The sequence below is a fragment of the Paraburkholderia fynbosensis genome, from assembly GCF_902859935.1.
GTDB classification, from domain to species: domain Bacteria; phylum Pseudomonadota; class Gammaproteobacteria; order Burkholderiales; family Burkholderiaceae; genus Paraburkholderia; species Paraburkholderia fynbosensis.
The window spans coordinates 1-57,671 of record NZ_CADIKI010000007.1; the positions used below are offsets into that span (position 1 = coordinate 1).

Genomic DNA, 57,671 nt, shown 5'->3' on the forward strand with positions numbered 1-57,671 from the left:
TGCCGGCGTAGATCACTCAGATCCAGGAAGTGATCAATGCCTCTCAACAGGTGCTCGCGAGGGACGTGGTTATCAAGGTTGAACGAGTAGAAAAGTTTGTCTTGTCCGCTGCCCAGTTGACCCATCATGACGAATCACTCCCGTCGATCGATGTCTTCCAGGATACCGAACAATCCGCGCGTCGACAGACTTTTTCAACACAATCCTTCTCAGAACGGCCCCTGACTATCTGAGCGGCCAAAGACGCCCCGCTCCACCGAGCGGGGGCGTCTCCCCTGTTAATCCCTGTCAGCTTGCCGGATTGCGTGCCATGACGATCCACGCTGCGCCGTTGATCATCACCGACCGTTCGCCGGGGAGGCCCGCGAAGGCGGCACGAACCGCAGCCGAGGCGCGCGCGCGGATGTCGTCAGGCTTATCAGCGAGCGATCGCGACAGCGGGCCGACCTCGAGCGTCATCTTCACCGCGTCGTCGATCGCAGCGTCCCGCGTCCCGCCCTCGCCAAACGGGACGGAAGCATCGAAGGGCGCGATAGCGATATCGGTGAAGCCGGCCGCCGTCAGGATGCGTGCCACGCGACCCCGGTCGCCGAACGAGAATGGGCCGGGCGCTTCGGGATCGGGCAGCGCGCTCGGCGGGAGGATGCCCTTGATCGCGCCCATCGGCAGGCGCACCCAATCGTTCTCGGCCGCGCCGCGCCAGCAGATGAAAGCGACCCGCCCGCCTGGCCGCAGTGCGCGTCGCATATGGGCGAACGCCGCTGTCGGATCGTCGAAGAACATCACGCCGAAACGCGAGAACAGGATGTCGAACGCGCCCTCGGACAGATCGGCGCTGCTGGCGTCGGCCACCTGGTAAAGGACCGGCGCATCCTGTGGCGCAAGCGCGCGCGCTCGGCCGATCAGCGGTGCGGATATGTCCACGCCCAGCACTTGCCCTCCCGCGCCGACGCGGGCGGCCAGAGCCAGACTCGACGCGCCGGCGCCGCATCCGACGTCCAGCACGCGCTCGCCCGCCGCGGGCGCAACGGCTTCGATCGCGACCTCACCGAACACCGCCACCATGGCGTCGAGCCGGGCCTGGTTGGCGACCCAGCGCTCCCCGCTTTGACCATTCCAGTCGGCAATCTGATAGGCATTTTGCTCTGCCATGTCATCTCCTTGTTCCGATTCGCTCTTAACTAAGCTGTCCGATGCCAAAGCGCGCATCGCAGTCAGAGCCCCCGCTTGTTCGAGGAACCCCACACGCCGGCGCTCCAGGAGTTAAGCGTCCACTATTCTTTTCAACGTGGCCCTTTGCATTGATCGCGGCGTCAGACGATTTGAAAAGGCTGCCATCTTGTTCGACAGGCCCGCGACAACCATAGCCTTTCCTTGCAACAATGCCCGAATACCGCTCGCGGCGACCGGACGAGGCTTCATCGTGAGGAGGCGCAGCATGGCCGAGGTGGTTGCGCCGGCTGCTTCATCGAAGCCCGTCGCGGTGTGCCCCGGGCAGAGAGTGGCAACAACCACACCATGCGGGCGAAGTTCGTCGTGCAGGGCCTCGCCAAGGGCGAGTACATATGACTTGGTCGCCGCATAGGCAGCGTAGCTGGGAACGGGTTGGAAGGCCATGAGGCTAGCGACGAGAAGCATATGTCCAGATCGCCGCCTGGCCATATCGCGGCCGAAGAGATAGGTCAGCTCTGTGAGCGTCGTGATGTTGAGCTGGATCATGTTCGCGGTGCGCTCGATCGGCGTTTCCAATAAGTCGCCGTGCAGGCCGTATCCGGCGTTGTTCAACAAGATGTCGACGGTCACCGCCCTCGCGTCGAGACTGCATTTCAAGCGGCTTGCCGCGCCCGGCGAGGCAAGATCGGTCGCCTCGACCAGCAAATCCACTCCGTATTTGCGGCGGAGATCGGAGGCAAGCTTTTCCATCGACTCCTGCCGTCGGGCCGCCAATACGAGATTGACTTTCTCCGCAGCCAGTAGATCTGCGAATTCAAGGCCGAGACCACTCGATGCCCCGGTGATCAGAGCCCATTTTCCAGCGAAGCTGTTCATTGGTTGTTTCGACATCGTTCTCTTCCTCAACTCTTTGATCAGCGAATGGGGCTCAGCCACATTCTCATCGGAACACCCGCCTATCCTTTGGGGAATCTGTGCTCTCAAACCACCATCGACTGCTGGGCGAAGATGCCCGCCATCGCGCCCTGCGATGATGCTTGGGTGACCGAGGGCAAGAAGGGCGTGGTGAGGTCGCCGGCGGCGTAGATGCCGGGCATACTGGTTTGGCGGCGCTCGTCGGCCTTGAGGACGATGCCGGTGGGCGTATCGACCGCGGCGAGGCCCAGTGATTCGTGCAGGCTTGCGGACGGCTTATTGCGCGGATGGGCGAACAGGACGTCGACCGCGACGTTGCGGCGGGTATCGAGATTGACGGTGGTGATATGGCCGTTCTGGTGGGCGATCTCGACGATCCGGCCATCGACGAGAGGTATGGTGCGGCGCGCCAGATCGGCCTGAATATCGGGCGCAATGTCATGACCATCGGTGAAGATAGTCAACTTGTCAGTCCAATCGCGGAACAGCCTGGCAGACTGGTACGACTGCGGGGTGGACCAAACGAGGCCCCAATGCTGGCCGGCGACTTCAAAGCCGTCGCAATAGGGGCAGGGCACGATGGACGTGCCCCAGCTTTCGGCAAAGCCCGGAACATCCGGTATCTGGTCGGCGACGCCATAGCTCAGGATCAGGCGGCGCGCCCCAAGGCTTTCGCCATCGCCAGTCAGGACGGAGAAATCGTCGATGGCGCCAGACACGCTCTCGGCCCGGGCATTGACCAGCCGGATCGTTGGATAGCGCGCCAGCTGCTGCCGCGCCTCGACCAGGATGTCCAGCGGCGGCTTGTGATCGTGGCCGAGCAACCCATGCGAGTGGCCGGCAAAGCGGTTGCGCGGCCGGCCGGTATCGAGAACGGTGATCTTGCGGCGGGCACGGCCGAGCTGCAGGGCGGCGGCGAGGCCGGCAAAACTGCCTCCGATGATGATGACGTCATCCATGCTGATGGGCTCCGTGTTGTGGATGGAGGGGTGGCCTGGGCGTGGTGTGCAATATCGTCCGGCGTCCAAATGAGGTTTCCCCGGGCCGCCGGCGATATCGCCTACCCTTGGCTTGCACATTACGATACTGCGTGGTATCGTAATGCACGAATTTGAATACTGTCAAGTACTGGAATTGTCGTGATCGAAAATAGTCAGGGCCGGCGCGGCCGGCCCGCCAACGAGGCGCTTCGCCAAACGATCGTCGACGCTGCCTGCGAACTCTTTGTGGAATTGGGTTTTCAAGCGACGACCATGGATAAGGTCGCCCAGCGCGCGAAGATATCCAAGCTCAGCATCTATCGGCACTTCGAGAACAAGGAGGCGCTGTTCAGCGCGGCCATGGTGGCCCGCTGCGATCAATTTGCACCGCAGGCCCTTTCTGAAGGCGTCGACGGTTCGGCAGAAGATCAGCTCATGGCGGTGGGATCATCCCTGCTTCGCACGCTGTTGAGCCCGGACGTCCGCACTGTCGAAGCCATGGTTTTGGCCGACAAGACGAATCAAAAGGCGTTAAGCAAGCTCCATTACGAAGCCGGGCCCGCCCATGTCATCGCCCAAATCGAGGCCGTGTTGCGTCAGTTGCACGCGAAAGCGATTCTGAACGTACCCGATGCTCTTCGGGCCGCCCGCTTGTTTGCCGCGCTTTTCAAAGGCTCCGATCTGCTGCTTATCGCACGCTTCGACGAGGCGAGAGCAAAGGACGACAACGAAATCGAATCCTATTGCCGGTCGGCCGTCGCCATGTTCATGGCCGCGCACGGTGGCATCTAAAGTTGCTCTATCGCGGCCAATGAACAACACGCAGCAACTGTATATGTTCGCCCCGAGCAACCTTATGGATGATGCGTGGACGACTGACGCGCGAGGCCACTGCGTGAGCGCAAAAAGCCGTCCGCGCGCGCAGGCGATCGACGCCTTCTTTGTGCCGAACGTCGCGCTGCATTCGGGCCAGGTGCAGCACCGCTTGTACCGCATCGGCTCTATGTTGATGGCTCAGCGCTGCAAAACGAGTTCTGAATACCATCCCTAGGCGTCGCGGAGTACTTACGACCAAGCTTTGACGCACGCGACGACTTCTGTCGATTCCAAAGCAGACCTTGACAGTGCGTTGGCGATTGGCTCCTAGGGGTCGGAAACACCCGTTCGCATTCCGTAGGGCCGAGATTGCCGGACGCGCGATTGCTGAGGTCTCAAGGTTCCGCGGACCGGTGCGCGGCCGTCCGGAACGTTGCACTTTTGTCGGCACAAACCGCGGACATTTTGACTTTCTATGTCACGCCACCGCGTCCGTCGTGACGGCGTTGATGAAAACGTCCAATCAAATCAGGGAGCCGGCTGTCACTATCTTCGGCATCCCACGGCAGTGCAGCAAGCGAAATCAACAGTTTCGAGGGTCGGGGCACCCGCGTATGCTTGTAACAAACGGAGAACACGCCATGCCAGCCGACAAACTAGGCCGCTATATGCGGAGCCCGGAATTTCTGAAGCGGGCCAATGAAGCCGTCGCCGAAGCTGTGCGCGATTTGAAGTCGCATGGTATCCGACCTGTTCATTTCGATCGGAAAACGGGCCGGATTGTCGGTGTCAGCCATGATGCGTCGAGTGGAGATGCCGCTTGCGAGGGTCGCCGGGTTCCCGATATATTGAAAAGCGAACGAAAACGGAACGGGGGCGAGGAATGAGCGATAACGGAGTCGCGCTCGGCAGAGCTTTCGCCGCCGAGCGCAATGCGACGGACTGGCGAGCATATGCGAGAAAGCTCGAACAGCAGCTCTTGGCCGCCGAGGCGAACCTTGCAGGCAACAAGGCATTAAAGGATGCGGCACTCCGCGAATTGGCGAAGGCCGATCCCGCAAATTACTTGATGGTCCAGCAGAATCGCCAACGGATCTACGACAAGGACTTTGACGCTGTTATCGCGTCTGGCCGTCGTCCGGTGTAGCCAACCTCGCAACGAAAATCCCTCGCGCCGACGGGGCGTTCGCTACATGCGTTCGCGGGGAATACGATCAACGTCTTTCGGGTCGGCGGGCGAGCCGTTACCTCCCAAAATTGCAGGCACTTGGCCGCGTGCCGTATTGCCGGCTTGACCGAGACCTCCACCGAAGAGCCGGTTCACACGATCCTCCAGTTCCGGCATCCGCGACGCCATCTGGCCACCGACCCAAGAAAACACCTGGTCGGGAACGATGTGAATCAGGCTGAACGTGCTGTTGCACAACGTCTGACACATGCCGACATAGAGCACGATGTAGCCGATGATGCTCACGAGGCCCGTCGTGGAGTCGTATTGAGCGTTCTGCATGGCAACGCCGAACATCGTGTTCAGCAGTGTGCCAAGCACGACGATGCCGGCTCCCGCGAGGACGAAGCCTATCTCCATGAATACCGGCCGGAACATGACGTTGAGCAAAAAGATGTAGCCGTGCGTCGGCCGCTGGCCCATACCCTCCCCTTCGCCGTCGAGGTGCGTCATCGCCCACAGCGGCGACGCAACCATCGACTCACCGACGACGGCGTACCACGACAATACGCCGCTGAACCAGATGATGAACGGAAGCATCGGAATGTAGATCGACAGCATCGCGCCGAAAAAGAACAACGTGATGCACATGACCACGACGAACGGTGCCAACGCATCGAGGACGCCTTTGGCCGCGCCCTTGGCGGCACCGACGATCCCTCCTGTCGCCACGTCTCCGACCACGCCTATCAACTTTCCAACATTGGAGTCCGAAGCCCCCTCCAAGCCCTTCAAGGCGGCATATGCGCCGAGCGCGGTCCAACCAGCGTCGAGAATGTAGTCTCCAAGGTTCTTCATGCCGATCAGCGGATTCGTCGTGCCTCCCGCCCCTTGACCGGAGTTCAGGTTGACCGCCCACTTCACCATGCCTTGGCCGTCGAAGATCTTCCCGAAAATGCTCTTCGCGTCCGTCAGGCCCGTAATGCCGCTTCCGGACGGATTGGTACGACTCTGTGCAGTGGCCACCGACGCGTCTTGTTGATTCTGCTGCGCATAGGTCGCGCTGACCTTCCGGTATAGCTGCGGGTACGGCATGTTGTCGGCATCAGTGCCCGGCACAGCGGCCGCCGTCGCGTTTGCCAGTGTAGTCACTTGCGAGTTGGCCTGCGCGAAAGTCTGATACCACGCGCCCATCATGATCCAGCCGTCGCGTTGAAGGTTCGATTGGATCACGCTCGCGAGTCCGCTGATTGCGGTCGAGGAATTCGTTATCGCCTGCGAAATCGTAGTCTGGTACTGGAGCGCGGCCCGATTGATCGTGTTCTGCGCATCTGCCGGCTGCGTCTGCCCGTTCACGGACGACACGTAAGCTTGCGCAGCAGCAGACAACGCGGATTGGAGCGTGCTCAATGCGCTCTGGTGTGCGCTGACCATCTGCGAGTAGATCGATCCGGGGTCGAGCGAATACACGGCCATGCCGTGATACGATGGCAGCGTCGGCGGTTGTGTAATGTCGATCTCCGCTCCGCCACAGGAAAGGCCGCGTTGATTCATGAGCACAACCTTGTTGCTCGTCGTGATCGCGGTGAAATTCTCGGCCGGATCGACGGACACGCCGCTGTCGTTCGGCATGTTCGCGATCGCCGTGTTAGCCGCCTGCGCACACAGGTTCGCTTCGAAGAGAGCTTTCGCCAGTGTGGTGGCCTGAGGCGAAGCTGGCGTTGCGATCATCGAGCCACCGCTGTTGATCACTGAAACCGCCGCGTCGAGCGACAGGTTCGCAATGCCAACGCCGAGCATTGTTCCCCACAGCATCACCATCTGTGCGCCGCAGTAGCCGCCGAACATAGGAACGAGGCCAGCGAAGCCCGCGCCCAAGCGGATGATGAACCATGGTGACGATTTCTTCTGCCCCATGAATTCACCGTCCTGCCCGGTCGCTATCATCGCGGAACCAAAGTGATACATGGCCCAGATCGCACCGACCGCGAGCATGCACGAGTTCAGCACGAGGAACATTTGCGCAAGCATGCCTCCCGACCCGCCACCGGTCGCAAGCGGGTTGTGTACCACCGCCCCGTAGACCAGTTCCAGCAGCGACATCGACTTGTCGCCACTTCGGTTTGCGGCGTTCTGGATGTCGCCTATCGACACCGACGATTGAGAAAAGGACGTTGCTGAGATCAGCAGAAGCGGTATCGCGACTGCAGCCCGCTTGAGCTTGTTCATTGCTTGATCTCCTTCGCAACTTCATTTTCAAGCCGGGCGTAAGCTTGCTTCGCAAGGAGTGCCCAATAAGAAGCCGCGCATGCGGCGGCCAGGCCTACGCCGAGCCAGTTCGTCCACTCATGATGGCTTCGCGCCCACCACACGGCAGAAAAAAGAAAGCAATGTGCGAAAGCTCCTATTTCGAAGATGACGCACGCGTCTACGAACTGTTGGTGCGTAAGCCCTCCGCGTGCTCGGCGTCTCCGCATGACGCGCGGTATGGCCCCGACTAGATGAGTAAAATCACAAAGACGCTGCATTGCCTTAGCCCTTGTTCTAATGAGTATCCGATCTATTTGGTGCGGTGGAAGTTAAAGAACTGGCGCATCGACATGGGCGTTTGCACGCAGATTCCGTCAATGACCTCAACATCCATGGTTTGCTGGTTGTAAAAGTCTTCCCAAATCTGGACGATCTCCGGCGGCTGACCGACTTCGACGCCGAGAGGGTCACTAACCGATTGAGCCGTTGCCAGCGGTGACGCTGCAAGCAGCGCGACGCATATAACGGCAGCTTTCATGCTGGCATCCCCATACAGGCATCGATCATGTTTCGCATGAGGAGAACGCCATAAAAGAAGCCGCGCATTTCGCCTGGTGGTATCTCGGCGATCACCTCTTCGATTCGTTGCGCAGGCATCGACGTGAGATCTTCCACTTCAAGTGTTAGTGACAGGTCGCTATCAACCGGCAATCCGTCCAAATAGCGCAATGCGAGGGGTAGAATCGATGCAGCCATGATCGCGATCTCCGAAGTAGATCTCGGTTGTGGTCAGGCACGACAGTCGGTGCCGACCGATCGTCGTGCCGCTACGCTCCTTGGATCTGAGTTGAGTAACGCAACTCAACGTGGAGCTGCGTTACTCCAGTATTCGGTCGTGCAGATCCTTCAATATCAGTTCCCGCACATACTGCGCGCCTGTAAGCCGCAGATCGGCTGCGCGGCGTTTCACCCGTTCATGAAAGTCCGGCGTTAGGTCGATGTTCAAGCGCACCGGCTTTAGAGCCCGCGACGGCTGTTGTGAGTGAACCAATCCGGCATCGTTGGAAAATTCCTCTGGGCTGTTCGGACGCAGTTCTGGCCGGGCGGTGTGTGGTTGAAGTTTGAATTTGCTCGTCATAACGCATTCGGTCAGTTGAGTTCGAAGAATTCCTGCGCCAGAAGCTGGATTTCCGCACGTGCTTGGCTGTTGTCGAGTTCGATGACGCCCTTGCCCGCAAGAAGGGCATCGCGATAGACCTTGCGATCGCGAATAATCGTATCGGCCAGTTCAAGCTGGTCGAATTCGGCTAGTAGCTCTCGCGCGTCCTCGACCTCACGAATTACGGGGTTGGTCGGCGCGATTGAGAGGAGCGCCACCGCCTTCAGTTCGGGATTAAGTCCGCGTGCCAGGCCTATCAGTTCGTTAACCTTCGAGAACGTCTCTAGGTCGGCTTGACTGGCCTTGGTCGGAACCAGCAGCAGATTCGCGACGGCCATTGCGGAGCGCATTTCGCGCGAATCGCGACCGCCGGCATCAACGACGACCACCTGATAGCGATGCACGAGGTCGCGCAGCGTCGAGGCGACGTCGCCCGTACGCTGAACGCATGGCACGGGTGGCGTGATGCCAGCCTCGTCACGCCGCTCAACGAATCGGGCCGCCGTGGCCTGTCCGTCAGTGTCCAGGAGGACCACATCCACGCCCCTATGGGCGAGATGCACGGACAGATTCGTGGCAATTGTCGACTTGCCCACCCCGCCTTTTTCTGCCGCGATCAGCAGGATCATTGCCCCTCCCCCTTGCATGAGTTGATTGACTCACCTCACCTTTGCGCGATATCGCTGCGGGATGAGTCACGCGTCTCTGAGTTGAGTTACGTTGAGCAAATCCTATGTTCCGGCGCATAGCGCCGTACAGGGCGCATAAGGTGGGGTTTTGATTCCAGTCCGAGCGCGCGAATTAGCGCAGAACTGTCAGCCCAACTTTTTCGCTAGATCTGTGGCGCGCGGGTGGTAATACCGCTTCAGCATCTGGACGGTCTTGTGGCCGGTGACCGAGGACAACTCCAAGACGTTTTCGAGTCGTTCCGAGATGCGGGACGTCGCCTCGTGGCGTAGATCGTGAAAGTGCAAATCCTCAATGCCGGCACGTTTGCATGCGCGCATGAACACCCGCTTCAGTGCCTCGCCCGTCGTGGGAAATACAAGGCCGCTCTCGTGTCGGGGCAGATTCCTGAGGATTTCGACTGCGCGGGTCGAAAGCGGCACATCTCGCGTTTCGCCATTTTTGGTGTCGTGGAGACGTACGAAACGCTCGTTTAGAAAGACGTCAGTCCAGCGAAGCGAGAGGATCTCCCCCCGGCGCATCGCTGTCTCAATTGCGAGCATGACGATAGGTCTGACCAACGCATTGCGGCATCCATCTGCGAATCGACCATGGGCGTCGCGCTGGATGGATTCCAGCGTTTCCAGCGCTGCAAGGATGCGTTGCTCCTCTCCAGCCAACAGCCGACGGGTACGGGCACGGTTTTCCCGTGGGCGACGAATGATGGAGACCGGATTAACATCCAGGTGCACGCCCCATTCTTTCCGGGCCACATTCAACACGTGGCTCAGTAACGTCAGCTCCCGGTTAACGGTCGATCCTGTAACCGGACGATGCTTCGCGTCACCCTTGAGCCGCCGATCTCGGTAGTCGGCAAAGACCTTGCCGCTAAGCGCCGCTACCTTGTATTGGGCGATCGGGTCCCGACAGACTTTTCTAATTCGTAAGATTTCGTCCGCGCCACCCTTCTTCAGAGGCGAGACCTCTTCGGCATAGCGCCGCAGCAGGTCTTCAAACGTGTTGCGCTCGGCTTCAGTGCGATCGACGAAGACTCCGCGATCCATTTCCGATTCGATACGGCGAGCCCATGCTTCCGCTTCGGCTTTCGTATCGAAGGTACTCCATAGGGACGGAAAGCCCACGCGTCGAATCTCGACTCGCCAGTAGTTGCCCCGTTTCCAGATTCCTGCCATCTCTGCTCCAGACATTGAGTAATTCTTGTTGCGTCTGGACTATTCTCAACTCCGCCACTTTTCCGCCAAATGGCGCATAGAGTGGGGTTTCCGGCGGCGCTCGAAATGAAAAAAGGCCCCCGGCATTTGCCTTAGGGCCTTGATTTTCCTAGGTTTCGTCCACCTAGCATCATTTCGAATCTTGGCGCGCCCGGCTGGGATCGAACCAGCAACCCCTGCCTTCGGAGGGCAGTACTCTATCCATTGAGCTACGGGCGCTTCAACACGACAGCGCGGCAACCAGAAAGGACGCGACGCCAAAGCGAGACCGCAAGGATACCCGGTTTCGGCCACACCGTCCATCGGACGGCCGATATGGCAGCATTAGGCGCGTTTCTGCTACTCCCGTGCGCTCCGGGTAAACGCCTGCTGAACACTCCGCCGCCGCCCTCGCCGCTGCCGAAATCTTGCGTCTATAATCGTCCGTGGCTGATATAGAACAAGAAGTTGCCGTCACGCTGTACCGCTCACATACCCACGGAGACGAGACAAGCATGAGCGAAGCACCCCACGGAGCCCCGATCAAAACCCCAGCGCAACTTGTCGCCGCGATTATCGCCGGGTTTGCTGTGCCGATCGTTATCATCGTTCTGCTGGCGTTTTATGTCGATAATTCGACACGCACCGGCGCCGGCACGGACTCTCTCTCCGAAGCCGAAGTCACCGCCCGCATCAAGCCACTAGCCCAGGTCGAAATTCGCGATGCCAACGCGCCGCGCGTCTACAAGAGCGGCGAAGAGGTCTACAAGGCCGTTTGCTCCGCATGTCACGCGTCGGGCACGGCAGGCGCGCCGAAATTCACCAATACCGCCGACTGGGCGCCGCGCATCGCGCAGGGCTTCGACACGCTCTGGCACACGGCGCTCGCGGGCAAGGGCGCGATGCCCCCGCGCGGCGGCACCAGCCCGGACGACTACTCTGACTTCGAAATCGCCCGCGCGGTGGCCTACATGGCGAACAACTCCGGCGCGAGCTTCCCCGAACCGGCGCAGCCGGCCGCAGGTGCGGCGGCGGCCTCCGGTGCGGTCGCGCCGGCGGGCGCTTCGGACGCGGGTGCGGCTCAGGCACAAGCCGCCGCAGCCATGGCCGCGATGGCAAGTGTCCCGCAAGCCGCAGCGCCGGCAGCCGGTGCTGCCCAAAGCGCAGACGCGTCGCAAGCCGGCAAGGCGTTGTACCAGCAGGTCTGTCAGGCGTGTCACGCAGCGGGCGTGCTGAACGCACCGAAATTCGGCGACAAGGAAGCTTGGGCGCCGCGCCTGAAGGAGCCGATGGACACGGTCTACAACTACGCGCTGCACGGCAAGGGCGCGATGCCGCCGAAGGGCGGGTCGAGCGCGTCGGATGCCGATGTGAAGGCCGCCGTCGACTACATGGTCAGCGCGGTGAAGTAAGGCTTTCGACAGAACGCGCTGCGTGTGCTTGGCGCGCGAAAGGAAAATCCCTGCATGCGGTGACGCGATGCAGGGATTTTTTTATGCGCGATGCGTTTATGCGTCAGGCCCGATGGTGCATGTCGGGGGCGCACGCGCGACGGCTGAAAGCAACGCGTCCTGAACAAAGACTCATCGCGGCGCGGTGTCTCGCCAACGAACGAGCGGACTGACAAACGGCGCAAACAGAGCAACCCGCAGCGTGCCCGGAACAAGCGCTTGAGACAGGCACCCGCACCAGGCGTCCACCCCACTTGCTCAAGGCTTCTGCAACAACGCCTTCAAACTCGCGAGCCGGTCTTTCGGCGACATCGGCGCTTCTTCCGGCGTCGGCGGCGGCGCATCGTCGAGCAGCATTTCGGGGATGAAGCGCGACGGCTCGCACACCACCGTCTCCCGTGCGCGCTTGCGCTTCTTGCACCAGTTCAGATGCAAACTGCGCTGCGCCCGCGTAATCGCGACGTACATCAGCCGGCGCTCTTCCTCGATGCGCGCGTCGTCGATCGGTTCGTCGTCGGGGCCGCCGCGATGCGGCATGATGCCTTCCTCGACGCCTACCAGAAACACGTGCGGATACTCGAGCCCCTTCGACGCGTGCACTGTCGACAGCCGCACTGCATCCGGATCTTCCTCGCGGCCTTCGAGCATCGACATCAGCGCGACGGTCTGGATCAGGCCCAGCAGATTCTTGCCAGTGTCGCCGAAACCGTCGGCGGTGTCGTAACCGGTCGCTTCATTGTTGGCGGCGCTTTCGGGCTCGGCCTTGGTGCCTTTGCGCTTGAGCCACTCCATGAACTCCAGCACGTTCTGCCATTTGGCCTGCGCCTGACGTTCGTCGAATGCGTCGTACAGATACGCTTCGTAGTGGATCGCGTCCATCAGTTCGTCGAGCAGCGTGCCGGCCGCATCTTTCTCGGCGCGATCGGTGAGGCGCTGCATGAAGTCGCAGAACACGCGCATCGGTTCGATCTGGCGCGGCGACAGACGCGCCTCGATGCCGCCCATGTACACCGCCTCGAACAGCGAGACCTTCGCCTGGCCTGCGAACGAGCCGAGCGCTTCGAGCGTCGTATTGCCGACGCCGCGGCGCGGCGTGGTGATCGCGCGGATGAACGCGGGGTCGTCGTTCGCGTTGGCGATCAGACGCAGATACGCGCAGATGTCCTTGATCTCGGCCTTGTCGAAGAACGACTGCCCGCCGGACAGCACATACGGAATCCGCTCGCGACGCAGCACCTGTTCGAAGATGCGCGCCTGGAAATTGCCGCGATACAGGATCGCGTAATCGCGGAAATTCGCGCGCCGCTCGAACTTGTGCGCGGACAGCCGGAACACCACGGACTCGGCCTCATGCTCTTCGTCGTTGCAACCCGTGACGGTGATCGTGTCGCCCATGCCGTGCTCCGACCACAGCTTCTTTTCGAACAGCTTCGGATTGTTTGCGATCACGTTGTTCGCGGCGGTCAGAATGCGCACCGTCGAGCGATAATTCTGTTCCAGCTTGATCAGATGCAGCTTCGGAAAATCCTTGCTGAGCTGGCCGAGATTTTCGAGCGTCGCGCCGCGCCAGCCGTAGATCGCCTGGTCGTCGTCGCCGACCGCCGTGAACGCCGCGCGCTTGCCCGCGAGGAGCTTCACCAGTTCGTACTGGCACGCGTTGGTGTCCTGGTACTCGTCGATCAGCAAATAGCGCAGCTTGTTCTGCCAACGCTCGCGCACCTGCTCGTTCTTCGCGAACAGTTCGGCGGGCAGGCGGATCAGATCGTCGAAATCGACCGCCTGATACGCGTGCAGCGTCGCCACGTAGTTGCGGTAGACGATCGCGGCCTGATGCTCGTCTTCGTTAGCGGCGATCGCAATCGCCTCCTCGGGCATGATCAGGCCGTTCTTCCACAGCGAGATGATCGACTGGATCTTGCGGATGAAGCCCTTGTCCGTCGAGCCGACCTGCTCCTGAATCATGCCGAAGCAGTCGTCCGAATCCATGATCGAGAACTGCGGCTTCAGCCCGACGTGTTCCGCCTCCTGCCGCAGAATCTGCACGCCGAGCGAGTGGAACGTACACACCGTCAACTGATTGACGGGCACCTTGCGGCCTTCCTTGCCGGGCGTCGTGAGCGTCTTGCCTTCGAGCAGCTTGCCGACGCGCTCGCGCATTTCGGCCGCGGCCTTGTTCGTGAACGTGACGGCGGCGATGTGGCGCGGCTCGAAGCCTTTGGCTTCAATCAGGTGCGCGATTTTCTGCGTGATCACGCGCGTTTTGCCGCTGCCTGCGCCGGCGAGCACGAGACACGGACCGTCGAGATAACGGACCGCTTCATTTTGAGCGGGGTTCAGGCCTGCGGACATCGTCTGTGGATGGGTGATGCGGTTAAGAGCGGTGGTCGAGGGCATGTCGGCGTGAAATCGCCGGCTGGAGGCCCGGGGGCATGCTGCACGGCAGCGTCGGCTGGAACGGGCGCCGGCAGGGTGCGAGGGTGTTCCGGTCCGGCGCGATGCCGCGCGAGAGGAGCGATGTTAACACGGATACCTGCCATGGACGCCGCGCCGGATACCCCGGCGGCCAGCCGTGACCGACACCCGGGCCGGGCCCAAGCGGTTCCCGCCGTATCACCGCGACGATGCTGCCGGTCCGCCTCCAGGACATGCCACAATTACGGTGTTGCGCGCCGTCGCCGCGGTGGCAAAGCGGCGCGCCGTTTTTGCAGGAAGACACGCATGCCCGGATCGCTAAACATTGGATTGATGGGTTACGGTTTTGCTGGCGCGACCTTTCATGCGCCGGTAATCGCGCATTGCGGACGCGCGAGCGTCGCCGCCATCGCGACGAGCCAGCCCGAACGCGCGCAGGCCGACTATCCGCACGCGAAAGTCGTGGCCGACCTCGATGCGCTGCTGGCGCTCGACGACATCGACTGCGTCGTCATCGCCACGCCCAACGACACGCACTTCGACCTCGCGCGCCGCACCCTGGAAGCCGGCAAGCATGTGGTGGTCGACAAGCCGGTCACGCTGAGCGCCGCCGACGCCCACACGCTGGCCAACATCGCGCTCGCGCGGGGCAAGCTGTTCATGCCGTTCCACAACCGTCGCTGGGACGGCGATTTTCTGACCGTGCGCGATCTGCTCGCCCGCGTGGAACTGGGGCGCGTCACGCAGTTCGAATCGCACTTCGATCGCTTCCGGCCGGGCGTGCGACAACGCTGGCGCGAAGAGGTGTCGCGCGGCGGCGGCTTGCTGTTCGATCTCGGGCCGCATCTGATCGACCAGGCATTGGCGCTGTTCGGCGCTCCGCAGACGGTCTCGGCGACGGTGCGCACGCATCGCGACCAGGCGAGCGCGCCGGACTACGTGCACATTCAGCTCGGCTACGGCGAGTTCGAGGTGGTGCTGCACGCGAGCGCGCTGACCGCGCTGGCCGCGCCGCGCTTTGCGATCCACGGCACGCGCGGCAGCTATGTGAAACACGGGCTCGACACGCAGGAAGACCAGCTGAAAGCAGGCTTGCGGCCCGGCGACGAAGGGTTCGGCGCCGGCAATACCGCGGGCTTGCTGCGCGTGCAGGAAGGCGATCAGGAAGTCGAGCGCCAAGCGCCGACCCGCAATGGAGACTACGCCGGGTTCTATATCGCGGTGGCGGACGCCATCCAAAACGGTGTTGCATTCCCTGTCACGGCTCAGGATGCGGTCGACGTGATGACCATCATCGAGCTTGCCGCGCGCAGCTCGGAAGAAGGCGTGCGCTTGCCGTTCGCGCGCATTCGCTGAGCCGCTCGAGCGCGCGGCACGACGCCTTGTGTACCTAAAACCGCACGAGCCGCCGGCTCGCGCGGGCAGAAACCCGACGCCTCCGAAAGGAACATAACGTTACAACTCTGCCCGCTCGCCGGTCAGCGCGCGGCCGCGGTCATTCGTTGCTACCTGAGTAGCATTCCCACGACAACGACTTCCGGAGAGTCTATGCCTCGTATCACCCGCGCCATTGCAGCAGGCGCCCTGCTCAGTTCTCTCGCCGCCTGCGTGGTGACTCCGCCGCCCGCGCCGGCGCCACACCCCACCCAGCAGCAGATCGCGGATCAGCGTCTGCGTCAGGTCGAAGGCCGGATCGACAATCTCGGCCGCCGCATCGACAAACGGGTGAATCAGGGCGACTATCCGCCGCCGCAGGGCGCATCCCTGCATCATCGGCTGGACGTGATCCGCCGGGAAGCGCACGACATGGCCGCGCAACATGGCGGCGGCCTCACCGCCGACGAACAGCGCGTGCTGAATCAGGAGCTGGACAACGCGGCTCACGCGATCGGCGAGTAAGCGGCGCCGGTTCGGTCATCGAAGCAGCACCCGTCGAAGCAGCGCGTTACGCAGCCCAGCGCGGGCAACCCGGCCCGCGCTTTTTTTTTCGCCCACGCGTGCCGCAGCCGCCTCCCTATAGACCGCGGGCCTTTATTTGACAAGCCCCCGGCCGTCGCGTACATTCGCCGCACGCGTCGGGAGAGCGCGCTGGCCGCCGAATATCGCAGGCCGCGCCGCCGAAGGGGCACACCCGCAAACTCTCAGGCAAAAGGACCGACCGCGTCGAAAAACCGTCGCCAAAGCAAGCTCAAGGCAGCGGTTTTTCGCACTCTGGAGAGCGGCAGTAGCCGTCTGCGTTTTGGCAACATCATGCAGATTCAGGCAGGCTGCCCACCGAAGGGGCGCGCGTGTCACCGTGACGAAGCAACGTTCACGGTCGCGCAATCTCTCAGGTATCGAGGACAGAGGGGTCATGCAGAACCACGCTCGCAGGCACCTTGCCGCGAGGCGTCGCGCCGCATGGCCTTTTCTGTTTCGCGAGATGCCCGAGGCCCCATGACCGAACTCAAACACACCCCGCTCAACGCCACCCATCGTGCGCTCAATGCCCGCATGGTCGATTTCGGCGGCTGGGACATGCCTGTCAACTACGGCTCGCAGATCGACGAACACCGCGCCGTGCGCACCGACGCCGGCATGTTCGACGTCTCGCACATGTGCGTGGTCGACTTCACCGGCGAGCGCGTGCGCGCCTTCTTCGAATACGCGCTGGCCAACAACGTCGGCAAGCTGCAAACGCCCGGCCGCGCGCTCTATTCCTGTCTGCTGAACCCGAACGGCGGCGTGATCGACGATCTGATCGTCTATTACTTCGGCGAAGACCACTTCCGCGTGGTCGTCAACGCAGGCACCGCCGACAAAGACATCGCCTGGTTCGGCCAGCTCAACGCCGACGGCGGCTTCGGCCTGACCATCACGCCGCGCCGCGACTTCGCGATCGTCGCCGTGCAAGGTCCGAACGCGCGCGAGAAAGTCTGGCAGACAGTGCCCACCGCGCGCGCCGCCACCGAAGCGCTGAAGCCGTTCAACGCGGCGCGCGTCGAAGGCACGCCGTTTGGCGAATTGACCGTCGCACGCACCGGCTACACCGGCGAAGACGGTTTCGAAATCATCGTGCCGGCAGACCACGTAGAGGCGCTGTGGAACGCGCTGCACGCGCAAGGCGTGCGCCCGGCCGGCCTGGGCGCGCGCGACACGCTGCGCCTCGAAGCCGGCATGAACCTGTACGGCCAGGACATGGACGACAACGTCTCGCCGCTCGACGCCGGCCTCGCGTGGACCGTCGATCTGACCTCGCCGCGCGAGTTCGTCGGCAAGGGCAAGCTCGAAGCCGACGGCTCGAAGGCCGCATTCGTCGGGCTGATCCTGCTGAAGGAAAACGGCAAGGCCGCGGGTGTGCTGCGCGCGCATCAGAAAGTCCTCACGCCGCAGGGCGAAGGCGAAATCACCAGCGGCACTTTTTCCCCGACGATGCAGGAATCGATCGCCTTCGCGCGCGTGCCCAAGGGCGTGCAGCCGGGCGACACCGTTCACGTCCAGATTCGAGACAAGGCCGTTGCCGCCAGCGTGGTAAAACTGCCATTCGTGCGCAACGGCAAGGTGCTGGCCGTTTAGGCAGCCGCGCGCACGTCCCCTCTTTTTAAGCCAATACCGAATCACACCGCACAGGAGCATCCGATGAGCATCCCGGCCGACCTCAAATACACCGAATCGCACGAATGGGTCCGCACCGAAGCGGACGGCACGCTGACGGTCGGTATCACCGACCACGCGCAGGAAGCGCTCGGCGACATCGTCTTCTTCGAAGTCCAGCAACTGGGCAAGACCGTGACCGCGGGCGACACCGTCGCCGTGATCGAATCGGTGAAGGCCGCTTCCGACATCTACGCGCCGGTCTCGGGCGAGATCATCGAAGCGAACTCGGCCGTGGCCGACTCGCCCGACTCGGTCAACAGCACGCCGTACGAGAGCTGGCTCTTCAAGATCAAGCCGGCCGCCGACGCGACGCAAGATCGCCTGATCGACGCCGACGCGTACACGAAGTCGATCGGCGCCTGATCTGCTTCACCTTTACGTTTAACCGCCAGGTGCGGCTCGTCCCTCTCGAAGCACAGGGATAGCCGCACCGCCAGGAACACCCATGAAGCTCGAACACCCGGATCGTCTGATGAACCGCACTCCTCTCTCGCTCGCCGCGCTCGAAGTGCATGACGCCTTCGCAGAACGGCATATCGGCCCGGATTCCGCCGACCAGCAAGCGATGCTCGAAGCCCTCGGCTTCGCCTCGCGCGCCGCGCTGATCGACGCCGTGATTCCGGAGACGATCCGCCGCACCGAAGCGCTGCCGCTCGGTCCCTTCGCGCAACCGAAGAGCGAGGCCGAAGCGCTCGCCGCGCTGCGCGAACTCGCGGACAAGAACCAGGTGTTCCGCTCGTATATCGGGCAGGGCTATTACAACGCGCACACCCCGACGGTGATCCTGCGCAACGTGCTGGAAAATCCGGCGTGGTACACCGCGTACACGCCGTATCAGCCGGAAATTTCGCAAGGCCGTCTGGAAGCGCTGTTGAACTTCCAGCAGATGATCGTCGACCTGACCGGTCTCGCGATCTCGAACGCGTCGCTGCTCGACGAGGCCACCGCCGCCGCCGAAGCGATGACGCTGCTGCAACGCGTCGGCAAGCCGAAGTCGAACGTGTTCTTCGTCGCCGACGACGTGCTGCCGCAAACCATCGAAGTGGTGAAGACGCGCGCGACGCCGGTCGGCATCGAAGTGAAAGTCGGACCCGCCGCTGAAGCCGCGAACTCGAACGCGTTCGGCGTGCTGCTGCAATACCCGGGCGTGAACGGCGACGTGCGCGATTACCGCGCGCTGACCGAGGCGATCCACGCAGCGGGCGGCCATGTGGTGGTCGCCGCCGACCTGCTCGCGCTGACCGTGCTTACGCCGCCCGGCGAATGGGGCGCGGACGTGGCCGTCGGCAATACGCAGCGCTTCGGCGTGCCGGTTGGCTTCGGCGGCCCGCATGCCGCCTATCTCGCGGTGCGCGACGAATTCAAGCGGCAGATGCCGGGGCGTCTGGTCGGCGTGACCGTCGATGCGCAAGGCAACCCCGCACTGCGTCTCGCGCTGCAAACGCGCGAACAACATATCCGCCGCGAGAAGGCCACCTCGAACGTGTGTACCGCGCAAGCGCTGCTCGCGATCATGGCCAGCATGTACGCGGTTTATCACGGCCCGCACGGTCTGAAGACCATCGCGCTGCGCGTGAACCGCATCGCCGCGCTGCTCGCCGAAGGCGCGAAGCAACTCGGCTACACGCTCGTCAACGAGACTTTCTTCGACACGCTCACGTTCGACACCGGCGCGCGCACGCAAGCGCTGCTCGACGCGGCAACCGCCCGGCGCATCAACCTGCGCCGCGTGAGCGCCACGCAAGTCGGCCTGTCGATCGACGAAACCACGACGCGCCACGATCTCGCCGATCTGCTCGCGGTCTTCGCGCAAGCGGCGTTCGCAAGCGACGTGCCGCAAGTCGATGCACTCGACGCCGCGATGGCCGCGTCGAACACGGCGTCGGTGCCGGCTGCGCTGGAGCGCACCAGTGCTTACCTCACGCACCACGTATTCAACCGTCATCATTCGGAAACGGAAATGCTGCGCTATCTGCGCAGTCTGTCGGACAAGGACCTCGCGCTCGACCGCTCGATGATCCCGCTCGGCTCGTGCACGATGAAGCTGAACGCGACCTCGGAAATGCTGCCGGTCACGTGGCCCGAGTTCGGCCAGATCCATCCGTTCGCGCCGGCAGAGCAAACCGTCGGCTACCGTGAAATGATCGATCAGCTCGAGGAAATGCTGGTCGCCGCAACCGGCTATGCCGCGGTTTCGCTGCAACCGAATGCCGGCTCGCAAGGCGAGTACGCCGGCCTGCTGATCATCCACGCGTATCACGCGTCGCGCGGCGAAGCGCATCGCAACGTTTGTCTGATTCCCGCTTCGGCGCACGGCACGAACCCGGCGTCGGCGCAGATGGCCGGCATGCAGGTCGTGGTGGTCGCCTGCGACGCGCAAGGCAACGTCGATATCGAAGACCTGAAGAAGAAGGCCGCGCAACACGCCGACAAGCTCGCGGCGATCATGATCACGTACCCGTCCACGCACGGCGTGTTCGAGGCGAACGTGCGCGAAATCTGCGAGATCGTGCATGCGCACGGCGGCCAGGTTTACGTGGACGGCGCGAACATGAACGCGATGGTCGGTCTGTGCGCGCCGGGCCAGTTCGGCGGCGACGTCTCGCACCTGAACCTGCACAAGACCTTCTGCATTCCGCACGGCGGCGGCGGACCGGGCGTCGGTCCGGTCGCGGTCGGCGCGCACCTTGCGCAGTTCCTGCCGAACCAGATCTCGTCGGGCTATGAACGCGCGCCGAACGGTATCGGCGCGGTATCGGGCGCGCCGTACGGCTCCGCATCGATCCTGCCGATCTCGTGGATGTACATCGCGATGATGGGCGCGAAGAACCTGACCGCGGCCACCGAAACCGCGATCCTCAACGCGAACTACGTCGCGAACAAACTCGCGGCGCACTATCCGGTGCTGTATTCGGGCCCGGGCGGACTGGTCGCGCACGAGTGCATTCTCGATCTGCGTCCGTTGAAGGAAACCAGCGGCATCACCGTGGACGACGTCGCCAAGCGCCTCGCCGACTACGGCTTCCACGCGCCGACGATGAGCTTCCCGGTGCCGGGTACGTTGATGGTCGAGCCGACCGAATCGGAATCGAAGGAAGAACTCGACCGCTTCATCGAAGCGATGATCGCGATCCGCAACGAAATTCGCGCGGTCGAAGAAGGCCGCTCGGATCGCGAGGACAATCCGCTGAAGCACGCGCCGCACACCGCCGCCGTGGTGATCGCCGACGACTGGAAACATGCGTATGCACGCGAAACCGCCGCGTATCCGCTGCCCACGTTGATCGCGAAGAAGTACTGGCCGCCGGTCGGCCGTGCGGACAACGTGTACGGCGACCGCAATCTGTTCTGCTCCTGCGTGCCGATCGCCGACTACGAGTAGGCGGCGTTGCGCGCCGCCCGCTTTTCGGAACGGACGGCAGGGCGGTGCGCGCGGTTCCGCCCGGGCTTCTGTCGCTCGTGGCCGCAAACGGCTAACATCACACACCGAATCAGCCTAACGAGGAGTTTCGCATGGCGCGAAAGGTGCGATCGATGCAAAGCCGGGCCGCAGCAACGCGAGCCCGTCCGTGGCGGCAAACGTGCGTCTTGGTGCTCGCTGGCGCGGCCGCGCTGCTGCCGCTGCGGCAAGCGCAGGCCGCAATGAATTTCTGTGCGGCCCCCGCGTTGCAAACCAGCGAGCGCACCAACGCCGATCCCGGCGTGAAGGCACTCGTGAACAACGTGCAAACGCATCTGAACGAGCAGCCGCACGCGCTCACGAAGCTGCATACCGAGGGCACGCTGCCGCACGAGGGTATCTACGATCAGAGTGTCGAAGCGGAGAAGGATCTCGATCTGCTGCGCGACGCCGCGCTTGCCTGGCGCGCGACCAGCGACGACCGTTTTCTGAAGCTCGTCGACCGCCTGTTGTACGCGTGGGTGACGACTTATCAGCCGAGTTTCAATCCGATCGACGAAACCCATTTCGAAGGGCTGATCCTCGCCTACGACATGACCGCGAGCGCGTTGCCCGTGAAGACGCGCAACGCGGCAATGACGTTCCTGACGAAGCTCGCGAACGGCTACATCGCGCAGATCGACGCCCAACCGCGGCCGCTGAAAGGCACCTTCCGCAACAATTGGCAGAGCCACCGGATCAAGCTGATCGCGATGGCCGCGTTCACGCTCGACAACCGCAAGATGATCAATGCGGCGCAGCGTCTGTTCGTCGAGCATATCGGCGACAACATCGCGCCGGACGGCTCGACCATCGACTTCAGCGAGCGCGACGCGCTGCGCTATGTCACCTACGATCTGCAGCCGCTCGTGATGGCCGCGCTGGCCGCGCGCCGCCACAACCGCAACTGGCTGCAGGAGAAGGGCGCCAACGGCGCCACTTTGCTGGCCGCGCTCAACTGGCTGGCGCCATTCGCGTCCGGCAGTCAGACGCATGAAGAATTCGTGCATTCGAGCGTCCCGTTCGATGCAAAACGTCGCGAGGCCGGCTTGCCTGGCTACTCGGGTCCATGGGACCCGAAGAACGCGACGGAACTGTTTCACCTGGCTGCGCGTCTCGACGGACGCTTTACGCCAATCGCGCTACAGCTCGCACCGACGCCGCCCGCGTGGCTCGCCGTGTGTTTGCCGCTGCCGGCGCGCTAATATCTACTTATCAGCAGGGAGCAGTCAATGGCAGTCAGCGTGTTCGATCTCTTCAAAATCGGCATTGGTCCGTCCAGCTCGCACACGGTTGGGCCGATGCGCGCGGCGCTGATGTTCGTTCAAGGGCTCGAACGCGACGGACTGCTGGACGCGACCGCATCGGTGAAGGTGGATCTGTACGGATCGCTCGGCGCGACCGGCAAGGGCCACGGCACGGATCGCGGTGTGATGCTCGGCCTGATGGGCGACGCGCCCGACACCGTCGACCCGGACACGATCGCGCAACGGCTCGAAGCGGTGCGGGTGTCGCGCAAGCTGCCGCTGCTCGGCACGCACGACGTGCCGTTCGTGCAGAAGGATCACATCTCGTTTTATCGTCAGGCGTTGGCCGAGCATCCGAACGGGCTGAAGCTGCACGCGTTCGATGCGCAGGGCGAGACGCTGCGCGAGTCGACCTATCTGTCGGTGGGCGGCGGTTTCGTGGTGACAGCCGGCGCGCCGAACACGAAGGTGCTGAGCGCCGTCGATCAATTGCCGCACTCGTTTCGCACCGGCAATGAATTGCTCGCCCTGTGCGCATCGACCGGCAAGAGCATCGCTCAGTTGATGTGGGACAACGAGCGCGTCTGGCATACCGAAGAAGAGACGCGCGCCGGCTTGCTGAAAATCTGGGACGTGATGCAATCGTGCGTCGCGCGCGGCTGCGGCATCAACAATCCCGACGCCGACGGCAACTTGCCCGGGCCCTTCCAGGTGAAGCGTCGTGCGCCGCAGTTGTATCGCGCGCTGTCCGGCAATCCTGAACTCGCGCTGCGTGATCCGTTGTCGATGATCGACTGGATCAACCTCTATGCGATCGCGGTCAATGAAGAAAACGCCGCGGGCGGGCGCGTCGTCACCGCGCCGACCAACGGCGCCGCCGGCATCATTCCGGCCGTGCTGCATTACTACACGCGCTTCATGCCGGGCTCGAACCAGCAAGGCGTGATCGACTTCCTGATGACGGCGGCGGCCATCGGCATTCTGTACAAGCTCAACGCGTCGATTTCCGGCGCGGAAGTGGGCTGCCAGGGCGAGGTGGGCGTGGCCTGCTCGATGGCGGCGGGCGCGCTGGCCGCCGTGATGGGCGGCACACCGAAGCAGGTCGAGAACGCCGCGGAAATCGGCATGGAACATAACCTTGGACTGACCTGCGATCCGGTCGGCGGGATGGTGCAGATTCCGTGCATCGAACGCAATGCGATGGCGTCGGTGAAAGCGGTCAACGCAGCGCGCATGGCGTTGCGCGGCGACGGCAGCCACTATGTGTCGCTCGATTCCGTGATCAAGACCATGCGCGAAACCGGCGCGGATATGAAGACCAAGTACAAGGAAACCTCGCGGGGCGGGCTGGCGGTGAATATCGTCGAGTGTTGATCACACTCATTCATTGCACATGACGACGCGGGCCAAGGCCCGCGTTTTTCATTTGCGTGCTCACGGCCTTCGCTTCAGGTTTGCGCTTCGTCGGACAGGACAGTTGCGCTGCACCATGACAGCGCACGCGCGCTCGGCGTAAGCTGTCGAAGCGCCCATCGGCCGGCACCTCACGTTGCGTCGATGCGGCACTATCCGACCGCACTCACGTACTGCCTGGAGGCTTCTTCGCAATGTCGCAGCCGAATGCTCCCGTTTCAGATCCCAACCTTGCTCGCACGACCGGTGCGCGTCTCGTCGTCGATGCTTTGCTTACGCATGGCGTCGAACGCGTTTTCTGCGTTCCCGGCGAAAGTTTTCTCGCTGTGCTCGATTCGCTGCACGACGAGACCGGACGCATCCAGACCATTGTGTGCCGCCACGAAGCCGCCGCGGCGAACATGGCGGAAGCGGTCGGTAAACTGACCGGCCGCCCGGGCGTCGCGCTCGTCACGCGCGGGCCGGGCGCGACGCACGCGTCAATCGGCGTGCATACCGCGTTTCAGGATTCCACACCGATGATCCTGCTGATCGGTCAATGCGCACGCGAGCATCTCGACCGCGAGGCGTTTCAGGAAATCGACTATCGGCGCATGTTCGGCCAGATGGCGAAGTGGGTCGCGCAAATCGACGACCCGAAACGTATTCCCGAATATCTGAGCCACGCGTTTCACACGGCGACCTCCGGGCGACCGGGGCCCGTCGTGCTGTCGTTGCCGGAAGACGTGCTGAGCGATGCATGCGATGCCGTGGCCGGCGTGCCGGCTTATCAACGCGTGGCGGCGTCGCCCTCGGCCGCACAGATCGACAAGCTGCGTGAGTTGCTCGAAGGCGCGCAGCGGCCCATGGTGATCGCGGGCGGCAGCGGCTGGACGCTGGCCGCATGCGCAGACTTGCGGCGCTTCGTCGAGAACTGGCAACTGCCGGTCGGCCTCGCGTTCCGCTTTCAGGACACGCTCGACAACGAGCATCCGAACTACGCGGGCGATGTCGGCCTCGGCATCAATCCGGCGCTAGCGCAGCGCATCCGCGATGCCGACGTGTTGCTGGTGCTTGGTCCGCGCATGGGCGAAGCGACGACGAACGGCTACACGCTGCTCGACATTCCGAAGACGAAGCAGACGCTCGTGCACGTGCATCAGGGCGCGGAAGAGTTGGGGCGTGTGTATGTCGCGGATCTGCCGATCGTGTCCGGCATGCCAGAACTGGCTGCGGCGCTGGCGGCGTTGCAGCCAGCGTCCGGCCAGCTGGCGTGGGCCGGCGCGGCCGAGGATGCGCATCGCGCCTATCTCGAGTGGCGCAAGCCGCGCCCGATTCCCGGCGACGTGCAAATGGGCGAAGTGATCCAGCAACTGCGCGCGCATCTGCCCGCCGACGCGATTCTCACAAACGGCGCGGGCAATTACGCGACGTGGCTGCACCGGCACTTTTCATATCGGCACTACCGCTCGCAACTCGCGCCGACGAGTGGCGCGATGGGCTACGGCGTGCCTGCGGCAATCGCGGCGAAGTCGCTGTATCCGCAGCGCGCGGTCGTTGCGCTCGCCGGCGACGGCTGCTTCATGATGGCCGCGCAGGAACTCGCCACGGCGATGCAGTATGACCTTCACGTGCTGTTCATCGTCGTGAACAACAGTCACTTCGGCACGATCCGGATGCACCAGGAGCGGCATTATCCGAACCGCGTGCATGGCACCGGGCTCACGAATCCGGACTTCGCGGCGTTCGCGCGGTCGTTCGGCGCGCATGGCGAGACGGTGGAGCGGACCGAGGATTTTCTGCCGGCCTTGCAACGCGCAATGAATGCGCAGCGCGCGGCGGTGATCGAGATTCGCATGCCGCAGGAAGCGAGCACGCCGGGCGCGACGTTGGAGCAGATTCGCGAGCAGGGGAGGAAGATGCGTGGGGAGTAGGGGGACTTTTGCGCAGAGCAGTCGAAACAACTACTCCATAAAAAAACCCCGCCGAAGCGGGGTTTTCTTTGACTTCCGCCGTCAAAGCAAGCAACAAATGCCGCTTACTTCCCGCCCACGCTTTGCAGCGTCGTCCACTTGCCGTCGACCACCTTGTACAGCGTGATGCCGCCGTTCTTCAGATCGCCGCGGCTGTCATACGCGAGATTCGACGACGTCACCGCCGGCATCGAGGTCTTCGCGAGCACCGGCAGGTACTTCGCCGGATCGGTCGAGTTCGCGGTCTTCATCGCCGCGAACATCGCCATTGCGCCGTCGTAAGCGTACGGCGAGTACGTTTGCACGTCTTCGTTGAAACGCTTCTTGTACTTCGCGACGTAGTCCTTGCCGCCCGGCATTTCTTCCAGCGGCAGGCCGGCAAGCGATGCCACCGTGCCGTTCGCCGCGTCGCCCGCGAGCTTGATGAAGGTCGGCGTGTGAACCATTTCGCCGCCCATCAGCGGCGCCTTCACGCCGAGTTGCTTCATTTGCTTGACCATCGGCGCCGCTTGCGAATCCGCGCCGCCGTAATAGATCAGGTCCGGGTTCGCCGACTTCAGCTTGGTCAGGATCGACTTGAAGTCGACAGCCTTGTCGTTCGTGTATTCGCGATCGACGATCGTCGCGCCCGAAGCCTTCGCCGCCTTTTCGAACTGATCGGCGAGACCTTGGCCGTAAGCCGTGCGGTCATCGACGATCGCGATCTTCTTCATGCCGAGGGTCTTGACCGCGAACGTACCGGCGACCGAACCTTGCTGCGTGTCGGACGTCATCATGCGGAACGTGGTCTTGAAGCCTTGCTGCGTGTATTCCGGCGCCGTCGCCATTGCGATCTGCGGGATGCCTGCGTTCGCGTAGATGCGCGAAGCCGGGATCGTGGTGCCCGAATTGAAGTGACCGAGCATGCCCTTGATACCGTCGTCCACCAGCTTCTGCGCAACGGTCGTGCCGGTGCGCGGGTCAGCCTGGTCGTCGGCCGAATCCAGCACGAAGCGAACCGGCTTGCCGCCAATCACCGGCTTGGTCGCGTTCATCTCTTCCACTGCCAGCGTGATGCCGTTCTGGAAGTCCTTGCCGTAGTGAGCCTGTGCGCCCGTCATCGGACCGGCGAAACCCACCTTCACGTCTTCCGTCGATTGTGCGTTGGCCGTCCCCGCCAGCGACATTGCTGCAACCAGCGCTGCGCCTGCCAGCTGTTTCATCTTGTGTTGCATAGCTTCTCCTTGGTACCAGGTGTAGATGGAGCGATATCGGGGTCGCCGTACCGCTTCCGTTTTATTGAAGGGATCAATGAGGTTCGCTCAACCGATCGTCATCAAATTCGCATTGCCGCCTGCCGCCGCCGTATTCACGCTGACCGAGCGTTCGGTCAACAGACGCTCGAGCGCGTAATCCTCTTCGCCGCTTTCCAGCGCGCGCGCCGCGACGCCCTGCACCGAGACGATCGGCCCCGGACGCTTCGCGACTTCCTTAACCAGCGCCAGCAGTTCGTCACTGTCGCCTTCGAACAGCACGGCATCGAACGGCGTGTCGGCGCTCTTCTTCACGCTCGCGTACGACTTCAGCGACGCGGGCAGTTGCGACACCAATTGTTCACCCGCCGCGCCTTCGAACAGCGCACGATTTCCCGTAGCCAGCGCGGCGGCAAACTGCACGCGCGCACCGCTCTGCGTCGACGCGACACACAGCACCGTGCCGCGCGCGCCCAGCGTGTAGGTATTGCGCTCGCCGGTGGGCCCCGACAACACCGCGGTCGCGCCCGCCGGCACATGCGACAGATAACCATCGCAGCGAGCGGCCAGTTGCGGCTGGCGCTCGGCGATCAGCCAGTCACGCAGCGCGGTCAACGCAGCGGACGGATTGTCGCCGTTTTCGGCGGCTTGCGGTACATCCGCGACCAACGCCTTCTCGAGCGACTTCGGCAAACCTGCCGGACGCGTCGCGAGCAATCGCTGCAGATACAGCGCGCCGCCCGCTTTCGGACCGGTGCCCGACAGACCTTCGCCACCGAACGGCTGCACACCCACCACCGCGCCGATCACGTTGCGGTTCACGTAGATGTTGCCGACGTGCGCGCGGCTGATCACGTGAGCGATCGTTTCATCGATCCGCGTGTGGATGCCGAGCGTCAGGCCGTAGCCGGTCGTGCGGATCTGTTCGAGCAGCTTGTCGAGCTGGCTGCGGCGATAACGCACCACGTGCAGCACCGGGCCGAACACTTCGCGTTTCAGTTCGTCGATGCTGTCGAGTTCGATCAGCGTCGGCGGCACGAAGGTGCCTTGTGCGCAGCCTTCCGGCATCGGCAGTTGTTCGACCTTGCGGCCTTTGTCGCGCATCGCCGCGACGTGCGCGTCGATGCCGCGTTTCGCGTCCAGGTCGATCACCGGGCCGACGTCGATCGACAGGCGGTCCGGATTGCCCACCGCCAGTTCGCGCATCGCGCCCGTCAGCATTTCGAGCGTGCGGTCGGCGACGTCGTCCTGCAGACAAAGAACGCGCAGCGCGGAACACCGTTGACCGGCGGAGTCGAACGACGATTGCAGCACGTCCGCGACCACCTGTTCGGCGAGCGCCGACGAATCGACGATCATCGCGTTCTGGCCGCCGGTTTCGGCGATCAGCGGAATCGGCTTGCCGTCCGGATCGAGCCGGTTCGACAGCGTCTTGTTGATCAGGCGCGCGACTTCGGTCGAGCCGGTGAACATCACAGCACGAGTGCGCGGGTCGGCCACCAACGCCGCGCCGACCGTTTCGCCGTCGCCCGGCAGCAGTTGCACGGCGCCCGCCGGCACCCCGGCTTCGCGCAGAATCCGCACGGCTTGCGCGGCGATCAGCGGCGTTTGTTCAGCAGGTTTCGCGAGCACGGTGTTGCCGGCTGCCAGCGCCGCCGCCACCTGGCCCATGAAAATCGCCAGCGGGAAATTCCACGGGCTGATACAGACCACCGGCCCCAGCGGACGGTGCGTGTCGTTCGAGAACTCGTCGCGGATCTGCGTGGAGTAATAGCGCAGGAAGTCGATCGCCTCGCGGATTTCCGCGACCGCGTTCGCCAGCGACTTGCCGGCTTCGCGCACCACCAGACCCATCAGCGTATGCATCTGCGCTTCGAGCAGATCGGCGGCCCGCGCGAGGCAATCGGCCCGTGCGTCGACCGGCGTTGCTTGCCAGATCGGCGCCGCGGCCACTGCATGCGCGAGCGCGGCGCTCACGTGCTCCGGCGTCGCTTCGACGACCGTACCGACCAGGTCACGCTGGTCCGCCGGGTTGCGCACGTCGCGCGCGGTGCCCACGGCGATCTCGTTGTCTTCGAGCATCGGCGCGGCGCGCCACGGATGATGCGCGCTCGCCAGCAACGCCGACGACAACGACGCGAGGCGATGCTCGTTCGACAGATCGAGGCCCATCGAATTGAGACGCTCGGCGCCGTACAGATTGCGCGGCAACGGAATCTTCGCGTGCGGCGCGCCGAGCGGCACGATCTTCGACGCTTCGTCGACCGGGTCGGCGATCAGGTCCTTGATCGCGACGCTTTCATCGGCGATGCGGTTCACGAACGACGTGTTCGCACCGTTTTCCAGCAGACGGCGCACGAGGTACGCGAGCAGCGTCTCATGCGTGCCGACCGGCGCGTAGACGCGGCACGGACGGTTCAGCTTGCCGGCGGACAGCGGGCCGGTGACTTCCTCGTACAGCGGCTCGCCCATGCCGTGCAGGCACTGGAACTCGTACTGGCCGGGGTAGTAGTTGTTGCCCGCGAGGTGATAGATCGCCGACAGCGTGTGCGCATTGTGCGTGGCGAACTGCGGATAGACCGCGTCGGGTGCGCCGAGCAGCTTCTTCGCGCACGCGATGTACGACACGTCCGTATAGATCTTGCGCGTGTAGACCGGATAGCCTTCGAGACCGTCCACTTGCGCGCGCTTGATTTCGGTGTCCCAGTACGCACCCTTCACGAGCCGCACCATGATGCGGTGACGGCTGCGGCGCGCCAGATCGATGATGTATTCGATCACGAACGGGCAGCGCTTCTGATAGGCCTGCACCACGAAGCCGATACCGTTCCAGCCGGCCAGCTCCGGATCGAAACACAGCGCTTCGAGCAGATCCAGCGAGATTTCGAGGCGGTCGGCTTCCTCGGCGTCGATATTGAGGCCGATGTCGTAGCGGCGCGCGAGGATCGCGAGCGAGCGCACGCGCGGCAGCAGTTCGCTCATCGTGCGTTCCTGCTGCGAACGCGAGTAGCGTGCGTGCAAAGCCGACAACTTGATCGAGATGCCCGGGCCTTCGTAGATGCCACGGCCGCCGGCGGCCTTGCCGATCGCGTGGATCGCCTGTTCATACGATGCGTAGTAGCGCTGCGCGTCGGCTTCGGTGGTGGCCGCTTCGCCGAGCATGTCGTACGAGTAGCGGAACCCGCGCGCTTCATATTTGCGGCTGTTGGCAAGCGCTTCGGAGATGTTCTCGCCGGTGACGAACTGCTCGCCCATCAGGCGCATCGCCATGTCGACGCCCTTGCGGATGAGCGGCTCGCCGCCCTTGCCGATCAAACGCGTCAGCGCCGACGAGAGACTCGTTTCGCTATTGGTCGTCACCAGCTTGCCGGTGATCATCAAGCCCCAGGTGGCGGCATTGACGAACAGCGACGGCGCCTGGCCGACGTGCGATTTCCAGTCGCCCTTGCTGATCTTGTCGCGAATCAGCGCGTCGCGGGTCGCGCGATCGGGGATGCGTAGCAGCGCTTCGGCGAGGCACATCAGCGCCACGCCTTCCTGGCTCGACAGCGAGAATTCGTGGATCAGTCCTTCGACGCCGCCGCCCTTGCTCTTGGTGCGCAGCGTTTCGACCAGCTTGCCGGCCATGGCCTGCACGTCGCCTGCGAGATTGGCCGGCAAGCGCGCCTGACCGAGCAGGAACGGCACGCACTCAGGCTCCGGTCGGCGGTATGCAGCAGTGATCGCCGCGCGCAGCACCGATTGCGGTTGCACGTTTTGCGCAAATTCGAGGAATGGATGTGACGCACCGTCTTCCTCCTGTTCGACCGCCGCGCCGTCGGCCAGATCCGCCGAACCGTTCGCGCCCGACAATTCAGGCGGCAACTGGCCGTGCTCGATTTTCTCGAGATATGCGAAGATCGCCTGCTTGATCAGCCAGTGCGGAGTGCGTTCGAGGCGGGTGGCGGCATCTTTCAGCCGGGAACGCAGGAGGTCGTCGACCTTGACGCCAAGGGTGGTGCTAGCCATGTTTCCTTCTTCGGATACCAGACGAATGCCTGGTGAAAGACTAAAAGTTGGCGAATCGTACGCCTCCAAATAAAAAGGTGCAACCAATTCCGCCGAAAGGTTGCACCCCTATGAAAGCCTTATGGGACATGGGTTTCCGGCCGACGGCGCCACTCGCGGCAACCCCCGTTGCGCTCAGTATTTTCCCTGGCCTGATTCTTTTTGCATTTGCCCTTATCAAATGATCCGGCGCGCCGTTATAGAGACATAGCGCGCGGCCTCAGGGCACGCAAAAAACGATACGGGGTTTTTGAGGACTGGCGAAATGGAAAAGTGGCTGGTGGTATTGGGCATCTGGGCGATGTGTGCGGCCTGCGCGGTACTGTTCATTCGGGGCGCGACGGCGGGGTCGAGCAAGCGCATCGTCTCCAAAGGGGGCGCACACGCGGCATCGCACGCATCTTCGGGAGATACGCGAGCCGCTTTGAACGACTGAGCCGCACGGGCGGCGTCCCGGGCTAGTGCGAGTGGCAGAGCGGTGCTAGCTGCCGCCGGGTGTGGATTGGCCGGCACGCGTCACCGGGCTTAAACCTCGACGCGAGGTCGAGGCACGCGTCAACGCGAGGGGTGCGGCTCGAACTGCGCGCAGACATCGCCCGGTGAAACCAGTTGGTCATGCAGGCGGCACAGCCGGCTATCCGCGACGCTTGCGCCGAACCCCGAACTGAACACCGCGAGTCCCGGAATGCTTTGCTCGAGCGAATGCCGATCCTCGGCGCGGTGCCGACAGTCGGCGCAGCGCGGCGCGCACGCCGGGTGGTGCGGGTCCGCGGTCCTGTCGACGTGCTCGGCGCGGTGTGCCACGAGCCTCACCCGAGACTGTTCCAGTACGCCGCGAACACATGCGCGGACAGCAGGTAGCCGGTGACGATATTGATCACCACTCCCGCCGTGAACGCGAGGAACGGCTTCAGGCCGGTCGCCGAAAGCGAGCGCAGGCGTGTCGTCAGGCCGATGCTGAGAAAACAGAACGTGAACGCCCAGGTGCGCAATACGGTAATCGGCGCGACAAACTCGGGCGTGACGATCTTGCGGTAATCGGCCAGCGAATAGTGACTCGCGATCCACGTCACCAACGCGGACGCGACGACAAAGCCAATCACGAATTTCGGAAAACGCGCCCAGATTTCGCCGGCATTCGGCTTCGCTTTGACGCCGCTATCCTGGGACTCCCAGCGCGTCGTCGCGACGATCGCCAGTACGAACGCCCAGATGCCGATCCAAATATCGCGGCCGACCACCTTCATCAGCGTGAACGCCTGCAGCGACGCCTCCGGCGCGCCGGCAATCGCGCCGCCCGCGTGCCTCGCAAAGTCGCCGTAGGCCTGTGCGGCGGCGATGCCTGCGGCGTCCGCGAATTCCGAGGTGCCGATCCACGCGCCCGCGACCGCCGTGGATAGTCCGAGCGAGCGCGACGCGAACGGCAGCACGAAGATCATCACGATCGCCCACAGCACCACCAGCGTAATCGCCACCGACGCCTGTTCGCGCTTGGCCCGCACCGCGCCGGCAATCGCGATCGCCGCCGACACGCCGCACACCGCGCCGCCCACGCCGAGCACGGCGGCAAAGCGCCGGTCGAGTCCGAACGCCCTGGCGGCGAAGAAGATCACGAAGAACGTCACGAGCGACACGATGGTCGCCTGCGCGACCGCCACCGGTCCGGCCCAGACCAGCAACGTGAACGGCAGCGTCGCGCCAAGCAGCACGATGCCGACCTTGATGTAAAACTCGACCCGCAAGCCCGCGGAAAACCAGTCGGGCAAGGTCAACACGTTCGAGATCAGCAATCCGAGCGCGAGCGCCACCAAGGGCGGCTCCAAGTTGTACTTCGACGCATTGACCCACGCGCCCAGCGTAAAAATCAGCGCCGAGGCGATGAAAAGAATCAGGAACGCCGCGAGGAAGGCGCCGACACGCTGCTTCAGCAACGCGAGACTTGCGCCGAACAGCAGCGCAAACACGATGAACAACGCCATGTAGTTCGGTAGATGCGTGCCGAGGTCCTGCGCGGCCTGGCCGATGCTCGACCATTTGGCCGGCGCCACCGCCAGCCACTTGATGCTGCTGCCCGACGCGAACAGCGCCCAGGCAATCACGATCACGAGCAACCCGACCCACACGGCCAGCCAGTCTTCTGTCTGCAGGAGTCCGCCGCCGTGCGTGCCTTGGCGCTTGGCGGGGGTCGCGCCGCTCGGCACAGTCTGGTTGGTGTCGCTCATCACAATGCCCGAGGAAGTTGAGGTGCATCGGCGCGGGGATATTGGAGTTTTGCCTCAATATGCGCCGATTCGGCGAATATAGGCGAGCAGCGTCGCAAAACGAAACGACCATTCGCTCTATGAATATGACCTGAAGAAGTAATGCGGGCCGCCGACTGGCGGCCGACGTCAGATGTCGAGCGGATCGACTTCGAGATTCCAGCGCAGCACGCCTTTCAGGCCGCGCAGCAGCGGCTGCCACGCGCGCAGCGTGGCCTGCAGTGCCGCCCGCGATGCGCTTTCGATCAGCAGTTGCGCGCGATGCACATGCATCACCTTGACGATCGTCAGCGGCACGGCGTCGTAGACGGTCACGCGCTCGGCGGCCGGGATGCCGGTCAGTTCGGCGGCGGCCTGCTGCAGAAAGGCGAGCGCGGCCTCCAGCGTGCGACCCTCGGCACGCAGCAACGCCTGATAGACGAACGGCGGCAGGTGCGCGTCGCGCCGCTCGGCCAGCGTCGAGTTGGCAAAACCGACGTAGTCGTGGCGGCCCAGCGCGTGGTACAGCGCGTGGCGCGGATAACGCGTCTGCACCAGCACTTCGCCAGGCAGACCGGCTCGGCCCGCCCGGCCGCTCACCTGCATCAATTGCGCAAACAGCCGCTCGCTCGCGCGGAAATCGTGGGAGAACAGCGCGGTGTCGGCATTGAGCACGCCGACCAGCGACACGCGCTGGAAATCGTGCCCCTTCGCGATCATCTGCGTGCCGACGAGGATATCGACCTCGCCCGCGTGGACATCGGAGAACAGCGCCTGCGCGCTGCCTTTGCGGCGCGTGCTGTCGGCATCGATGCGCAGCACACGGGCGCCGGGCACCGCGCTCGCCAGCGTTTCCTCGACGCGCTGGGTGCCGCGCCCCATCGGCGCGATATCGACGTTGCCGCACTCCGGACAGGAACGCGGAATGCGCGACTCCCAACCGCAGTGGTGACAGCGCAGCGCGCGCTCGGGCTTGTGCAGGACGACGTAGGCGCTGCAGCGCGGACAGCCCGCGACCCAGCCGCACGCATCGCAGGCGAGTTGGGGCGCGTAGCCGCGCCGGTTCAGGAACACGAGGCTCTGCTCGCCGCGCTCGAGCCGCGCCTTTAGCGCGGCAATGAGCGGGCCCGACAAGCCTTCCACCGACGCCCGCCCGCGCCGGCGCTCCTCTTCGAGATCGATCAGCCTGACGGTGGGCAACACGGCGTCGGCTACGGCCCGGCGCGACAAGGTGAGCCGTTTGTAGCGCCCCTGGTCGGCCTGCCACCAGCTTTCGAGGGACGGCGTCGCCGAGCCGAGTACGACCGGCAGACCCAGTTGCTTGGCCCGGTAAATCGCCAGATCGCGCGCCGAATAGCGCAGACCTTCCTGCTGCTTGTACGCCGGATCGTGCTCCTCGTCGACGACGATGATCGCGAGCTTCGGCAGCGACGCCAGCACCGCGAGGCGCGTGCCGAGCACGATGCGCGCGCGCCCGGTATGCGCGGCGAACCAGTGGCGGGCGCGTTCGCCTTCCGCGAGGCCGCTGTGCAGCGTGACGATCGACGTGCCGTTCAGCGCGGCGAAGCGCGCGCGGAAGGCCGCCTCGAATTGCGGCGTCAGATTGATCTCCGGCACGAGGACGAGCGCTTGGGCGTCGGGCTTCGCGGCAAGAATCTCGGCGAGCGCGCGCAGATACACCTCGGTCTTGCCGCTGCCCGTCACACCGTGCAGCAGGAACGGAGCAAAGCCGTCCGCGTCGCGAATCGCTTCGACGGCGGCCGTCTGCTCGTCCGTGAGCGTGGGGAGCACGGGCGCAGCCGCGTCGGGCGACGCCGGAGCGGCCTGCACCTCGGCAGCCTCGATGATGTCGAGCGCCACCCAGCCTTGCGCTTGCCATACTTCGAGATTCGCAAGCGCTTTGGGGTGGAGCGCGCGAGCGTCGGCGGCCAGCAGGAAGTCGGCGCCGGCGAGCGACTGCGCGAGCTTTCGCAAGGCGCTCGCGCGGGCAGGCAAGGCGTCGGGCAACGCGGCCCGGCCTTCAGGCGTGAGGCTATAGCGCTCCTGCGGTGCGAACAGGCGCGACCAGCGCGACGCATCGCGCAACGCTTGCGGCAACGCCGGCAAGGCCACCTCACCGAGGCCGCGCTGGTAGTAGTCGGCGGCGAACGCGCTCAGCCTCAACCATTCCGCCGACACCGGCGGACACGCGGTGCATAAGCCGCTGACCGAGCGCAGGCGGTTCGCCGGCACGTCGCTGTGAGCGGTCACTTCGCAGACGAGCCCGACCACGTGCCGCTTGCCGAATGGCACGCTGATGAGCATGCCTGGCGCGACGGGCTCAGATGCGTCGTATCGGTAGTCGAACAGGGTCGGCAGCGGATGATCCAGCGCGACGCGAACGAAGACCTCGCTCACGCGGTCGCACGACATGGGAGTGCCGACGCGACGTGACGCCACGTCGCCACGCACATTGGAGAAGCAGAGCGCCGATCGAAGTTAAAGTAAAACTTCAATAACAGCGCTAAGTTTTGGATTCCGCTGAACAATTGCACTCGATCCGCTGGCCTGTGGATAACTTTGTTGAAAACTTCGCCCGGACGGGCCGCGAAGCGCGCCGCGGCGGCCTTCTGTGGGGTATCGCACATTTCGTCTGGCGCCCGTCAAACCCTTGCCTGACAAGGGTTGGATCAAATGCGCAGGCACTGTGCAAGGGTCGGGAGATGACGAAAGGTTCTACTGCGCCGCAACGTGGCAAATGTGCATAAGTCAAGTCTTGACAATCGCGAGACCGCCAACTGACGGCCCACGGACAGCAATTCTCCCCTTAGGCCCGGAGCCCACTTCGCTGCGCCGCAACAAAAATGGTAACGATTACGGCCTCAGGTTAGTGCATGCGCGCCGCTGCGAATCGCGCGGCTGTGACGATGCACTTCGTCTACCAGCTCCGCCACGTTTTCCGGCGGCGTGAACTGCGAGATACCGTGCCCCAGATTGAAGACGTGGCCCGGATGATTGCCGAAGCTCTCGAGTACCGCGCGCGCTTCCATGCGAATCGAAGCGGGCGGCGCAAACAGCACCGAAGGGTCGATATTGCCTTGTAGCGCGACCTTGCCGCCCACGCGCTCGCGAGCTTTGCTCAGGTTCACGGTCCAGTCGAGACCGACCGCATCCACGCCGATCTCGGCTATCTCGTCGAGCCACAGACCGCCGCCCTTCGTGAAGGTAATCACCGGCACTTTCTCGCCGTCGTGATCGCGCTTCAACTGGCTCACCACCTGCTGGATGTACTGCAGCGAAAAGCGTTGATATACACCGTCCGCCAGCGCCCCGCCCCACGTGTCGAAAATCATCACGGCTTGCGCGCCGGCTTCGATCTGCGCGTTCAGGTAGGCCGCGACCGAACGTGCGTTGACGTCGAGGATCCGATGCATCAGATCCGGACGTGCATAAAGCATCGACTTGACGGTGCGGAAGTCCGCCGACCCGCTGCCTTCGACCATGTAGCAGGCCAAGGTCCATGGGCTGCCTGAAAAACCGATCAGCGGCACGCGTTGGCGGCCTTGCGCGTCCGTGAGCGCGGTGCGAATTTCGCGAACGGCGTCGGTCACGTAGCGCAACGCGGCGTCGATGTCCGGCACCGCGAGGCGCGCGACGTCGTCTTCCGTGCGCACCGGGCGGGCGAACCTGGGCCCCTCGCCGGTCACGAACTCGAGTCCGAGGCCCATGGCGTCGGGGACGGTCAGGATGTCGGAGAACAGGATCGCGGCGTCGAGCGGGTAACGATCGAGCGGCTGAAGCGTGACCTCCGTCGCGAACGCCGGACTTTTTGCAAGAGCAAGGAAACTGCCCGCGCGACCCCGCGTGGCATTGTATTCCGGCAGGTAGCGACCAGCCTGCCGCATCAGCCAGATCGGCGTGTAGTCGGTCGGCTGGCGCAGCAGCGCGCGCAGGAAGGTGTCGTTCAGGAGTTTATGGGCCACGTTTCGTACGACTGAGGGCAAAGGAGCATTTTACCGGAGCGCGCTCGCCCCATCGCGCCTGACGCGACCAATAACTGTCCGGCCGCATGGCAGCGACAGTTTTCCCTGGACGCCCGCAGCATGTCATCCTGGCTGAATGGCCGATGTTCAAGCCAGCTTCACCAAGCTACTATCGGACCGTCTTACCAGACAATTACATACAAAGGACAAGGACACTCGATGAACAAGCTAGTAGTTGCCATCCTCGGCGCCGTCGCCGGTGTTTTGATGCACGTGGGCGTAGCCGGTGCGCAGACCAATCCCGCCGCGCCCTCCAGGCTCGACGAAATTCTTAGCCGCGGCACACTGCGCGCCTGCACGACCGGCGACTACAAACCATATTCGTTCTACAAAGGGGACGGCCAGTTCGAAGGCATCGACATTGACATGACGGAGTCGCTCGCCAAATCGCTCGGCGTGAAGGTGGAGTTCGTCAAGACGTCATGGTCGAACCTGATGAACGACTTTGTCTCGAAATGCGATATCGGTGTGGGTGGGGTGTCACCTACGCTTGAGCGGCAAAAGCGCGCGTTCTTCACGCAGGCCTACATGATCGACGGCAAGACGCCCATCGTGCGCTGTGACGACGTAAGCAAGTATCAGACTGTCGCGCAAATCGACCAGCCATCGACGCGCGTGATCGTCAATCCGGGCGGGACCAACGAGCGTTTCGCGAAGCAGTACTTTGCGCATGCGAACCTGAGCGTCTATCCCGACAACGTGACAATTTTCAAGCAGATCCTTGCCGGGAAGGCCGACGTGATGGTGACGGACGCCTCGGAAACCTTGTTGCAGCAGAAGCTGAATCCGGGTCTTTGTTCCGTGCACCCGGACAAGCCGTTCCAGTACGGCGAGAAAGCCTGGCTGCTGCCGCGCGGCGATGTGGCTTTCCAGCAGTATGTCGACCAGTGGCTGCACCTTGCGCGGGCGACCGGCGAGTATCAGGGCATTTCGGATAAGTGGTTGAAATGAACTAAGTAGCTGACCGTTGCCAATTAGTTCTGGCGGCGGCCGCCATCGTGTAACGAACCTCGTCCGGTTTAAGCCAAAGCCTAATAACGACACGGAATGGTTAATTTTGCGAATTGACCCCAGCGGACGCGATTCAAAAGATTAATGTGTTGCTTTGCAACACTTCAATCCCGGGCTTAGTACGAAATTTCCCGCAGCTTGGGAAACGCTGTAACACGGGAGATTTTGCTTATAAAGGATGCGCATGCAACCATTTCATGCGGAATCGACTGAACAATTTACGCCGCAATATGCGACACGAATAGCATCAATCATGCGTATGAAGTTGCGAGCCAGTCATCAGTAAAAATTACGTTTCGAGCGTCCGGACTTGGCAATTAGTCCCGCAGCGCCTTATCTGGCGGGCGTTACAACCTGAAACACTTTGTTACCGCGCCGCCAGAGTAATTCGCCCACAATGCCTCAACGGTTTCAACACGGATGTGGCTGGGTGCATGGTGTGAGCGGATACGATGCACTTGCCGGTCGGCCTATGCCGAAGCCCTGAGAAGGGGCATCCCTGCTGGGGCCGTATTCGGCGCAGGGTCGCCGTCTCAGGTGCTCCAACTTTGGTCTCCTCGCGCTAACCCCGTAGCGTGTGGTTTTTAGCGGGCTCCAGGCCCGCTTTTTTTTCGTCTCGCCAAACGTTTGCGCGCAAGACATCGCTCCGGCTTGCTTCTATTCAGGTCCGGTTCGCGAAGCGGACCAAACGGCTCTGGCTTCTGTTCGCGTCGAGCGGCGTTTGCCGTCAACAATTGCCAGCGCGGCTCTGCCCCAGCCGTCATGCCGTCTTGTCTTCCCGCAGCTTCAATTCGCTGATCATCCGTTCGCGCATGATGAATTTCTGCACTTTGCCGGTCACCGTCATGGGCAATTCGTCGACGAAACGGATGTACTTCGGCACTTTGTAGTGCGCAATTTGCCCCTGGCAAAACTGCTGGATCTCTTCGGCGCTCGCCTGCTCACCCGAGCGCAGCACGACCCACGCACAGACTTCTTCGCCGTACTTCGCGTCGGGCACGCCAAATACCTGCACGCTCTGGATTTTCGGGTGGCGGAACAGAAATTCTTCAATCTCACGCGGATAGATGTTTTCCCCTCCGCGAATCAACATGTCCTTCAATCGGCCCACGATGTTGCAGTAACCCTCGGCATCGAGCGTTGCCAGATCGCCGGTATGCATCCAGCCGTCGATCACGCTTTCGCGCGTCTTCGCCTCGTCGTCCCAGTAGCCCTGCATCACCGAGTAGCCCCGCGTGCACAGCTCGCCAGTCTCGCCCACCGGCACGATCTCGCCGAGCGGATCGACGATCTTCACCTCCAGGTGCGGCTGAATGCGGCCTACCGTGGTGGTGCGTTTGTCGAGCGGGTCCGTCGTCGAACTCTGGAACGATACCGGGCTGGTTTCCGTCATGCCGTACGCAATCGTGATCTCGCTCAGATGCATCTTCGAGACGACCTTCTTCATCGTTTCGATCGGGCACGGCGAGCCCGCCATGATGCCGGTGCGCAGTTGCGAGAAGTCGTAGCCAGCGAAGTCCGGGTGATCGAGCTCGGCGATAAACATGGTGGGCACGCCATGCAAGGCGGTGCACTTTTCTTCGGTCACCGCGGCGAGGGTCGCGGCGGGGTCGAAGCCCTCGCCTGGAAACACCATATTCGCGCCGACCGACACGCACGCGAGCACCGACAGCACCATCCCAAAACAGTGGTATAGCGGGACGGGAATGCATAAGCCGTCCTGCTCGGTCAGCCGCATCGCCATCGCGATGTAGCGCGCGTTGTTGACCACGTTGCTATGGGTTAGCGTTGCGCCTTTCGGATTCCCCGTCGTACCACTCGTGAACTGAATATTGATCGGTTCGTGGCATGTCAGCGTTGTGCCAAGGGCTTCGAGTTGCGCGGTGTCGAGCGTCGCGCGTCCCCGTTCAATCAGTTCGGAAAAGCTCATCATGCCAGGCGTTTCGGTATCGCACATGCGAATCACGTAGCGCAACTGCGGCAACCGTGCGGCGTGAAGTTCCCCCGGCGCCTGCGCCGCCAATTCGGGGGCAAGCTCCTGCAACATTTCGAGGTACATCGACGTCTTGAAACGCTCGGCGGCAATGACCGCCTTGCAGCCGACCTTGTTCAGCGCATATTCGAGTTCCGCGAGTCGATAGGCCGGATTGATGTTGACCAGCACCGCGCCGATCCGCGCGGTCGCGAATTGGGTGAGCAGCCACTCCACGCGGTTCGGCGACCAGATGCCAACGCGGTCGCCCTTCGCGATGCCGAGTGTGAGAAGCCCGGCCGCCAGCACGTCCACTTCATCTGCAAATTCCTTCCACGTCCAGCGAATACGCTGCTCGCGAAACACCACGGCCGGGCGGTCGGCAAAGCGTTTGGCCGTGTCGCGAAGAAACTGGCCGACGGTCGCTTCGCTCAACGGGATTTCGGTCGACCCGCGCACATACGACAGTCCGTCTTTGGGTTCGATGAGTGCACCTTCGCCTGACGCTTGCGTTGCCATGGTGTTGTCTCCGTGAGTCGAAGCTGGTCCGATTGAAATGAATTTGAAATCGATTGTGCCACCGGCGTGCGTTCTTACGGCATCAAGTCTTACCCGCAGCGCATCGCGCGGATTTGCGCGGCGGGCCTGCTACCGGTCCGATCGCGTGATTTTGCTGACCTTTCCGTAAACGTCAAGTAATGGTCAAAAAAAAGCAGCCGCGAAGGCTGCTTTCTCTTTGTTACGTGTGCCTTATTTCTGACCACGCAGCTTGCGCAGACGCTGAATCGCAGCGAGCTGAGCCGTCGCGTACGCCAGTTCCGCTTGCGCGGTTGCGTATTCGAGGTTCGAACCGGTGTTTTGCAGCGCTTCTTCTGCACGCTTGCGTGCATCTTCAGCCTTTGCTTCGTCGAGATCCTTGCCGCGAATTGCCGTGTCGGCGAGAACCGTCACAGCGCCCGGCTGGATTTCGAGGATGCCGCCGGCGACGAACACAAATTCCTCTTCGCCGTTTTCAGCTTCGATGCGTACCGCACCCGGACGAATCCGCGTGATGAGTGGCGTGTGGCCCGGCAGAATGCCGAGTTCACCCGCTTCGCCCGGCAGCGCGACGAACTTCGCCTGGCCCGAGAAGATCTGCTCTTCCGCGCTGACGACGTCTACTTTAATGGTTGCCATAACTGTCGACTCCTGTCGACGAGAGGTAGCGCTTCAGCGCTTACTCTCGTCCCATGCAAGGCTGAGGTGAGCGTAGTGAGAGGCGCCCCCTTGCGTTCCGATACAGCACAATCATATCGACACGCATGGCCGCGCCCGCTTCGTTACACCCAACCCTTACTGGATCTTCTTGGCCTTTTCGAAGGCTTCGTCGATCGTGCCGACCATGTAGAACGCTTGCTCCGGCAGATGGTCGCACTCGCCTTCAACGATCATCTTGAAGCCACGGATCGTTTCCTTCAGCGGCACGTACTTGCCCGGCGAACCCGTGAACACTTCGGCAACGTGGAACGGCTGCGACAGGAAACGCTGGATCTTACGAGCGCGCGCCACGGCGAGCTTGTCTTCCGGCGCCAGTTCGTCCATGCCCAGAATCGCGATAATGTCGCGCAGTTCCTTGTAGCGCTGCAGCGTTTGCTGCACGCCGCGCGTGATCGAGTAGTGCTCTTCGCCGATCACGTGCGGGTCGATCTGACGCGAAGTCGAATCGAGCGGGTCCACTGCCGGGTAGATGCCCAGCGAAGCGATGTCACGCGACAACACGACGGTTGCGTCCAGGTGGCCGAAAGTCGTAGCCGGCGACGGGTCGGTCAAGTCGTCAGCAGGGACGTACACGGCCTGAACCGACGTGATCGAGCCGGTCTTGGTCGACGTAATACGCTCTTGCAGCTTGCCCATTTCTTCAGCCAGTGTCGGCTGATAGCCCACTGCCGACGGCATACGGCCGAGCAGTGCCGACACTTCCGTGCCTGCCAGCGTGAAGCGGTAGATGTTGTCGACGAAGAACAGCACGTCGAGGCCTTCATCACGGAAGTGCTCGGCCATCGTCAGACCGGTCAGCGCGACACGCAGACGGTTGCCCGGCGGCTCGTTCATCTGGCCGTACACCAGCGCGACCTTGTCGAGAACGTTCGAGTCCTTCATTTCGTGATAGAAGTCGTTCCCTTCACGGGTACGCTCGCCAACACCGGCGAACACGGAGTAACCACCATGTTCCTTAGCGATGTTGTTGATCAGTTCCATCATGTTCACGGTCTTGCCCACACCGGCGCCACCGAACAGACCGACCTTGCCGCCCTTCGCGAACGGGCAGATCAGGTCGATAACCTTGATGCCGGTTTCGAGCAGTTCGGTCGACGGCGACAGTTCGTCGAACGCCGGCGCCTTCTGGTGAATGCCGCGCACCACGTCCGAGTTGATCGGGCCGGCTTCGTCGATCGGGCGACCCAGCACGTCCATGATCCGGCCGAGAGTCGGCTTGCCGACCGGCACGCTGATCGGGTTACCAGTGTTCTTCACGACCGTGCCGCGGCGCAGGCCGTCCGATGCACCCAGACAGATGGTACGGACGACGCCGTCGCCCAGCTGTTGCTGGACTTCGAGGGTCAGTTCCGAACCTTCGAGAATGAGCGCGTCGTAAATCTTCGGCATGTCCGAACGCGGAAATTCCACGTCGATCACCGCGCCGATGCACTGTACGATCTTGCCTTCTACCAAAGCAGTAGTACTCATCGCTTTTCCTTTAGATACTCAATTCTTCACTCGCGCAAAGGCGCAATTTCGATGGGGTCGCTTAGACGGGGCCGCCTGGACGGGTGCGCCTGACCGGCGCACACGAAGCGGCATGCCTGACCGTCAAGGTCAGACTGCCGCTGCGCCACCGACGATTTCCGACAGTTCTTTCGTGATCGCGGCCTGACGGCTCTTGTTGTATACGAGCTGCAGTTCGTTGATGACCGTCTTCGCGTTGTCCGAAGCGGCCTTCATCGCAACCATCCGGGCCGACTGCTCCGATGCCATGTTTTCCGCGACGGCCTGATAGACCAGCGCTTCGACATAACGCACCAGCAGTTCGTCGACCACTGCCTGCGCATCCGGCTCGTAGATGTAGTCCCACTGTGTGCTCGGCGTCGTGCCGTCTTCTTCCTGGCGCTCGAACTGTTCTGCCGACAGCGGCAGCAGTTGCTCGATCACCGGCTCTTGCTTCATCGTGTTGACGAAGCGTGTGTACGCCAGGTACACCGCCGAAACCTTGCCTTCCGAGTACAGGTCGAGCTGCACCTTCACCGCACCGATCAGCTTTTCCAGATGCGGCGTATCGCCCAGTTGCACGACGTTCGAAACCACCTGAGCACGCAAACGGTTCAGGAAACCCAAGCCCTTGCTGCCGATCGCAGTTGCTTCGATCGTCTTGCCTTGGCCTTCCAGTTCCTTGAACTTCTGCAGCGACGCGCGCAGCACGTTGGTGTTCATCCCGCCGCACAGACCCTTGTCGGTCGTGACGAGGATGATGCCGGCCGCCTTCGCACCTTCGTTCGACACCATGAACGGGTGACGATACTCCGGGTTCGCGCGGCTCATGTGCGCAGCGATATCGCGGACCTTGTCGGCATACGGGCGAGCAGCGCGCATGCGCTCCTGAGCGCGGCGCATCTTCGATGCGGCCACCATCTCCATCGCTTTCGTGATCTTGCGCGTGTTTTGCACGCTCTTGATCTTGCCGCGAATTTCCTTCATTCCAGCCATTGCTTGCTCCTTGTCGGCCCGAGTTAGCGCTTCAGCGCTGACTCGGGTCCCATGCAAAGCGATCGAAGCAGCACGGGTGCATTCACATGTGGCCCGCGCCGCTTCAAGGTCCGTTTATGCCTTGCGGATCACTCGCGGATCAATAAGCGCCGGACTTCTTGAAGTCTTTAAGGGCCGTGTGCAGCAGGCCTTCGTCGTCCTTCGAGAGTTCCTTGGTATCTTCGACGCGCTTGACCAAGTCGGCGTGGCTCGACTTCAGGTATTCGCGCAGGCCCTTTTCGAACGGCAGGACTTGCGAGATTTCGAGGTCGTCGAGGTAGCCGTTGTTCGCTGCGAACAGCGAAATGGCCAGTTCCCACACTTGCAGCGGCTGATACTGCGGCTGCTTCAGCAGTTCCGTCACGCGGCGGCCGCGCTCCAGCTGCTTACGGGTCGCTTCGTCGAGATCCGATGCGAACTGCGCGAACGCCGCCAGTTCACGGTACTGCGCGAGGTCGGTACGGATACCGCCCGACAGCTTCTTCACGACCTTCGTCTGAGCCGCACCACCGACGCGCGACACCGACACGCCAGCGTTAATTGCCGGGCGGATACCTGCGTTGAAGAGGTCGGTTTCCAGGAAGATCTGGCCGTCGGTAATCGAGATCACGTTCGTCGGAACGAATGCGGTCACGTCGCCGGCTTGCGTTTCAATGACCGGCAGTGCCGTCAGCGAACCGCTCTTGCCCTTGACTTCGCCGTTGGTGAACTTCTCGACGTAATCTTCCGAGACGCGAGCAGCACGTTCCAGCAGACGCGAGTGCAGATAGAACACGTCGCCCGGGTAGGCTTCGCGGCCCGGCGGGCGGCGCAGCAGCAGCGAGATCTGGCGGTATGCCCAAGCTTGCTTGGTCAAGTCGTCATAAACGATCAGCGCGTCTTGACCGCGGTCGCGGAAGTATTCGCCCATCGTGCAGCCGGCGTACGGTGCGAGGTACTGCATCGCAGCCGATTCCGAAGCCGAAGCGGACACGACGATCGTGTATTCCAGCGCGCCGGTTTCTTCCAGCTTGCGCACCACGTTCATGATCGACGAAGCCTTCTGGCCGATCGCGACGTAGATACAGAAGAGGTTCTTGCCCTTCTGGTTGATGATCGCGTCGACTGCGACTGCGGTCTTGCCGCACTGGCGGTCGCCGATGATCAGCTCACGCTGGCCACGGCCGATCGGCACCATCGCGTCGATCGACTTCAGACCGGTCTGGACCGGTTCCGAAACCGACTTACGCCAGATCACGCCCGGAGCAATCTTTTCGATTGCGTCGGTCTTCTTCGCGTTGATCGGGCCCTTGCCGTCGATCGGGTTGCCGAGTGTGTCGACCACGCGGCCGAGCAGTTCCGGACCCACCGGCACTTCCAGAATGCGGCCCGTCGTCTTGACGATGTCGCCTTCCGAGATGTGTTCGTACTCACCCAGAATCACGGCGCCGACCGAGTCGCGCTCGAGGTTCAGTGCGAGACCGAAGGTGTTGCCCGGGAATTCGAGCATTTCGCCCTGCATCACTTCCGACAGGCCGTGAATACGCACGATACCGTCGGTCACGGAGATCACGGTGCCCTGGTTGCGAACGTCTGCGCTCGCTTCAAGGCCCTGGATCCGGCTCTTGATCAGCTCGCTGATCTCAGAGGGATTGAGTTGCATTATTCGCTCCTGATAGTCAATTCTGTTGCGTGCCAGCCGCTTCAGCGCCTAAAGCGCTTCAGGCCGTCAGAGCCGTCTGCATGCTGGCAAGCCGCGCGCGGACCGAGGTATCGAGCACTTCGTCGCCGACCGTCACGCGCACGCCGCCGATCAACGACGAGTCCACCTGGACCGTCGGCTTCAGCTTGCGTTTGAATTTGCGTTCGAGACTTGCGACGAGTTCGTTCAACTGCGCGCCCTCGAGCGGGAATGCGCTGACGATCAGCACATCGGCCGCCCCTTCGCGGGCGTTCTTCAACTCTTCGAACTGCACGACGATTTCTGGCAGCAATTGCAGGCGATGATTGTCCACCAGCATTTGCACCAGATTCTTCGCTTGCGCGTTGTCCTTGAGCGGCGACTTGACCGCGGCCAGCAGCAATTCGCTGACCTGGGCGCGGCCTACTTTAGGGCTCGAGGAGATCGACAGCACTTCGGGCAGACGCGCAACCTGTGCCAGCTCCTGCACGAGCGTGGACCAGGCGGCGATGTCACCAGCTTCGGCCACGCCAAACAGCGCTTCTGCGTACGGACGGGCGATGGTTGCAAGTTCGGCCATGATCAGAGCTCGGCTTTCAGTTGATTCAGCAGGTCAGCGTGGGCTGCCTGGTCGACTTCGCGCTTCAGGATCTGTTCAGCACCCTTCACAGCAAGTGCGGCGACTTCGCCGCGCAGCGTTTCGCGCGCCTTCACGACTTGCTGTTCCGCGTCGGCCTTCGCTTGCGCGATGATGCGAGCGGCTTCAGCTTGTGCCTGAGCCTTGATTTCGTCAGCGACTGCCACCGCGCGCTTTTCCGCATCGGCAATACGTTGCTGACCGTCGTTGCGAGCCTGGGCGAGTTCCTGGTCGACGCGCTTGTGAGCAGCTTCGAGTTCTTGCTTGCCCTTTTCAGCAGCCGACAAGCCTTCAGCAATCTTCTTCGAGCGCTCGTCGATGGCATTGATCAACGGCGGCCACACGAACTTCATCGTGAACCACGCGAGGATCAGGAACACGACCATTTGCGCAAACAGGGTTGCGTTGAGATTCACGGTGTTTCCTTAAACGTTGCTAGTTCGGAAAGTGAAACGGCAAGGCGCTCATCGATTCTGTATTCGATCAGCGCCCAAGTGCCCGTTCCGCCCTGCGCCTTTACCAGTTATAGCTCAGGCGCAAACTTCCGAGGAACCTCAGCCTGCCAGCTTCGACAGCAGCGGGTTCGCGAACGCAAACAGCATTGCCACACCAACACCAATCAGGAACGCCGCATCGATCAGACCAGCCAGCAGGAACATCTTGGTTTGCAGCGGGTTCATCAGTTCCGGCTGGCGAGCACATGCTTCGATGTACTTGCCGCCCATGAGGCCGATACCGATACAGGCGCCGATTGCACCCAGGCCGATGATGATGCCGATACCGATGGCGGTCAGACCCTGGATGTTGGCGATGAAAGCTTGCATGATCACTCCTTTGTGAAAAGTCTTTTAGAACTGGTTGGAACTGGGATTTGAAAAACTACGATTCGTGGTCGACGGCGCCGGTTAGTGCGTGTCGTGTGCCTGGCCGATGTACACCAGCGTCAGCATCATGAAAATGAACGCCTGCAGCAGAACGATCAGGATGTGGAAGATTGACCACACGGTGCCGGCGATCACGTGGCCGATGAAGCCAAGCACCGTCGTGTCCGCGCCGAAGCTCCAGAGGCTGCCGAGCAGGGCAATCAGCAGGAACAACAGTTCGCCCGCGTACATGTTGCCGAACAGCCGCATGCCGAGCGACACCGTCTTCGCGACGAACTCGATGATGTTCAGTGCAAGGTTCGGGATCCACAGCAGGGGATGCGCGCCGAACGGAGCGGACAGCAGCTCATGCACGAAGCCGCCGGCGCCCTTGATCTTGAAGTTGTAATAGATCATCAGCGCGAACACCCCGAGGGCGATGCCCAGCGTGCCGTTCAGGTCGGCGGTCGGCACGATGCGGTGGTGCGGGATGACTTCGGACAGACCCAGCCAGCCGATCACGTGGCCCGGCAGGTCGACAGGGATAAAGTCGAGCGAGTTCATCAGCGCGACCCAGACGAACACGGTCAGGGCCAGCGGTGCGATGAAAGTGCGCGTGCCGTGGATCATCGACTTCGATTGATCCTCGACCATTTCGACCAGCATTTCGATCGCGCATTGGAAACGACCCGGCACGCCGGACGTTGCCTTGCGGGCAGCGAGACGCAGGATGAGGATGGTGGCCAGACCGCAAACGATCGACCAGAAAAGGGTGTCCAGATTCCACACGTGAATGTCGAAAATCGACGTCTGGTGCGCGGTGGAAAAGTTCTGCAAGTGGTGCGCGATGTACTCGGACGGATCCATTGCGCGCGTGCCTTCGCTAGCTGCCATATCGTTAAAGCCACCCAAATTGTCGAAAATCGTCTTAGGCCGCACCCGCAGCAATGCTGTATTGCGGGAACACGCCGGGCGCGGACCGTGTCGTATCCGCACACCTGTTGCCGGCGCTGCGCGCCAGCCTGAATTTTTTTGCTGCTAACTGTTTCTGCTACCTTAGCGCCACGCCAAGGCGATCCAGTAAGTCTTGAGCGCAATGAGGTAGGTCACGAGCAGCGGCACCCAGCGTACGTCGTGATACCAGAAAGCGATGGCTACAAACATCGCAATCGTTGTCCCCATCTTGAGCGCTTCGCCGATCATCCAGCTCATCACTGTCTCGGCGCCGCTCAGCGTTCTAAGGCGCGCCGCGAACAGAGCGCCAGGGATCCAGCAAATCGCCCCCCCCAGGAACGCGGACAGCGCAGCAGCGCCCGGCGGCTTGTAGAACAGCCACCACACCAGCGTAACACCCAGGGACAAGACCATTTGCGCCGTCACGACCTTAAAAGGCGTGACGCGCGATGGACGACTCACGTTGGGACCAAACAGCTTTTCAGCCTCGGCCCGCGTGAGCGGAACGATATTGTTATCTTCTTGCTCGACGCCCCACGACTCGTCATGCGTAACTTGCTGGCCGGTGGACGAATCGGAAACGGTGCGTTCAGCGCGGTGCCCGTCGTGCCCATTCTTCGGCGTTTGATTCGACGTTTTGACCGCCATCGCAGTGTTCCGAAAGTCTTGTTCAGCTCGCGAGCTTTCGCTGCGCTTACGGGGTTGCCGTGCAATTAAATCCGGGCGATTGTAAGCGATAGTTGCAGGCAATTCAAGACTTTAGGCCGTTCAATAACCGGCATCAAACGCCCCTTCGCCGCACGCGAACAGCATTCCGCCAAGGGAAAACACGCCAAATGTAAGGCGGCTGGGGGATGGCAAAACGGGGAGTTGGAATCGCGCAGGTTTGCGCCTGATCGTAGGTCGCGCAGACGCTATGGCAGGCGTGTCGAAAACACAACAAACGTCATTTTTTGCGTGCGGGATTGGCCGCCGACGGGTAGAGGGCGAGCGGCGTGGTGGTGCAAGGTTCCTTATAACGGGGCGGCGAAGTCAACGGCAGATTCGCCAGCAAGTTAACGGTCGACTGCGAACAATTGGCTTAACCGCGCCATGCGGGTTAGCGTCATCCGGTGCATGGGCTCTGCCCTCCCCCGCAAGCGGCGCTGATCCTCGCGAAGACACGACTCCACTCATCTGTGGTGAAGGAGGCCTAATGCGCGGCCGGAATCCTAGGCACCGCGCCGGCAGTTACCGCAAGCAGGCCCGCCCGCCTCCCGCGCCGCAACCAAACGGCCTCGTTGGCACGAACAAGATTCGCGTGTGACACACCGATATATCCGGATTCCTTATTATCTGACGCTCACTTTTGCTTAGGAATCCAACCAGATTTGACGTGGGTACGAAGCAACAGAACAGGCCGACCAGGTGCACGCGCAGCGCCCGCACCCGAACGTAGCTGAAGTGCGCCGAATAGCTTACACACGAACGTTGAACCCGCCGCAAGCCTATTCAGCACCCTCCCTACGCGATCTGCGTGTCACGCAGTGGCATTACCACGCAATCGAACGAGAATGCCTTCCAGCGCATCCAGATCGCCGAAGTCCACCAACACTTGGCCCCGGCCGCGTCGACCGAGCTTGATTTTGACCGTTGCCGACAGCAAATCCGACAACTCCTCCTCAAGCCGCCGCGTATCGCGTCCGCCATCCGGATTCGCGCGCGCCTTGACCGCTGGGGCGGCCTTGGTCGTCGTCGTCACCAGTTTTTCGGTTTCACGCACGGACATGCGCTTGTTGACCACCTGATTGGCCAACGTGATCTGCGTGGCGCCGTCGACTGCCAGCAGCGCGCGGGCGTGCCCCATGTCCAGATCGCCGGCCAGCAGCATCGTCTGCACCGGCGACGCGAGGTTGAGCAAGCGCAACAAATTCGAGACCGCGCTGCGCGAACGGCCTACCGACTCTGCCGCCTGCTCGTGCGTGAAATTGAATTCGTCGAGCAAGCGCTGGATACCCTGCGCCTCTTCCAGCGGATTCAAATCCTCGCGCTGAATATTTTCGATCAGCGCCATCGCGGCGGCAGCCTGGTCTGGCACATCCCTCACCAGTACCGGCACCTCGTCGAGACCCGCAAGGCGCGCGGCACGAAAACGCCGCTCCCCCGCAATGATTTCGTATCTGTCCGCCGAAACAGGACGCACGAGGATCGGTTGCATCAGTCCCTGGGCGCGGATGCTGGCCGCCAGTTCCTGCAACGCGCCTTCGTCCATTCGCGTGCGCGGCTGGTACTTGCCCGCCTGCATCTTGCTGAGCGGCAGCACATTGGGCGCACCTTCGATCGTCACCGCTTCCGTGATATCGGCGGTACCGCCTAGCAATGCCTCAAGACCGCGGCCCAATCCCTTCTTTCTTGCTACTGCGTTCATCGTGCTTCCTCGGTCCACTTAGGATGCCTGGGGGGCGTCATTCAACGCGCGCACCCGCTCAATCATTTCCGCGCCGAACTGCACGTACGCCTGCGCGCCGCGCGATGCCCGGTCGAACACCACGCCGGGCAAGCCATAGCTCGGCGCCTCGGCCAGACGTACGTTGCGTGGGATGACCGCGTCGAACACCTTGTCGCCGAAATGCTCTTTCAGCTGATCTGAAACTTGCTGTTGCAACGTGATGCGCGGATCGAACATCACGCGCAGCAGGCCGATCACCTTCAAGTCCCTGTTCAGGTTGGCATGCACCTGTTTGATCGTGTTGACCAGATCGGACAAGCCTTCGAGCGCGAAGTACTCGCACTGCATGGGAATTACGACGCCGTGCGCGGCGCACAGGCCGTTGAGTGTCAGCAGCGACAAAGCCGGCGGGCAGTCGATCAGCACAAAATCGTATTCGCTCTCGACCGCCGCGAGCGCCGTCTTCAACTGCCGTTCACGATTCTGCACGCTGACGAGTTCCACCTCGGCGCCCGCGAGTTCGCGGTTCGCGGGCAATACGTCGTAGCTGACTGCTTCCGGACGAATTCGCGCATCGGCCACCGATACGCTATCCACGAGCACTTCGTAGACGGTGTTCGCGCACGCGGCCTTGTCGATACCGCTGCCCATCGTGGCGTTGCCCTGCGGGTCCAGGTCGATGAGAAGAACTCGCTGTCCCTGCGCTGCCAAGCTCGCGGCCAGATTGACTGTGGTGGTCGTCTTGCCGACGCCACCCTTCTGGTTCGCAACGCAGAAGATTTTTGCCATCGTTGGTGTGTCCCTTTTGCTGCTGGATGAAGAAAAAATCGCTGAAGATACTGGAGCCGATCTGGGCTGCAGCAGCCTCAGTTGTCGGCGTCCACCAGAACCTTGACCAGATGCCGCTCCGCGTCGAGCAACGGTACTTGCAGCCGGATGATCTGTTCCGCGTGGGCACCGGCCGGCAAACGTTCGATTTCACCCTCCGGCCTCACGCCTTTCATTGCCCAGATCGCACCCTGCTCCGCAACCAGATGACGGGCCAGTGTAACGAAATCCGCGAGCTCTGCGAATGCGCGCGAGACGATTACGTCGAACTTTACCGGTACTTCGGCGGCCGGCCGCAAAGTCTCGACGCGGCCAGTCACGACCGACAGGTTGGCAAGGCCGAGTTCGGCCTTCGCCTGCGACTGAAACGCCGTCTTCTTATGAACGATGTCGTTCACGGTGACGGTCCAATCGGGCAAAACGATCGCCAGTACGATTCCTGGAAGGCCGCCGCCCGACCCCACGTCGAGCACCGACGACGGGCCACGCGGCGCGAGATGCGGCACGATCGACAGTGAATCGAGAATGTGCTGGATCAGCATTTGCCGTGGATCGCGGATCGCCGTCAGGTTATAGACGGCATTCCATTTCGACAGCAGCGCGACGTAGTCGAGCAGCTTACCGAGTTGCGTGTCGCTCAAATCGAGGCCGAGTTCACGGACACCGTCCACTAGCAGTGGCGCCAACGCTTGCTGAAAAGGCCCCTTCCGGCTCACCGTCATTGCGTCACCGGCGTGCTATCGGCGCCGGGTTCGGCGGGTTTCGTCGAACGACGGCCGAAGCCGCGCTTCAGATGGACCATCAGCAAGGAAATTGCAGCCGGTGTGATGCCCGAAATGCGCGATGCCTGGCCAATGGTTTCGGGACGGAATTGCGTCAGCTTCTGGCGAGCTTCGAACGAAAGGCCTCGGACTTCCGCGTAGTCCAGCCCTTCAGGCAGGCGCGTGCTTTCGTGGGCCTCATTCCGCTCAATCTCACCGGCCTGACGGTCGATATAACCCTGATATTTGATGCCGATCTCGATCTGTTCCTTGATCTGCGCACGTAATACGTCGTCTTCCGCCAGGATCTCGGGTGCGCCGCATGCGCCGGCACGCAATCCGCAAACGCCATCATAGGTCACGCCCGGGCGGCGCAGCAGATCCGCGAGGCTGTATTCATGGTCGATTGGCTTGCCGAGCAAGGCTGTCGCTTCGTCCGAAGCCAAGGTCTTAGGATTGACCCACGTCGTGCGGAGTCGCTCTGTTTCACGTGAAACAGCGTCGCGCTTGCGGCTAAAGGCGTCCCAACGAATGTCGTCGACCACGCCAAGCTCGCGCCCGATCGCAGTCAGGCGCATATCGGCATTATCTTCCCGAAGGCTCAGACGATATTCGGCGCGGCTAGTGAACATCCGGTACGGCTCGGACACGCCGCGAGTCACCAGATCGTCGACCAGCACGCCAAGATAGGCCTGATCCCGACGTGGACACCATGCTTCCCTGCCCTGCACGTACAACCCAGCGTTGATGCCCGCCAGCAGGCCTTGCGCGGCCGCCTCTTCATACCCGGTCGTCCCGTTGATCTGGCCGGCGAAGAAGAGACCGTTAATCACCTTGGTTTCCAGCGATGCCTTCAACCCGCGCGGATCGAAATAATCGTACTCAATCGCGTAACCCGGCCTCAGGATATGGGCGTGCTCCAGTCCGCGCATCGAGCGCACCAATTCCAGCTGCACATCGAACGGCAGGCTCGTGGAAATCCCGTTCGGATAGAACTCGTTGGTGGTCAGCCCTTCCGGCTCCAGGAAGATTTGGTGCGATTCCTTCGATGCAAAGCGATGGATCTTGTCCTCGATAGACGGACAGTAGCGCGGCCCTACGCCCTCGATGACGCCCGTGTACATCGGCGACCGGTCGAGCCCGCCACGGATGATGTCGTGCGTCCGCTCGTTCGTGTGCGTTACCCAGCATGGCACTTGCCGCGGGTGCTGCTCGACGCGGCCGAGAAACGAAAACACCGGGACCGGGTCCAGGTCACCCGGCTGCTCTTCGAGCTGCGAAAAGTCGATCGTGCGACCGTCGATCCGCGGGGGCGTGCCAGTCTTAAGCCGGCCTTGCGGCAGCTGCAATTCCTTCAGACGTGCAGAAAGCGAAACCGCAGCAGGATCACCCGCGCGACCGCCGGTATAGTTGTTCAGACCCACGTGAATCTTGCCGTCGAGGAATGTTCCGGCCGTCAACACCACCGCCCGCGCGCGGAAACGAATTCCCACCTGCGTCACGGCGCCAACGACACGGTCGCCCTCCACCATCAGATCATCGACTGCCTGCTGGAACAGCCACAGATTCGGCTGATTCTCCAGCCGATGCCGAATCGCCTGCTTGTACAGCAGACGGTCCGCCTGGGCGCGCGTGGCCCGAACTGCGGGGCCCTTCGACGAATTCAGGATACGGAACTGGATCCCGCCCTCGTCCGTCGCGGCTGCCATCGCGCCGCCGAGCGCATCGACTTCCTTGACCAGATGGCCCTTGCCGATGCCGCCAATCGACGGATTGCAGCTCATCTGGCCGAGGGTTTCGATGTTGTGGGTCAGCAGGAGCGTCGTGTTGCCCATGCGCGCCGAGGCCAACGCGGCCTCTGTGCCGGCATGGCCGCCACCAACGACGATGACGTCAAATTCTGTGGGAAAGAGCATTGCGGATCTCACGCCAGATCGTCGCGTGAGCCTTAAAGAAAAGTATGGGCGAATTATAACGGGTTCGGTTTCGGCCCGAATTTCGTCCGAATGGCCATACACAAAAAAAGCGGTGTGTTTCACGTGAAACACACCGCTTCCATCTGTTGCAACTAGCTAAAAAATACGCGCCTACGCTACTTTCTTAGCCAACCCCAGATAGGTTTCGATGACGCGTGGGTTCTGCGCCAAATCCGGGGCGGCCCCCTCCAGCGCTAACTCTCCGGTCTCCAGTACATAGCCATAGTCGGAAATTTGCAAAGCGGCTCGCGCATTCTGTTCGATTAGCAGCGTCGCAACGCCGGTCTGCCGTAATGCGCTAATGATGTGAAAAATCTCTTTTACGATCAGCGGAGCAAGACCCAGACTCGGTTCATCGAGCATCAACAGATCGGGCTTTCCCATCAGCGCACGCCCTACCGCCAGCATCTGCCGCTCACCGCCGGACAATGTACCGGCAGCCTGCTTGCGACGCTCCTTCAGTCGCGGAAAAAGCGTGAAAACAGGCTCGAGCTGGTCGAGGAAATTGCGCTCCCCTGCGCGCTTGCGCCGATATGCTCCGAGGACAAGGTTGTCTTCCACTGTCATCGATGCAAAAAGCTCGCGCTTTTCGGGCACCAGACACATGCCGCGAGCGACCCGCTTCTCGACCGGCACGGCGCTGACGTCTTCGCCCTGATAGACGACGGCGCCCTTCGCATGGCCGGTAGTCGGCAACGCGCCCATGATCGCGTTCAGCAACGTGGATTTGCCCGCGCCGTTTGGGCCGATCACCGAGACAATCTGCCCGGCCCGCACCTTGATCGCCGCGCCGTGCAGCGCTTCGACTTTGCCGTATCGGACCGACAGACCGTCCACATCGAGAATCGGTGCAGCAGCATTCATTGTGTTCCCCATCACTCCACCCCGCCCAGATACGCTTCGAGCACCGCCGGGTCTTGTTGCACATCCAACGGCAAACCTTCCGCGATCCGCGTCCCGAACTCCATGACGACTAGACGATCAGTGAGATTCATCACGAAGTCCATGTCGTGCTCCACCAGCAGCACGCTCATGCCTTCCGCCTTGAGGCGACGCAGCAAATCAGCGAGCTGCAACTTTTCCTGATAGCGCAAGCCGGCCGCAGGCTCGTCCAACAGCAACAACGTCGGGTCACAGCACAAAGCGCGAGCAATTTCGAGAATCCGCTGTTGGCCCAGCGCGAGACTGCCAGCCTCATCGTACATATGCTGTTCGAGCCCAACGCGACGAATCTGGCGAGCCGCCTCCGCCATCAAACGCGCTTCTTCCGCGCCGTTCAGACGCGCGACACTGCGCCAAACGCCGGCCTGGCCGCGCAAATGCGCGCCGATCGCGACGTTCTCGAGCACCGTCATCCCCGGCAGAAGCTTGACGTGCTGGAAAGTTCTGCCGATCCCACGCCTAACGATTTCACGCGAACTCAACGAATCAATACGCTCGCCGCGGAACGTGATCTCGCCACTGGTCGCCTGTAGTACCCCCGTCACCAGATTGAAGGTCGTCGACTTACCGGCGCCGTTCGGCCCGATCAGCCCGATGATTTGCCCCGCTTTCACCTCGAAGCTGACATCGTTGACCGCGACCAGACCACCGAACTGCTTGCGCGCGTTGTTCACCGTCAGCAGGTCTTCTCCGGCCCCCGGCTTGCTGCGCTGCGGCAACGGTTCCGCATGATCCGCCAGATGCGCGCGCGGACCACGGGGGAAGAAGCGTGCGACGAACGGCCAAACCCCTTGGCGGGCGTACTGCAGCAGTAACACCATCAAGATGCCGAATACGATCACTTCGAAGTTGCCGTTCTCACCCAGCAGCTTTGGCAGCAGCGTTTCCAGATAGTCCTGGAGCAACGTGAGGATTGCCGCGCCGAGGACCGCCCCCCACACGTGCGACACCCCTCCCACCACCGCCATGAACAGAAACTCGATGCCGTGATTCAGACCGAACGGCGTCGGATTCACCGCGCGTTGCAGATGGGCATACAGGAAGCCCGACACCGACGCCAGCACGGCTGCATAGACGAAGATCACGACGCGCATCCAGCCAGTATTCACGCCCATCGCCTCAGCCATCATGCCGCCGCCGCGCAGCGCGCGAATTGCCCGCCCCGGCCGGCTATTAAGCAGATTCTGAACAGAGATCACCGCACCGAGCACGACCAGCCAGATCAGGTAATAGATATGCCGACCAGACTCCAGGTTGATGCCGAAAACATTCAGCACCGGAATCCCGTTGATGCCGTCGTACTTACCGAGCATTTCCAGATTGCCGAACAGATAGAACAGCGCAAGCCCCCACGCGATCGTGCCGAGCGGCAGAAAGTGGCCCGACAGACGCATCGTCACGAGGCCCAGCATCAGCGCGATCAATGCGGTCACGACGACGCCCGCGATCAACGCGAGCCACGGCGACACACCATATGTGGTCGTCAGATACGCGGTCGCGTACGCGCCGATGCCGACGAACGCCGCCTGCCCGAAGCTCGTCATCCCGCCGATGCCGGTCAGCAGCACGAGTCCGATCGCGACGATCGAATACAGGCCGATGTAGTTGAGCAGCGTCACCCAGTATTCGGGCACGTGAATCGGCTGCGGCAACACCGGCAGCGCGAATAGCACCACGAGGAACAACCAGAAGAACTTGTTTTGCATGATCCGTTTCATCGTGTCACTCCTCTTCCTCTTCGGCGTGCGGGCTGGCAAGACTTCGCCAGAGCAGCACGGGGATGATCAGCGTGAACACGATCACTTCTTTATAAGCGCTCGCCCAGAACGACGAATATGACTCCAGCAGGCCCACCAGGATAGAGCCCGCCGCCGCCAGCGGATAGCTGACCAGACCGCCGATAATCGCCCCCACAAAGCCCTTCAGACCGATCAGGAAGCCCGAGTCGTAGTAGATGGTGGTCAGGGGTGCCACGAGGATCCCGCACAGCGCGCCGAGCCCGGCTGCCAGCGTGAACGCAAGGCGCCCCGCTTGCGTGGTGCCGATGCCGACGAGCCGCGCGCCGAGCCGGTTCACCGACGTCGCGCGCAACGCCTTGCCCGAAATCGCGCGATCGAAATACAGATACAGCGCGCCGATCAGCACGACCGCGGTGCCGACCACCCACAGACTTTGTCCGGAGATCGACAGGCTGCCGACGTTGAACGTCGCATCCGAGAACGCGGTCGTGCGCGAACCTTCCGCGCCGAACATCACGAGCCCCAGCCCAACCATCGCGAAGTGCACCGCGACTGCCACGATCAACAACGAGAGCGTGGTCGCTTCCGCGATCGGCTCATAGGCAAGCCGGTAGACGAACGGGCCCATCGGAATCACGATCAGAAGCGTCAGGGTGATCTGTACGATCATTGGCAGCGGCTGTAGGAAGAC

Annotated in this window: 46 protein-coding genes, 1 tRNA gene and 2 riboswitches (1 of these 49 running past the window's edge); of the genes, 14 read left to right on the forward strand and 33 right to left on the reverse strand. The window is 62.4% G+C overall.

The window, feature by feature from the left end; translation table 11 throughout:
* Window positions 1–288: 288 nt before the first annotated feature.
* From HV770_RS13150 to HV770_RS13160, 3 genes are all read right to left on the reverse strand, one after another.
* Window positions 289–1,152 carry a class I SAM-dependent methyltransferase gene (locus HV770_RS13150; RefSeq protein WP_175160195.1) on the reverse strand — a complete coding sequence of 288 codons (864 nt, stop codon included), beginning with the start codon at window positions 1,150–1,152 and terminating at the stop codon, window positions 289–291.
* Window positions 1,153–1,263: 111 nt separating this feature from the next.
* Window positions 1,264–2,064 carry an SDR family NAD(P)-dependent oxidoreductase gene (locus HV770_RS13155; protein ID WP_175160196.1) on the reverse strand — a complete coding sequence of 267 codons (801 nt, stop codon included), beginning with the start codon at window positions 2,062–2,064 and terminating at the stop codon, window positions 1,264–1,266.
* 89 nt (window positions 2,065–2,153) lie between these two features.
* Complete coding sequence (locus HV770_RS13160; protein WP_175160198.1) at window positions 2,154–3,047, reverse strand: NAD(P)/FAD-dependent oxidoreductase; 894 nt, start codon at window positions 3,045–3,047, stop codon at window positions 2,154–2,156.
* A 180-nt stretch (window positions 3,048–3,227) separates the two neighbouring features.
* Between HV770_RS13160 and HV770_RS13165 the strand changes: the two genes are divergently transcribed.
* The 4 genes from HV770_RS13165 to HV770_RS13180 all read left to right on the forward strand — a co-directional run bounded on the left by HV770_RS13165 (window position 3,228) and on the right by HV770_RS13180 (window position 5,031).
* Window positions 3,228–3,860 (forward strand): TetR/AcrR family transcriptional regulator, encoded by a 633-nt coding sequence (locus tag HV770_RS13165; RefSeq protein ID WP_175160200.1) that lies wholly within the window; start codon window positions 3,228–3,230, stop codon window positions 3,858–3,860.
* 19 nt (window positions 3,861–3,879) lie between these two features.
* On the forward strand, window positions 3,880–4,119 hold the full coding sequence (locus HV770_RS13170; protein WP_175160202.1) for a hypothetical protein: 240 nt from the start codon (window positions 3,880–3,882) through the stop codon (window positions 4,117–4,119).
* A 406-nt stretch (window positions 4,120–4,525) separates the two neighbouring features.
* The gene (locus tag HV770_RS13175; RefSeq protein WP_175160204.1) at window positions 4,526–4,771 is read left to right on the forward strand and encodes a hypothetical protein; all 246 of its coding nucleotides are present in this window, start codon (window positions 4,526–4,528) and stop codon (window positions 4,769–4,771) included.
* Window positions 4,768–5,031, forward strand: coding sequence for a hypothetical protein (locus HV770_RS13180; protein ID WP_018418826.1), 264 nt, complete (start codon window positions 4,768–4,770; stop codon window positions 5,029–5,031). The genes HV770_RS13175 and HV770_RS13180 overlap by 4 nt, the downstream gene beginning before the upstream one ends.
* A 42-nt stretch (window positions 5,032–5,073) precedes the next feature.
* On the opposite strand, the gene HV770_RS13185 is transcribed toward HV770_RS13180, so the two are convergent.
* The 7 genes from HV770_RS13185 to HV770_RS13215 all read right to left on the reverse strand — a co-directional run bounded on the left by HV770_RS13185 (window position 5,074) and on the right by HV770_RS13215 (window position 10,578).
* A complete protein-coding gene (locus HV770_RS13185) occupies window positions 5,074–7,281 on the reverse strand; it encodes a DotA/TraY family protein (protein ID WP_175160206.1) in 2,208 nt (735 codons plus the stop codon).
* A 331-nt stretch (window positions 7,282–7,612) separates the two neighbouring features.
* Window positions 7,613–7,840 (reverse strand): hypothetical protein, encoded by a 228-nt coding sequence (locus tag HV770_RS13190; RefSeq protein WP_175160208.1) that lies wholly within the window; start codon window positions 7,838–7,840, stop codon window positions 7,613–7,615.
* Window positions 7,837–8,058, reverse strand: a complete 222-nt coding sequence (locus tag HV770_RS13195; protein WP_175160210.1) for a hypothetical protein — start codon at window positions 8,056–8,058, stop codon at window positions 7,837–7,839. The genes HV770_RS13190 and HV770_RS13195 overlap by 4 nt, the downstream gene beginning before the upstream one ends.
* Before the next feature lie 121 nt (window positions 8,059–8,179).
* Window positions 8,180–8,440, reverse strand: coding sequence for a hypothetical protein (locus tag HV770_RS13200; RefSeq protein WP_175160212.1), 261 nt, complete (start codon window positions 8,438–8,440; stop codon window positions 8,180–8,182).
* Window positions 8,441–8,451: 11 nt separating this feature from the next.
* Window positions 8,452–9,090, reverse strand: a complete 639-nt coding sequence (locus HV770_RS13205; protein ID WP_175160214.1) for a division plane positioning ATPase MipZ — start codon at window positions 9,088–9,090, stop codon at window positions 8,452–8,454.
* 186 nt (window positions 9,091–9,276) lie between these two features.
* Complete coding sequence (locus HV770_RS13210) at window positions 9,277–10,320, reverse strand: integrase (RefSeq protein ID WP_175160216.1); 1,044 nt, start codon at window positions 10,318–10,320, stop codon at window positions 9,277–9,279.
* Between the two features lie 182 nt (window positions 10,321–10,502).
* Window positions 10,503–10,578: transfer RNA gene (locus tag HV770_RS13215), tRNA-Arg, on the reverse strand.
* A gap of 275 nt (window positions 10,579–10,853) precedes the next feature.
* On the opposite strand from HV770_RS13215, the gene HV770_RS13220 reads away from it, so the two are divergent.
* Entirely contained in the window at window positions 10,854–11,750 is an 897-nt protein-coding gene (locus tag HV770_RS13220; protein WP_175160218.1) for a c-type cytochrome, read from the forward strand.
* Window positions 11,751–12,047: 297 nt separating this feature from the next.
* Here the strand turns inward: HV770_RS13220 and HV770_RS13225 are convergent, their stop codons facing one another.
* Entirely contained in the window at window positions 12,048–14,138 is a 2,091-nt protein-coding gene (locus HV770_RS13225; protein ID WP_175160668.1) for a UvrD-helicase domain-containing protein, read from the reverse strand.
* A 369-nt stretch (window positions 14,139–14,507) separates the two neighbouring features.
* Between HV770_RS13225 and HV770_RS13230 the strand changes: the two genes are divergently transcribed.
* The 8 genes from HV770_RS13230 (at window position 14,508) to HV770_RS13265 (ending at window position 25,849) form a co-directional block, all read left to right on the forward strand.
* Entirely contained in the window at window positions 14,508–15,557 is a 1,050-nt protein-coding gene (locus HV770_RS13230; RefSeq protein WP_175160220.1) for an oxidoreductase, read from the forward strand.
* Between the two features lie 192 nt (window positions 15,558–15,749).
* Window positions 15,750–16,100 (forward strand): hypothetical protein, encoded by a 351-nt coding sequence (locus HV770_RS13235; protein WP_175160222.1) that lies wholly within the window; start codon window positions 15,750–15,752, stop codon window positions 16,098–16,100.
* A gap of 167 nt (window positions 16,101–16,267) precedes the next feature.
* Window positions 16,268–16,368, forward strand: a riboswitch (glycine riboswitch).
* 34 nt (window positions 16,369–16,402) lie between these two features.
* Window positions 16,403–16,557: riboswitch (glycine riboswitch) on the forward strand.
* An 80-nt stretch (window positions 16,558–16,637) separates the two neighbouring features.
* Entirely contained in the window at window positions 16,638–17,756 is a 1,119-nt protein-coding gene (gene gcvT, locus HV770_RS13240) for a glycine cleavage system aminomethyltransferase GcvT (protein WP_175160224.1), read from the forward strand.
* Between the two features lie 63 nt (window positions 17,757–17,819).
* Complete coding sequence (gene gcvH / locus HV770_RS13245) at window positions 17,820–18,200, forward strand: glycine cleavage system protein GcvH (RefSeq protein ID WP_121316065.1); 381 nt, start codon at window positions 17,820–17,822, stop codon at window positions 18,198–18,200.
* 82 nt (window positions 18,201–18,282) lie between these two features.
* Window positions 18,283–21,219, forward strand: a complete 2,937-nt coding sequence (gene gcvP / locus HV770_RS13250) for an aminomethyl-transferring glycine dehydrogenase (protein ID WP_175160226.1) — start codon at window positions 18,283–18,285, stop codon at window positions 21,217–21,219.
* A gap of 131 nt (window positions 21,220–21,350) precedes the next feature.
* Window positions 21,351–22,481: an alginate lyase family protein gene (locus HV770_RS13255; protein ID WP_175160227.1), complete on the forward strand. Its 1,131-nt coding sequence runs from the start codon at window positions 21,351–21,353 to the stop codon at window positions 22,479–22,481.
* 27 nt (window positions 22,482–22,508) lie between these two features.
* On the forward strand, window positions 22,509–23,897 hold the full coding sequence (locus tag HV770_RS13260; protein WP_175160229.1) for an L-serine ammonia-lyase: 1,389 nt from the start codon (window positions 22,509–22,511) through the stop codon (window positions 23,895–23,897).
* A gap of 233 nt (window positions 23,898–24,130) precedes the next feature.
* Window positions 24,131–25,849 (forward strand): thiamine pyrophosphate-binding protein, encoded by a 1,719-nt coding sequence (locus tag HV770_RS13265; RefSeq protein WP_175160231.1) that lies wholly within the window; start codon window positions 24,131–24,133, stop codon window positions 25,847–25,849.
* Between the two features lie 104 nt (window positions 25,850–25,953).
* Here HV770_RS13265 and HV770_RS13270 read toward each other — a convergent pair whose 3' ends face one another.
* From HV770_RS13270 to hemE, 5 genes are all read right to left on the reverse strand, one after another.
* Window positions 25,954–27,102, reverse strand: a complete 1,149-nt coding sequence (locus HV770_RS13270; RefSeq protein WP_175160233.1) for a branched-chain amino acid ABC transporter substrate-binding protein — start codon at window positions 27,100–27,102, stop codon at window positions 25,954–25,956.
* An 87-nt stretch (window positions 27,103–27,189) separates the two neighbouring features.
* Complete coding sequence (gene putA / locus HV770_RS13275) at window positions 27,190–31,128, reverse strand: trifunctional transcriptional regulator/proline dehydrogenase/L-glutamate gamma-semialdehyde dehydrogenase (protein ID WP_175160235.1); 3,939 nt, start codon at window positions 31,126–31,128, stop codon at window positions 27,190–27,192.
* 848 nt (window positions 31,129–31,976) lie between these two features.
* Window positions 31,977–33,389, reverse strand: a complete 1,413-nt coding sequence (locus HV770_RS13285; RefSeq protein ID WP_175160239.1) for a YeiH family protein — start codon at window positions 33,387–33,389, stop codon at window positions 31,977–31,979.
* 168 nt (window positions 33,390–33,557) lie between these two features.
* The gene (locus HV770_RS13290) at window positions 33,558–35,819 is read right to left on the reverse strand and encodes a primosomal protein N' (protein ID WP_175160241.1); all 2,262 of its coding nucleotides are present in this window, start codon (window positions 35,817–35,819) and stop codon (window positions 33,558–33,560) included.
* A gap of 449 nt (window positions 35,820–36,268) precedes the next feature.
* Complete coding sequence (gene hemE / locus HV770_RS13295) at window positions 36,269–37,369, reverse strand: uroporphyrinogen decarboxylase (protein WP_175160242.1); 1,101 nt, start codon at window positions 37,367–37,369, stop codon at window positions 36,269–36,271.
* 219 nt (window positions 37,370–37,588) lie between these two features.
* Here hemE and HV770_RS13300 point away from each other — a divergent pair, with 219 nt between their 5' ends.
* Window positions 37,589–38,380 (forward strand): transporter substrate-binding domain-containing protein, encoded by a 792-nt coding sequence (locus HV770_RS13300; protein ID WP_175160244.1) that lies wholly within the window; start codon window positions 37,589–37,591, stop codon window positions 38,378–38,380.
* 820 nt (window positions 38,381–39,200) lie between these two features.
* Here HV770_RS13300 and HV770_RS13305 read toward each other — a convergent pair.
* From HV770_RS13305 to HV770_RS13385, 17 genes are all read right to left on the reverse strand, one after another.
* The gene (locus tag HV770_RS13305; protein ID WP_175160246.1) at window positions 39,201–40,931 is read right to left on the reverse strand and encodes an AMP-binding protein; all 1,731 of its coding nucleotides are present in this window, start codon (window positions 40,929–40,931) and stop codon (window positions 39,201–39,203) included.
* A gap of 231 nt (window positions 40,932–41,162) precedes the next feature.
* Window positions 41,163–41,588, reverse strand: coding sequence for a F0F1 ATP synthase subunit epsilon (locus HV770_RS13310; RefSeq protein WP_175160248.1), 426 nt, complete (start codon window positions 41,586–41,588; stop codon window positions 41,163–41,165).
* A 156-nt stretch (window positions 41,589–41,744) separates the two neighbouring features.
* Window positions 41,745–43,139 (reverse strand): F0F1 ATP synthase subunit beta, encoded by a 1,395-nt coding sequence (gene atpD, locus HV770_RS13315; RefSeq protein WP_121316076.1) that lies wholly within the window; start codon window positions 43,137–43,139, stop codon window positions 41,745–41,747.
* A gap of 129 nt (window positions 43,140–43,268) precedes the next feature.
* Window positions 43,269–44,153: a F0F1 ATP synthase subunit gamma gene (atpG, locus tag HV770_RS13320; protein WP_121316077.1), complete on the reverse strand. Its 885-nt coding sequence runs from the start codon at window positions 44,151–44,153 to the stop codon at window positions 43,269–43,271.
* Window positions 44,154–44,292: 139 nt separating this feature from the next.
* Window positions 44,293–45,834 (reverse strand): F0F1 ATP synthase subunit alpha, encoded by a 1,542-nt coding sequence (gene atpA, locus HV770_RS13325; protein WP_121316078.1) that lies wholly within the window; start codon window positions 45,832–45,834, stop codon window positions 44,293–44,295.
* A gap of 58 nt (window positions 45,835–45,892) precedes the next feature.
* Window positions 45,893–46,432 carry a F0F1 ATP synthase subunit delta gene (locus tag HV770_RS13330; RefSeq protein WP_175160250.1) on the reverse strand — a complete coding sequence of 180 codons (540 nt, stop codon included), beginning with the start codon at window positions 46,430–46,432 and terminating at the stop codon, window positions 45,893–45,895.
* A gap of 2 nt (window positions 46,433–46,434) precedes the next feature.
* Entirely contained in the window at window positions 46,435–46,905 is a 471-nt protein-coding gene (locus HV770_RS13335) for a F0F1 ATP synthase subunit B (RefSeq protein ID WP_175160251.1), read from the reverse strand.
* Window positions 46,906–47,043: 138 nt separating this feature from the next.
* Window positions 47,044–47,313 carry a F0F1 ATP synthase subunit C gene (gene atpE / locus HV770_RS13340; RefSeq protein WP_007180033.1) on the reverse strand — a complete coding sequence of 90 codons (270 nt, stop codon included), beginning with the start codon at window positions 47,311–47,313 and terminating at the stop codon, window positions 47,044–47,046.
* Window positions 47,314–47,394: 81 nt separating this feature from the next.
* Complete coding sequence (atpB, locus tag HV770_RS13345) at window positions 47,395–48,246, reverse strand: F0F1 ATP synthase subunit A (RefSeq protein WP_175160253.1); 852 nt, start codon at window positions 48,244–48,246, stop codon at window positions 47,395–47,397.
* A gap of 162 nt (window positions 48,247–48,408) precedes the next feature.
* Window positions 48,409–48,954 carry an ATP synthase subunit I gene (locus HV770_RS13350; protein ID WP_175160255.1) on the reverse strand — a complete coding sequence of 182 codons (546 nt, stop codon included), beginning with the start codon at window positions 48,952–48,954 and terminating at the stop codon, window positions 48,409–48,411.
* Between the two features lie 871 nt (window positions 48,955–49,825).
* Window positions 49,826–50,713, reverse strand: coding sequence for a ParB/RepB/Spo0J family partition protein (locus HV770_RS13355; protein WP_175160257.1), 888 nt, complete (start codon window positions 50,711–50,713; stop codon window positions 49,826–49,828).
* 18 nt (window positions 50,714–50,731) lie between these two features.
* Window positions 50,732–51,523: a ParA family protein gene (locus HV770_RS13360; RefSeq protein WP_175160259.1), complete on the reverse strand. Its 792-nt coding sequence runs from the start codon at window positions 51,521–51,523 to the stop codon at window positions 50,732–50,734.
* A gap of 77 nt (window positions 51,524–51,600) precedes the next feature.
* Window positions 51,601–52,284 carry a 16S rRNA (guanine(527)-N(7))-methyltransferase RsmG gene (gene rsmG / locus HV770_RS13365; RefSeq protein ID WP_175160261.1) on the reverse strand — a complete coding sequence of 228 codons (684 nt, stop codon included), beginning with the start codon at window positions 52,282–52,284 and terminating at the stop codon, window positions 51,601–51,603.
* Window positions 52,281–54,239 (reverse strand): tRNA uridine-5-carboxymethylaminomethyl(34) synthesis enzyme MnmG, encoded by a 1,959-nt coding sequence (mnmG, locus tag HV770_RS13370; protein ID WP_175160263.1) that lies wholly within the window; start codon window positions 54,237–54,239, stop codon window positions 52,281–52,283. The genes rsmG and mnmG overlap by 4 nt, the downstream gene beginning before the upstream one ends.
* 171 nt (window positions 54,240–54,410) lie before the next feature.
* Window positions 54,411–55,163 (reverse strand): ABC transporter ATP-binding protein, encoded by a 753-nt coding sequence (locus HV770_RS13375; protein WP_175160265.1) that lies wholly within the window; start codon window positions 55,161–55,163, stop codon window positions 54,411–54,413.
* An 11-nt stretch (window positions 55,164–55,174) separates the two neighbouring features.
* Complete coding sequence (locus HV770_RS13380; RefSeq protein WP_175160267.1) at window positions 55,175–56,959, reverse strand: branched-chain amino acid ABC transporter ATP-binding protein/permease; 1,785 nt, start codon at window positions 56,957–56,959, stop codon at window positions 55,175–55,177.
* A 4-nt stretch (window positions 56,960–56,963) separates the two neighbouring features.
* On the reverse strand, window positions 56,964–57,671 hold the 3' portion of the coding sequence (locus HV770_RS13385; RefSeq protein ID WP_175160269.1) for a branched-chain amino acid ABC transporter permease. The gene runs 348 nt beyond the window's last position; only the last 708 of its 1,056 coding nucleotides appear in the window; its start codon lies beyond the right edge, outside the window; the stop codon is at window positions 56,964–56,966.

What these genes read in the sequence shown, in the direction of transcription:
- HV770_RS13150 (WP_175160195.1), bottom strand. Translation starts at nt 1,152, where the DNA reads ATGGCAGAGCAAAATGCCTATCAGATTGCCGACTGGAATGGTCAAAGC.
- HV770_RS13155 (WP_175160196.1), bottom strand. Translation starts at nt 2,064, where the DNA reads ATGTCGAAACAACCAATGAACAGCTTCGCTGGAAAATGGGCTCTGATC.
- HV770_RS13160 (WP_175160198.1), bottom strand. Translation starts at nt 3,047, where the DNA reads ATGGATGACGTCATCATCATCGGAGGCAGTTTTGCCGGCCTCGCCGCC.
- HV770_RS13170 (WP_175160202.1), top strand. Translation starts at nt 3,880, where the DNA reads ATGAACAACACGCAGCAACTGTATATGTTCGCCCCGAGCAACCTTATG.
- HV770_RS13175 (WP_175160204.1), top strand. Translation starts at nt 4,526, where the DNA reads ATGCCAGCCGACAAACTAGGCCGCTATATGCGGAGCCCGGAATTTCTG.
- HV770_RS13180 (WP_018418826.1), top strand. Translation starts at nt 4,768, where the DNA reads ATGAGCGATAACGGAGTCGCGCTCGGCAGAGCTTTCGCCGCCGAGCGC.
- HV770_RS13185 (WP_175160206.1), bottom strand. Translation starts at nt 7,281, where the DNA reads ATGAACAAGCTCAAGCGGGCTGCAGTCGCGATACCGCTTCTGCTGATC.
- HV770_RS13190 (WP_175160208.1), bottom strand. Translation starts at nt 7,840, where the DNA reads ATGAAAGCTGCCGTTATATGCGTCGCGCTGCTTGCAGCGTCACCGCTG.
- HV770_RS13195 (WP_175160210.1), bottom strand. Translation starts at nt 8,058, where the DNA reads ATGGCTGCATCGATTCTACCCCTCGCATTGCGCTATTTGGACGGATTG.
- HV770_RS13200 (WP_175160212.1), bottom strand. Translation starts at nt 8,440, where the DNA reads ATGACGAGCAAATTCAAACTTCAACCACACACCGCCCGGCCAGAACTG.
- HV770_RS13205 (WP_175160214.1), bottom strand. Translation starts at nt 9,090, where the DNA reads ATGATCCTGCTGATCGCGGCAGAAAAAGGCGGGGTGGGCAAGTCGACA.
- HV770_RS13210 (WP_175160216.1), bottom strand. Translation starts at nt 10,320, where the DNA reads ATGGCAGGAATCTGGAAACGGGGCAACTACTGGCGAGTCGAGATTCGA.
- HV770_RS13220 (WP_175160218.1), top strand. Translation starts at nt 10,854, where the DNA reads ATGAGCGAAGCACCCCACGGAGCCCCGATCAAAACCCCAGCGCAACTT.
- HV770_RS13225 (WP_175160668.1), bottom strand. Translation starts at nt 14,138, where the DNA reads ATGTCCGCAGGCCTGAACCCCGCTCAAAATGAAGCGGTCCGTTATCTC.
- HV770_RS13230 (WP_175160220.1), top strand. Translation starts at nt 14,508, where the DNA reads ATGCCCGGATCGCTAAACATTGGATTGATGGGTTACGGTTTTGCTGGC.
- HV770_RS13235 (WP_175160222.1), top strand. Translation starts at nt 15,750, where the DNA reads ATGCCTCGTATCACCCGCGCCATTGCAGCAGGCGCCCTGCTCAGTTCT.
- gcvT (WP_175160224.1), top strand. Translation starts at nt 16,638, where the DNA reads ATGACCGAACTCAAACACACCCCGCTCAACGCCACCCATCGTGCGCTC.
- gcvH (WP_121316065.1), top strand. Translation starts at nt 17,820, where the DNA reads ATGAGCATCCCGGCCGACCTCAAATACACCGAATCGCACGAATGGGTC.
- gcvP (WP_175160226.1), top strand. Translation starts at nt 18,283, where the DNA reads ATGAAGCTCGAACACCCGGATCGTCTGATGAACCGCACTCCTCTCTCG.
- HV770_RS13255 (WP_175160227.1), top strand. Translation starts at nt 21,351, where the DNA reads ATGGCGCGAAAGGTGCGATCGATGCAAAGCCGGGCCGCAGCAACGCGA.
- HV770_RS13260 (WP_175160229.1), top strand. Translation starts at nt 22,509, where the DNA reads ATGGCAGTCAGCGTGTTCGATCTCTTCAAAATCGGCATTGGTCCGTCC.
- HV770_RS13265 (WP_175160231.1), top strand. Translation starts at nt 24,131, where the DNA reads ATGTCGCAGCCGAATGCTCCCGTTTCAGATCCCAACCTTGCTCGCACG.
- HV770_RS13270 (WP_175160233.1), bottom strand. Translation starts at nt 27,102, where the DNA reads ATGCAACACAAGATGAAACAGCTGGCAGGCGCAGCGCTGGTTGCAGCA.
- putA (WP_175160235.1), bottom strand. Translation starts at nt 31,128, where the DNA reads ATGGCTAGCACCACCCTTGGCGTCAAGGTCGACGACCTCCTGCGTTCC.
- HV770_RS13285 (WP_175160239.1), bottom strand. Translation starts at nt 33,389, where the DNA reads ATGAGCGACACCAACCAGACTGTGCCGAGCGGCGCGACCCCCGCCAAG.
- HV770_RS13290 (WP_175160241.1), bottom strand. Translation starts at nt 35,819, where the DNA reads ATGTCGTGCGACCGCGTGAGCGAGGTCTTCGTTCGCGTCGCGCTGGAT.
- HV770_RS13300 (WP_175160244.1), top strand. Translation starts at nt 37,589, where the DNA reads ATGAACAAGCTAGTAGTTGCCATCCTCGGCGCCGTCGCCGGTGTTTTG.
- HV770_RS13305 (WP_175160246.1), bottom strand. Translation starts at nt 40,931, where the DNA reads ATGGCAACGCAAGCGTCAGGCGAAGGTGCACTCATCGAACCCAAAGAC.
- HV770_RS13310 (WP_175160248.1), bottom strand. Translation starts at nt 41,588, where the DNA reads ATGGCAACCATTAAAGTAGACGTCGTCAGCGCGGAAGAGCAGATCTTC.
- atpD (WP_121316076.1), bottom strand. Translation starts at nt 43,139, where the DNA reads ATGAGTACTACTGCTTTGGTAGAAGGCAAGATCGTACAGTGCATCGGC.
- atpG (WP_121316077.1), bottom strand. Translation starts at nt 44,153, where the DNA reads ATGGCTGGAATGAAGGAAATTCGCGGCAAGATCAAGAGCGTGCAAAAC.
- atpA (WP_121316078.1), bottom strand. Translation starts at nt 45,834, where the DNA reads ATGCAACTCAATCCCTCTGAGATCAGCGAGCTGATCAAGAGCCGGATC.
- HV770_RS13330 (WP_175160250.1), bottom strand. Translation starts at nt 46,432, where the DNA reads ATGGCCGAACTTGCAACCATCGCCCGTCCGTACGCAGAAGCGCTGTTT.
- atpE (WP_007180033.1), bottom strand. Translation starts at nt 47,313, where the DNA reads ATGCAAGCTTTCATCGCCAACATCCAGGGTCTGACCGCCATCGGTATC.
- atpB (WP_175160253.1), bottom strand. Translation starts at nt 48,246, where the DNA reads ATGGCAGCTAGCGAAGGCACGCGCGCAATGGATCCGTCCGAGTACATC.
- HV770_RS13350 (WP_175160255.1), bottom strand. Translation starts at nt 48,954, where the DNA reads ATGGCGGTCAAAACGTCGAATCAAACGCCGAAGAATGGGCACGACGGG.
- HV770_RS13355 (WP_175160257.1), bottom strand. Translation starts at nt 50,713, where the DNA reads ATGAACGCAGTAGCAAGAAAGAAGGGATTGGGCCGCGGTCTTGAGGCA.
- HV770_RS13360 (WP_175160259.1), bottom strand. Translation starts at nt 51,523, where the DNA reads ATGGCAAAAATCTTCTGCGTTGCGAACCAGAAGGGTGGCGTCGGCAAG.
- rsmG (WP_175160261.1), bottom strand. Translation starts at nt 52,284, where the DNA reads ATGACGGTGAGCCGGAAGGGGCCTTTTCAGCAAGCGTTGGCGCCACTG.
- mnmG (WP_175160263.1), bottom strand. Translation starts at nt 54,239, where the DNA reads ATGCTCTTTCCCACAGAATTTGACGTCATCGTCGTTGGTGGCGGCCAT.
- HV770_RS13375 (WP_175160265.1), bottom strand. Translation starts at nt 55,163, where the DNA reads ATGAATGCTGCTGCACCGATTCTCGATGTGGACGGTCTGTCGGTCCGA.
- HV770_RS13380 (WP_175160267.1), bottom strand. Translation starts at nt 56,959, where the DNA reads ATGAAACGGATCATGCAAAACAAGTTCTTCTGGTTGTTCCTCGTGGTG.